51 protein-coding genes and 1 riboswitch (2 of these 52 running past the window's edge) are annotated in these 57,671 nt (G+C 38.6%); of the genes, 30 read left to right on the plus strand and 21 right to left on the minus strand.

Annotated elements, in window-relative coordinates:
* From AAEU29_RS11805 to AAEU29_RS11815, 3 genes are all read left to right on the plus strand, one after another.
* Positions 1-2,448, plus strand: the 3' portion of a protein-coding gene (locus AAEU29_RS11805; RefSeq protein WP_421973530.1) for a CotH family protein. Its footprint begins 189 nt before the window's first position; 2,448 of the gene's 2,637 nt are visible here — the last part of the coding sequence; its start codon lies beyond the left edge, outside the window; the stop codon is at positions 2,446-2,448.
* Positions 2,445-3,134: a polyphosphate polymerase domain-containing protein gene (locus AAEU29_RS11810; protein ID WP_421973531.1), complete on the plus strand. Its 690-nt coding sequence runs from the start codon at positions 2,445-2,447 to the stop codon at positions 3,132-3,134. Before AAEU29_RS11805 ends, AAEU29_RS11810 begins: the two co-directional genes overlap by 4 nt.
* A 126-nt stretch (positions 3,135-3,260) precedes the next feature.
* Positions 3,261-3,650 carry a GFA family protein gene (locus AAEU29_RS11815; protein WP_421973532.1) on the plus strand — a complete coding sequence of 130 codons (390 nt, stop codon included), beginning with the start codon at positions 3,261-3,263 and terminating at the stop codon, positions 3,648-3,650.
* 79 nt (positions 3,651-3,729) lie between these two features.
* Here AAEU29_RS11815 and AAEU29_RS11820 read toward each other — a convergent pair whose 3' ends face one another.
* Positions 3,730-4,173: a hypothetical protein gene (locus AAEU29_RS11820; RefSeq protein WP_421973533.1), complete on the minus strand. Its 444-nt coding sequence runs from the start codon at positions 4,171-4,173 to the stop codon at positions 3,730-3,732.
* Positions 4,174-4,356: 183 nt separating this feature from the next.
* Between AAEU29_RS11820 and AAEU29_RS11825 the strand changes: the two genes are divergently transcribed.
* The 3 genes from AAEU29_RS11825 to glsA all read left to right on the plus strand — a co-directional run bounded on the left by AAEU29_RS11825 (position 4,357) and on the right by glsA (position 8,122).
* Positions 4,357-5,196: a GNAT family N-acetyltransferase gene (locus AAEU29_RS11825; protein ID WP_421973534.1), complete on the plus strand. Its 840-nt coding sequence runs from the start codon at positions 4,357-4,359 to the stop codon at positions 5,194-5,196.
* A gap of 517 nt (positions 5,197-5,713) precedes the next feature.
* Entirely contained in the window at positions 5,714-7,129 is a 1,416-nt protein-coding gene (locus AAEU29_RS11830; RefSeq protein WP_421973535.1) for a DcaP family trimeric outer membrane transporter, read from the plus strand.
* A 9-nt stretch (positions 7,130-7,138) separates the two neighbouring features.
* Positions 7,139-8,122: a glutaminase A gene (gene glsA / locus AAEU29_RS11835; RefSeq protein ID WP_421973536.1), complete on the plus strand. Its 984-nt coding sequence runs from the start codon at positions 7,139-7,141 to the stop codon at positions 8,120-8,122.
* A 60-nt stretch (positions 8,123-8,182) separates the two neighbouring features.
* On the opposite strand, the gene AAEU29_RS11840 is transcribed toward glsA, so the two are convergent.
* A complete protein-coding gene (locus AAEU29_RS11840) occupies positions 8,183-9,673 on the minus strand; it encodes a dipeptidase (RefSeq protein ID WP_421973537.1) in 1,491 nt (496 codons plus the stop codon).
* An 89-nt stretch (positions 9,674-9,762) separates the two neighbouring features.
* Positions 9,763-10,473, minus strand: a complete 711-nt coding sequence (locus AAEU29_RS11845; protein WP_421973538.1) for a lipoate--protein ligase family protein — start codon at positions 10,471-10,473, stop codon at positions 9,763-9,765.
* 139 nt (positions 10,474-10,612) lie between these two features.
* Positions 10,613-10,801, plus strand: a riboswitch (cobalamin riboswitch).
* A 184-nt stretch (positions 10,802-10,985) separates the two neighbouring features.
* On the opposite strand from AAEU29_RS11845, the gene AAEU29_RS11850 reads away from it, so the two are divergent.
* Positions 10,986-11,621, plus strand: a complete 636-nt coding sequence (locus AAEU29_RS11850; RefSeq protein ID WP_421973539.1) for a hypothetical protein — start codon at positions 10,986-10,988, stop codon at positions 11,619-11,621.
* A 127-nt stretch (positions 11,622-11,748) separates the two neighbouring features.
* Positions 11,749-13,086, plus strand: a complete 1,338-nt coding sequence (gene astB / locus AAEU29_RS11855) for an N-succinylarginine dihydrolase (protein ID WP_421973540.1) — start codon at positions 11,749-11,751, stop codon at positions 13,084-13,086.
* A gap of 65 nt (positions 13,087-13,151) precedes the next feature.
* Here astB and ppc read toward each other — a convergent pair whose 3' ends face one another.
* Complete coding sequence (ppc, locus tag AAEU29_RS11860; protein WP_421973541.1) at positions 13,152-15,713, minus strand: phosphoenolpyruvate carboxylase; 2,562 nt, start codon at positions 15,711-15,713, stop codon at positions 13,152-13,154.
* Positions 15,714-15,876: 163 nt separating this feature from the next.
* Between ppc and AAEU29_RS11865 the strand changes: the two genes are divergently transcribed.
* The 3 genes from AAEU29_RS11865 to rimJ all read left to right on the plus strand — a co-directional run bounded on the left by AAEU29_RS11865 (position 15,877) and on the right by rimJ (position 18,347).
* A complete protein-coding gene (locus tag AAEU29_RS11865; protein WP_421973542.1) occupies positions 15,877-16,812 on the plus strand; it encodes a LysR family transcriptional regulator in 936 nt (311 codons plus the stop codon).
* Positions 16,813-16,884: 72 nt separating this feature from the next.
* Positions 16,885-17,799 (plus strand): hypothetical protein, encoded by a 915-nt coding sequence (locus AAEU29_RS11870; protein WP_421973543.1) that lies wholly within the window; start codon positions 16,885-16,887, stop codon positions 17,797-17,799.
* Complete coding sequence (rimJ, locus tag AAEU29_RS11875; RefSeq protein WP_421973544.1) at positions 17,796-18,347, plus strand: ribosomal protein S5-alanine N-acetyltransferase; 552 nt, start codon at positions 17,796-17,798, stop codon at positions 18,345-18,347. The genes AAEU29_RS11870 and rimJ overlap by 4 nt, the downstream gene beginning before the upstream one ends.
* Positions 18,348-18,362: 15 nt before the next feature.
* On the opposite strand, the gene AAEU29_RS11880 is transcribed toward rimJ, so the two are convergent.
* Both AAEU29_RS11880 and AAEU29_RS11885 read right to left on the minus strand, forming a co-directional pair.
* Positions 18,363-18,767 carry a hypothetical protein gene (locus AAEU29_RS11880; protein WP_421973545.1) on the minus strand — a complete coding sequence of 135 codons (405 nt, stop codon included), beginning with the start codon at positions 18,765-18,767 and terminating at the stop codon, positions 18,363-18,365.
* Between the two features lie 184 nt (positions 18,768-18,951).
* Positions 18,952-19,470, minus strand: a complete 519-nt coding sequence (locus tag AAEU29_RS11885; RefSeq protein ID WP_421973546.1) for a GNAT family N-acetyltransferase — start codon at positions 19,468-19,470, stop codon at positions 18,952-18,954.
* 395 nt (positions 19,471-19,865) lie between these two features.
* Between AAEU29_RS11885 and AAEU29_RS11890 the strand changes: the two genes are divergently transcribed.
* On the plus strand, positions 19,866-20,414 hold the full coding sequence (locus tag AAEU29_RS11890; protein ID WP_421973547.1) for a YbhB/YbcL family Raf kinase inhibitor-like protein: 549 nt from the start codon (positions 19,866-19,868) through the stop codon (positions 20,412-20,414).
* An 88-nt stretch (positions 20,415-20,502) separates the two neighbouring features.
* Here the strand turns inward: AAEU29_RS11890 and AAEU29_RS11895 are convergent, their stop codons facing one another.
* On the minus strand, positions 20,503-21,807 hold the full coding sequence (locus tag AAEU29_RS11895) for an MDR family MFS transporter (protein WP_421973548.1): 1,305 nt from the start codon (positions 21,805-21,807) through the stop codon (positions 20,503-20,505).
* 314 nt (positions 21,808-22,121) lie between these two features.
* On the opposite strand from AAEU29_RS11895, the gene AAEU29_RS11900 reads away from it, so the two are divergent.
* From AAEU29_RS11900 to AAEU29_RS11910, 3 genes are all read left to right on the plus strand, one after another.
* Positions 22,122-22,868 carry a class I SAM-dependent methyltransferase gene (locus tag AAEU29_RS11900; RefSeq protein ID WP_274759860.1) on the plus strand — a complete coding sequence of 249 codons (747 nt, stop codon included), beginning with the start codon at positions 22,122-22,124 and terminating at the stop codon, positions 22,866-22,868.
* A gap of 615 nt (positions 22,869-23,483) precedes the next feature.
* The gene (locus AAEU29_RS11905) at positions 23,484-24,977 is read left to right on the plus strand and encodes an arylsulfatase (RefSeq protein WP_274759861.1); all 1,494 of its coding nucleotides are present in this window, start codon (positions 23,484-23,486) and stop codon (positions 24,975-24,977) included.
* Positions 24,978-25,284: 307 nt separating this feature from the next.
* Positions 25,285-27,060, plus strand: coding sequence for a winged helix-turn-helix domain-containing protein (locus AAEU29_RS11910; protein ID WP_421973549.1), 1,776 nt, complete (start codon positions 25,285-25,287; stop codon positions 27,058-27,060).
* A gap of 230 nt (positions 27,061-27,290) precedes the next feature.
* Here AAEU29_RS11910 and AAEU29_RS11915 read toward each other — a convergent pair whose 3' ends face one another.
* Positions 27,291-28,949 carry an SUMF1/EgtB/PvdO family nonheme iron enzyme gene (locus AAEU29_RS11915; protein ID WP_421973550.1) on the minus strand — a complete coding sequence of 553 codons (1,659 nt, stop codon included), beginning with the start codon at positions 28,947-28,949 and terminating at the stop codon, positions 27,291-27,293.
* Between the two features lie 512 nt (positions 28,950-29,461).
* Between AAEU29_RS11915 and AAEU29_RS11920 the strand changes: the two genes are divergently transcribed.
* From AAEU29_RS11920 to AAEU29_RS11930, 3 genes are all read left to right on the plus strand, one after another.
* Positions 29,462-30,628, plus strand: a complete 1,167-nt coding sequence (locus AAEU29_RS11920; protein ID WP_421973551.1) for a GGDEF domain-containing protein — start codon at positions 29,462-29,464, stop codon at positions 30,626-30,628.
* Positions 30,629-30,779: 151 nt separating this feature from the next.
* A complete protein-coding gene (locus tag AAEU29_RS11925; RefSeq protein WP_421973552.1) occupies positions 30,780-31,220 on the plus strand; it encodes a GNAT family N-acetyltransferase in 441 nt (146 codons plus the stop codon).
* A 25-nt stretch (positions 31,221-31,245) separates the two neighbouring features.
* A complete protein-coding gene (locus AAEU29_RS11930) occupies positions 31,246-31,560 on the plus strand; it encodes a DUF6419 family natural product biosynthesis protein (protein WP_421973553.1) in 315 nt (104 codons plus the stop codon).
* Here AAEU29_RS11930 and AAEU29_RS11935 read toward each other — a convergent pair.
* Complete coding sequence (locus AAEU29_RS11935; RefSeq protein ID WP_421973554.1) at positions 31,550-32,077, minus strand: DUF2799 domain-containing protein; 528 nt, start codon at positions 32,075-32,077, stop codon at positions 31,550-31,552. The genes AAEU29_RS11930 and AAEU29_RS11935 overlap by 11 nt on opposite strands.
* Positions 32,078-32,303: 226 nt before the next feature.
* On the opposite strand from AAEU29_RS11935, the gene AAEU29_RS11940 reads away from it, so the two are divergent.
* Entirely contained in the window at positions 32,304-33,617 is a 1,314-nt protein-coding gene (locus tag AAEU29_RS11940) for an NAD(P)/FAD-dependent oxidoreductase (RefSeq protein WP_421973555.1), read from the plus strand.
* Between the two features lie 114 nt (positions 33,618-33,731).
* On the plus strand, positions 33,732-33,983 hold the full coding sequence (locus AAEU29_RS11945) for a DUF2999 family protein (protein WP_274759869.1): 252 nt from the start codon (positions 33,732-33,734) through the stop codon (positions 33,981-33,983).
* Between the two features lie 78 nt (positions 33,984-34,061).
* Here the strand turns inward: AAEU29_RS11945 and AAEU29_RS11950 are convergent, their stop codons facing one another.
* On the minus strand, positions 34,062-36,158 hold the full coding sequence (locus tag AAEU29_RS11950; RefSeq protein WP_421973556.1) for a putative bifunctional diguanylate cyclase/phosphodiesterase: 2,097 nt from the start codon (positions 36,156-36,158) through the stop codon (positions 34,062-34,064).
* A gap of 266 nt (positions 36,159-36,424) precedes the next feature.
* Here AAEU29_RS11950 and AAEU29_RS11955 point away from each other — a divergent pair, with 266 nt between their 5' ends.
* Positions 36,425-37,342 carry a helix-turn-helix domain-containing protein gene (locus AAEU29_RS11955; protein WP_421973557.1) on the plus strand — a complete coding sequence of 306 codons (918 nt, stop codon included), beginning with the start codon at positions 36,425-36,427 and terminating at the stop codon, positions 37,340-37,342.
* Between the two features lie 276 nt (positions 37,343-37,618).
* Entirely contained in the window at positions 37,619-38,053 is a 435-nt protein-coding gene (locus AAEU29_RS11960; protein WP_274759872.1) for a hypothetical protein, read from the plus strand.
* An 11-nt stretch (positions 38,054-38,064) separates the two neighbouring features.
* Here the strand turns inward: AAEU29_RS11960 and AAEU29_RS11965 are convergent, their stop codons facing one another.
* Entirely contained in the window at positions 38,065-38,652 is a 588-nt protein-coding gene (locus tag AAEU29_RS11965; RefSeq protein ID WP_421973558.1) for a lysophospholipid acyltransferase family protein, read from the minus strand.
* A 223-nt stretch (positions 38,653-38,875) separates the two neighbouring features.
* On the opposite strand from AAEU29_RS11965, the gene AAEU29_RS11970 reads away from it, so the two are divergent.
* Complete coding sequence (locus AAEU29_RS11970) at positions 38,876-40,849, plus strand: CapA family protein (RefSeq protein ID WP_421973559.1); 1,974 nt, start codon at positions 38,876-38,878, stop codon at positions 40,847-40,849.
* Positions 40,850-40,884: 35 nt separating this feature from the next.
* On the opposite strand, the gene AAEU29_RS11975 is transcribed toward AAEU29_RS11970, so the two are convergent.
* The 3 genes from AAEU29_RS11975 to AAEU29_RS11985 form a co-directional block, all read right to left on the minus strand.
* Complete coding sequence (locus tag AAEU29_RS11975; protein ID WP_274759875.1) at positions 40,885-42,144, minus strand: outer membrane protein transport protein; 1,260 nt, start codon at positions 42,142-42,144, stop codon at positions 40,885-40,887.
* A gap of 139 nt (positions 42,145-42,283) precedes the next feature.
* Positions 42,284-42,715, minus strand: coding sequence for an inner membrane protein YiaA (yiaA, locus tag AAEU29_RS11980; RefSeq protein WP_421973560.1), 432 nt, complete (start codon positions 42,713-42,715; stop codon positions 42,284-42,286).
* A 102-nt stretch (positions 42,716-42,817) separates the two neighbouring features.
* Positions 42,818-43,576 (minus strand): helix-turn-helix domain-containing protein, encoded by a 759-nt coding sequence (locus AAEU29_RS11985; protein WP_421973561.1) that lies wholly within the window; start codon positions 43,574-43,576, stop codon positions 42,818-42,820.
* A gap of 128 nt (positions 43,577-43,704) precedes the next feature.
* On the opposite strand from AAEU29_RS11985, the gene AAEU29_RS11990 reads away from it, so the two are divergent.
* Together AAEU29_RS11990 and AAEU29_RS11995 are read left to right on the plus strand one after the other, a co-directional pair.
* Complete coding sequence (locus AAEU29_RS11990; RefSeq protein ID WP_421973562.1) at positions 43,705-44,046, plus strand: hypothetical protein; 342 nt, start codon at positions 43,705-43,707, stop codon at positions 44,044-44,046.
* 14 nt (positions 44,047-44,060) lie between these two features.
* Positions 44,061-44,855: a DUF2145 domain-containing protein gene (locus AAEU29_RS11995; protein WP_421973563.1), complete on the plus strand. Its 795-nt coding sequence runs from the start codon at positions 44,061-44,063 to the stop codon at positions 44,853-44,855.
* 15 nt (positions 44,856-44,870) lie between these two features.
* On the opposite strand, the gene AAEU29_RS12000 is transcribed toward AAEU29_RS11995, so the two are convergent.
* The 4 genes from AAEU29_RS12000 to AAEU29_RS12015 all read right to left on the minus strand — a co-directional run bounded on the left by AAEU29_RS12000 (position 44,871) and on the right by AAEU29_RS12015 (position 48,839).
* Positions 44,871-45,833 carry an integrase repeat-containing protein gene (locus tag AAEU29_RS12000; protein ID WP_421973564.1) on the minus strand — a complete coding sequence of 321 codons (963 nt, stop codon included), beginning with the start codon at positions 45,831-45,833 and terminating at the stop codon, positions 44,871-44,873.
* 1 nt (position 45,834) lies between these two features.
* On the minus strand, positions 45,835-46,851 hold the full coding sequence (gene dgcA, locus AAEU29_RS12005) for an N-acetyl-D-Glu racemase DgcA (protein ID WP_421973565.1): 1,017 nt from the start codon (positions 46,849-46,851) through the stop codon (positions 45,835-45,837).
* Positions 46,851-47,843 carry an N-acetyltransferase DgcN gene (gene dgcN / locus AAEU29_RS12010; RefSeq protein WP_421973566.1) on the minus strand — a complete coding sequence of 331 codons (993 nt, stop codon included), beginning with the start codon at positions 47,841-47,843 and terminating at the stop codon, positions 46,851-46,853. The genes dgcA and dgcN overlap by 1 nt, the downstream gene beginning before the upstream one ends.
* A gap of 120 nt (positions 47,844-47,963) precedes the next feature.
* Positions 47,964-48,839 (minus strand): LysR family transcriptional regulator, encoded by an 876-nt coding sequence (locus AAEU29_RS12015; protein ID WP_421973567.1) that lies wholly within the window; start codon positions 48,837-48,839, stop codon positions 47,964-47,966.
* Positions 48,840-49,058: 219 nt separating this feature from the next.
* Between AAEU29_RS12015 and AAEU29_RS12020 the strand changes: the two genes are divergently transcribed.
* The 5 genes from AAEU29_RS12020 to AAEU29_RS12040 all read left to right on the plus strand — a co-directional run bounded on the left by AAEU29_RS12020 (position 49,059) and on the right by AAEU29_RS12040 (position 56,246).
* Complete coding sequence (locus AAEU29_RS12020) at positions 49,059-51,878, plus strand: TonB-dependent receptor domain-containing protein (RefSeq protein ID WP_421973568.1); 2,820 nt, start codon at positions 49,059-49,061, stop codon at positions 51,876-51,878.
* Positions 51,879-51,950: 72 nt separating this feature from the next.
* The gene (locus AAEU29_RS12025) at positions 51,951-53,105 is read left to right on the plus strand and encodes a M14 family metallopeptidase (RefSeq protein WP_421973569.1); all 1,155 of its coding nucleotides are present in this window, start codon (positions 51,951-51,953) and stop codon (positions 53,103-53,105) included.
* 8 nt (positions 53,106-53,113) lie between these two features.
* Positions 53,114-54,661, plus strand: a complete 1,548-nt coding sequence (locus AAEU29_RS12030) for an N-acyl-D-amino-acid deacylase family protein (protein WP_421973570.1) — start codon at positions 53,114-53,116, stop codon at positions 54,659-54,661.
* Positions 54,662-54,811: 150 nt separating this feature from the next.
* Positions 54,812-55,234 (plus strand): hypothetical protein, encoded by a 423-nt coding sequence (locus tag AAEU29_RS12035; protein WP_421973571.1) that lies wholly within the window; start codon positions 54,812-54,814, stop codon positions 55,232-55,234.
* A gap of 157 nt (positions 55,235-55,391) precedes the next feature.
* Positions 55,392-56,246 carry a hypothetical protein gene (locus AAEU29_RS12040; protein WP_421973572.1) on the plus strand — a complete coding sequence of 285 codons (855 nt, stop codon included), beginning with the start codon at positions 55,392-55,394 and terminating at the stop codon, positions 56,244-56,246.
* A gap of 369 nt (positions 56,247-56,615) precedes the next feature.
* On the opposite strand, the gene AAEU29_RS12045 is transcribed toward AAEU29_RS12040, so the two are convergent.
* From AAEU29_RS12045 to AAEU29_RS12055, 3 genes are all read right to left on the minus strand, one after another.
* The gene (locus AAEU29_RS12045; RefSeq protein ID WP_421973573.1) at positions 56,616-57,062 is read right to left on the minus strand and encodes a hypothetical protein; all 447 of its coding nucleotides are present in this window, start codon (positions 57,060-57,062) and stop codon (positions 56,616-56,618) included.
* Positions 57,063-57,142: 80 nt separating this feature from the next.
* Complete coding sequence (locus AAEU29_RS12050; protein WP_421973574.1) at positions 57,143-57,628, minus strand: hypothetical protein; 486 nt, start codon at positions 57,626-57,628, stop codon at positions 57,143-57,145.
* A gap of 27 nt (positions 57,629-57,655) precedes the next feature.
* Positions 57,656-57,671, minus strand: the end of a protein-coding gene (locus tag AAEU29_RS12055; protein WP_421973575.1) for a helix-hairpin-helix domain-containing protein. 275 nt of this gene lie beyond the right edge of the window; 16 of the gene's 291 nt are visible here — the last part of the coding sequence; the start codon falls outside the window, past its right edge; the stop codon is at positions 57,656-57,658.

Here is a 57,671-nt window from a genome sequence, read left to right on the forward strand (position 1 = left end):
ATCTCCTTGCCATACAGCTACCTTACAGCAAAAACCGATTTGCCACTTATTAAAGTTGATATTAAATACCAAGACTGGCTCAAGCTCGAAGAGGACAGACGTAGTGCGTTTGAGCGTGGCATCATTCCTGAAAATCGCAGTCAAGTGAGCGGTGTAATTTACTTTGGTAAAGAAAAGTACGAAGCAAAAGTAAGGTTACAAGGCGATATGCTGGATCATGTAAATAAAGCGGATCGCTGGTCACTTAAAGTTGAGTTAAAGAAAAAACAAGCGATGTTTGGTTCGCGCAAATTTGCCCTTGTTGCACCCAGTGTTCGGGTAAATCAGGGACCAAACCTGTTTGCCAAAAGCTTAGACGTGAGTGGCTTTGATATTATCTCGCCGCAAAATATCCCGGTTAAGTTAGTGGTAAATGGCGCTGATTGGGGCGTAATGTTGTTTGAACAAGCCTTTAGCCAAGACCTACTAGCCGTGAATAATCGCACGGAAGGTCTAATCACTCGCCTTGATTTGTTATCAGAGACAACCAATAGTCAAGGGCAAGTCACTCGCACTTTAAAACCGCGAGTGTTGCAACAAAAAACCATTTTAGCTAATCAGGCTCTTGCTAATCAGCGTCAAATTGCACTTGCATTACTTGATGACTTTTTAACAGGCAAACGTCCCGCGAGCGATGTATTTGATGCTGCGCGTTTAGGTCAATACCTTGCTATGGTTGATTTGTGGGGCGCGTGGCATGCACTAACCTGGAACAATTGGCGTTGGTATTACAACCCGCATATTGCCAAGCTCGAACCTATTCAAAGTGATGTGGCAGTAACCCCAGCTAAGCACATTTGGTTAATGAAACCACCAAGCCACCGTTTTGCATTAAGTAAAGCAATGCTTGTCGATGATGTGGTTAATGCGCACTATTTAGCGGCAAAAGAGATGCTTTTAAGTTCGCTAGACTCCAAATTAATCCCAGAGCTTGAAAGCTATGACAAAACATTTATTAAATCTTTGCATCTTGATAGCCCGCTTATAACGCCTTTTAATTATCATGTGATGAAGCAGCAAGCGGCTTGTTGGCAAAATGATTATCAAAGCGCTGAGTGTAGCCAAATAGATGATGTCAGTAGTGAGCTTCATAAACAAATGGATAACTATAAAGCCAAAGCCAATTGGGATTTATACAGCCGTTTAAATGAGCAAGATGGCAAGCTTGTTTGGCAGGTAACCAATACTGAAGAGCAGCCACTTATTATTAACAGTATCGAAGGCATCACTAAGCGCCAAGAAATCTCACCACTTGAGCAAATTAACGATGAATTACCGGTTAGAATTGCCCCGGGAGAGACACTCGCATTAACGCTACCATCTCGCTTAAATGCTATTTCAGCAAGGGTGGCTCTAAAAGGTAAAAGTAATGAAACTTTCTTTTTCCAAAAAGACACAGCGCCGCTTGCTTTTATTCCTCGTGGCGGAATGAATCCGTTTGATAGTGCTAAGTATGCTCACTTTATTACGCAATCTCAGAATAAATGGGAGTTTAAAGCGGGTGAGTGGGAAATAAATGATTATTTAGTTACTCCAACCAATACCGAAGTGGTTATTCCACAAGGCACCACACTTAAATTTGCGCGAAATGCGGGACTGATGGTGTTTGGCACTTTATTTAGTCAAGGTACGCCAAATGCGCCTGTGGTTATGACAAGACAAGAAAATACCTCTAAATGGTCAGGCCTGAGTGTGTTTGCGAAAGACCAAAACACGGCCCATCAAGTAGATCACCTTTACATTAGCTATGCAAGCAGCCCGAAATTGGGTTTATGGCAACCGCGTGGGGCGATTTATTTTGTGAAAGGCAATGTCAATATGCGCACTGTGCAAATTACAGATAATCAATCAGAAGATGGCCTGAACATCATAAACGCAGATGTAAATATTTATGATTTAACCATTAAAAATGCACTTTCGGATGCGTTTGATTGTGATTTTTGTACAGGCGTTCTCGATACCAGTCAATTTACCAATATTGGATTTCGTTCAGGTGGTGATGGTATTGATGTAAGTGGATCAACCCTCACAGTAAAACATGCCAAGTTCAATAATGTTCGCGATAAAGCAATTTCAGCTGGTGAGCATAGCCAGTTGATGGTCAGTGATACTCATTTTAATGATGTGAATTTTGGCCTTGTAGCGAAAGATAATTCATTAATAGAAGCGCATCATGTGCGCGCATCAAATATCCAACATAAAGCGTTAATGAGTTATTCGAAAAAACGCATCTTTGGCCCAGCAGTAATGCGCGTTACTGATTATCTATGCACTGATAGCGAATGCAATATTAAACAAACCGCTGAGCTTGGCAGTCAGCTATTGGTCAATGGCCTAGCTATTCAAAGCGAAGCACTAGATGTGAAAGATCTCTACAACACAGTAATGAAATCGGACAAACCAAAATGAATACACAACCAAGAGAATATCGGTTTGAAGTAAAAGTGCCTGTGCCACTTAACCGATTACAAGAAGTTCAAATTTGGCTACAGGCACACAACATGCTATTTAAACAGCACTATGCGCCAAGAGATATAAATAGCTTGTACTTAGATACGCCAATGCTAGCTCGTTACGAAGAAAATTTAAGCGGCATTAGTACACGTAAAAAAGTACGCATTCGTTGGTATGGAGATTTAACCAATGGCGAAAAAGCAAAGCTTGAATTTAAACATCGTCAAGCGGGTAAAGGTTTTAAAGTGATCTATGACACAAAACTTGATTTTACTGAGCCGCAATTTGCTTGGCAGCATGCACTTAAATCAGCCTATGATAATCTACCCGTTGATGCTCAGTGTTTGTGGGCAACAGAGCATAGCCCGATTATTATTTGTCGATATAATCGCGAATATTATATTTCCAGCGATGAAAAAATTCGCGCTACCTTTGATACAAAAATAGAATCCTTTGATCAGCGTTACCGTCAAAAAGCTAATTTAAGCAAAGGCATTCCACTTGGTGATTATGTGTTGTTAGAGCTTAAAACCAATGCTGAAAACGAGCATGAACTTAGTAACTTATTAGCAAGTTGCCCACTTAGACCTTCACGTCACTCTAAATACGTAAACTGTATTCGCAGTTTGATGTGGCAATAAAGTAAAGACTGCTAACAGCTGTCAGAAGGAAGGGAAATAGGTCATTAAAATTCATTGTTTATATTTTGTTTTGGGTAATAATGCAAAATTACATTTAATAATGAATTTATACAGGGCACTTTTTGCGTGGAAAATTTAGTAAAATATCAAGGTAGTTGTCACTGTGGTGTTATAAAGTTTGAAGTAGATGCGCCTCAGACTATTGAGGTGGAAAGTTGTAACTGCTCTATTTGCAAAAAGGCAGGCTTTCTTCACCTAATCGTGCCGCTTCGTAATTTTCAGCTAATGCAAGGTAAAGAATTTCTCAGTGAATATACCTTTAATACGGGCATAGCAAAGCACACGTTTTGTAAAGTGTGTGGCATTAAGCCTTTTTATACGCCACGTTCAAACCCCGATGGTATTGATATCAATGTTAACTGTTTAGATACGGTGCCAAAGAATATCAAGATTGTCGAATTTGATGGTCAAAATTGGGAAAATAACGCACATACACTGGCACATAAAAGCACATAGCGTAAAATACGTTACTCTACTGTGTGCTTTTAAAATGCTAATTGTATCGGCAGTTTAATGTGACTAAATTTTTGATTATTTAGCGCATTAGATCCGTAATAATACTCATGTCTTCAATACCAGCTTCTTTCATAGCTTCTTGCAGTGATTGAATAGCATCAAAACGTGCGATTTCTAGCGAGTTTAAAAAGCTCTGCTGGCTATCAATCGCAGCTTGTTTGGCTTTCTCGTCGGAATAATCCGCATTCTTCGCGTTTGCTAACATTTCTTCTGCTATTTCAATCTGTTCGATAATGCGCTCAATCGCTTTAATCATGTCTTGGATGTGCTTTGGCAATGCTCTACGCTTTTGTTCTTTGGCGTCTTCACTTTCTTTGAGCTTTTGCCAGCTTTCAGCTGAAATAGTAATGGAGTCATTACTATTGTTAGCTTGTGCATCCTCACTTTGTGACGATGGTGTTTGCTGCAGTTTTGGGGGTGTTTGAATAGCAAAGGGAATTTTGCCGATGTTTGCAATGCTCATGTTCGTCCTTGGAAATATTTAAGCACTTCTGTTATCGGTAAAATTGTTTTTCTCTAAAGGGGATTTCAACAAATTTGTTTTTTTGGAGTCATTAGGCGCTGTTTTTAAAAACTAAATTTACACCTTAGCGCATGCAGGTTAGGCTAACTTTCTCAGCTAAATACTATTTTTAAAGAACCTAATATGTCACAACTTAAAATTCGAAGCATGTTGCCAGAAGAATTGAGCATAGCTATTCATTGGGCAGCGCAAGAAGGATGGAATCCAGGCATTAATGATGCTGCGCTATTTTATCTGGCGGATCCAACCGGTTTTTTTGTTGGTGAAGTAGATGGTGAAGTTGTCGCGGTGGGAAGTGCTGTTAGGTACGATGAACATTATGCATTTTGTGGATTATATATCGTTGCTCCAGCACATCGTGGTAAAGGGTATGGGCTTGAGCTCACTAAGCACAGACTTAACTATTGCGGTGAGCGAAACGTAGGGATTGATGGGGTATTAGAAAATGTTGAGATCTATAAACGCATTGGTTATATGCCGTATTATCAAAATAAACGCTTTCAAAAAATAGCCAGCTCAACGCAAATAAATTCAGCTATGTCGGAAGTAACGGATGCACATATTTCCGCTATTCTAAACTATGATCTGCAATGTTTCAGTGCACCGCGCAAGGCGTTTTTATCTGCATGGCTGATGCAGCAACATGGCAGGGCGGTGTGTTTATTAGAAGATGGAGTAGTTAAAGGTTACGCAGTGAGGCGAAAATGCCAAGAGGGTTATAAAGTAGGGCCATTATTTGCAGACTCACCAGCAATCGCGGCTGATATCTTTCATGCTTTGCAACAGGATATTCAAGGTGAAATCATCATCTTAGATGTGCCTGAGAATAACCCAGATGCAGTGCGTTTGGCAGAAACTGAAAAAATGGAAGTGGTGTTTGCGACTTCACGTATGTATCAAAAAGGGTTACCGAAAACGAATAGTAATAAAATTTTTGGCATTACGACCTTTGAACTGGGTTAATTAAGCGCAAACGCATAAGTATTAATCTAACTGATCCCTTCGCTATGAAGGGGTTAATAAAAGGCAGAATCAAAACTAATACATTCACCTCTTTGTACTAGAAGGTTATCCCCAGAAAAGGTGTGTAACTCTGTTTAAAAGTGCTATTTTCTATTTATTTTCAATGTGCTAGTAAACGTCATACTTTTGTTATAAATAACTAAAAATTATTGCTTTTGATTAATTTGCTATAAGCAATCCTAGTCCCTTTTTAGCTTGAATAGATCGCATTTAAGTATGACGTATGTCATAAAAGTCGACTTGATTATGGGATATAGTCTGCTTGAAACGCATTTGATGACCAGCTAGTTATGACACTAAGTTGCCAAGCTAACGTTTTTTAAGAAAATATTTCTTAAATTTCCGCTGGTTGGTGTTGTCGGATGCGATTTTTTATGGAACTATGGTCAATAGTTGAGCGATGCTTGTTGGAAGAAGTATTAGTCGCTTTGCACAGTAGATTTAGTAAGGAAATGACATGTCTACAACACAAATAAAACGATCCCCAATTTCACCCTTGTTGCGCTTAAGCGCATTAAGTCTATTAATTTCATCCAGCTTTACTTATGCCAATGATAGTGATTTAGAAAAACGCCTTTTAGAATTAGAAGCACGTTTATCTAAATTAGAAAACGCATTACAGCAAAAAGATAAGCACATTGAAAAGTTAGAAACGCAGCTAAATACTGGCAAAAAAACAGAAGCGAATACTCTTTCATATCAGCAAGATATTGAAAAAAATAACGAGTTGGCTGTGTTTAAGCAAAGGCCAAGCCACCAATACAAAGCACCTGAGCGCAGTATTCGTTTAAGCGGTACCGATACGCGCTTACAAATTGGCGGTCATATTTGGTTAGATGCTATTTATAATAGTGGCGAAATGACCAATCGCGCAGGTTTCCAAACCTCGTCTATTGCTTTTGAAAAAGACACTGTCGACGACAACACTTTGTTAAGTGCTGGACAGTCGAAACTCTATTTAAAAAGTTTTACACCAACTAAATATGGCGAAATGAAAACGCGCTTTGAATTTGATATGTTTCAAAGCGATGGCAACGCAGGATTCCATTTAACCCATCTATGGGGTGAACTCGGTAACTTTGGTGCGGGTCAGACCTTCACCGGATTTATGGATATTGATTCTTTCCCTAATATTCTCGATTACTGGGGACCAAACTCAATGGTCTTCACACGTCAACCTCAAGTTCGTTATACCTTTAATTTAGACAAGCAAAGCAAATTTGCGGTATCGCTAGAGCGCTCAGATTCTGATTTTGCATACCCTAGTAGCACAGACGAGCGAGTGTACCTTTATGATGAAGTAAACGAGCTACCAGACATAACAGCTTATTATTTAAAACAAGGTGAGTTTGGTCATTTTAAAAGTTCGTTTATTTTACGCAAGCTAGGCTATGAAACGCCTTGGCAAAGTGATGAAACGTTAGGTTGGGGTGTTAATTTATCGGGCGCTTTTAATGTAAGTACGCAAAGCAGCATTAAATATCAAGTGGTGCATGGTGATGGTATTAGCCGTTATATCAATGACCCTTGCTGCAGTGTGTATTCGGCACAAACAGGTGGTTCTGATGCAGGTATAAATGCCAAAGGCAACCTTGAAGCAATCACAGCAACAGGCGGTTTTGTTTACCTCGACCATCAATGGCAAGATGATATGAGCAGTAGTGTGGGTTTAAGTGTGATGACACTTGATAACCTATCTACTCAGTTTAATCGCTCGTTTAAACAAAGTATTTATTCCACCGCAAACTTAATTTGGTCACCAACCGAAATGTCGAAGTTAGGCATAGAGCTTCAGTATGGTGAAGTAGAAGATAAATTCGGTACAAAAGCAGATAACTTCAGACTACAAACGTCGTTTGGATTCAAATATTAAGGAACAATTATGATGAAAAAATGGTTACTTACACTCATCCTTTTAGTGCCATTAAGTGGTGTCGCAAAGGTTGCAAAAGTTAGTGAAATCGAGGCGCTTTTAGCAAAAGCGCATAGTATGTATAAAGATGAAAAAGCAGGTGCTAACGCCGATTATATTCCGGCACTGGCTAAAGTGGATTCGGAGCTATTTGGTATCGCACTGGTTACAAATGACGGTAAAATGTACACCTATGGCGATGTGGATTCACGTTTTTCAATTCAATCAATTTCAAAGGTGTTTACGTTAGCACTTGCACTTGAAGCTAAAGGTGCTGATCAGGTAGCTTCAAAAATTGGTGTAAATGCAACGGGTTTACCTTTTAACTCAGTTGCTGCAATTGAGCTAAATAAAGCGCGCAGTGTTAACCCATTAGTAAATGCTGGCGCAATGGCGACGGTAAGTTTGCTTGAGGGTGATAAAGAGAATAAATGGCAAAACCTATCTCACTGGTATAATGAATTTGCAAATACAGAACTACCTGTATTAAAAAGCATTTATCAATCTGAGTCTGAAACAAACGGCCATAACTTAGCTATCGCTGAATTATTGAAGTCATATGATCGTTTTTATGGTGATGTGAAAGATAACCTGGATATTTACACTCGCCAATGCTCAATTGGTGTAACTGTGTCAGATTTAGCTGTTATGGCATCGCCATTTGCAAACCGTGGTGTGCACCCAATTACTAAGAAAAAGCTAATGAGTGAAGAAAACGTAGAGCGTTTGCTTGCGGTAATGACCACTGCCGGTTTATATGAAACCAGCGGTGATTGGGCATTTAAAGTTGGCTTACCTGCGAAAAGTGGTGTCGGCGGCGGCATTATTGCGGTTGCGCCAGAGCGCTTCTCTATTGCAGTATTCTCACCGCGTTTAGATCAAGCAGGCAACAGTGTTCGTGCTCAAAAAGCCATTGATTATATTGCTGATGCAATGGATGCGAATATTTTTTAACCTTATTTAAAACAATAAAAAGCGCAGTAAAATCTGCGCTTTTTTTATGGATATTGATGTTTACATATTGCCAAGTTTTACCATCATGGCGGTATACATTTTTAGGTTAAGCGCCATTTGCTCAGGCGTTAAATACTCGTGCTCGGAGTGACCTGTGTATTTTTTACCAGGCATCGACGGGCCAAACGACACAGCGTTATCAAATAACTTAGCATTGGTACCACCACCAATTGAAACAAAGCTTGCATCTTTATCACCAGTGAAATGTTTAAAGATGTTTAAAAGCGCTTCAGCATGCGGTGCATCATCAAGCAGCATCGGCGTGCCAATATGAATTTCCACGTTATTTAATGTCACATTGTTATTAGCTTGCCAATTGTTTAGGGCAGTATCAATTTGAGATTTTAATAGCACCTCTGTTTTGCCAACTGGGCGGCGTAAATTAACGGATAATTTAATACCGTTGTCGCTGCGCTTTAATAGTGTTGGCGCGACAGTCATTGGTCCCATAAAATCGTGACGGTAGGCAATATCACCAAATTGTGCGCCGTATAAATCAAGGCCAATGAGTTGATTAATAAACTCAATTGCTTGGCCATCACTGTTATTTTCTAAATCAATACCTTTAAATATTTCAGCTAAATGAGCAATGGCATTGTGACCTGCTTCAGGCTCTGATGAGTGTGCCGATTCGCCTTTTACATTTATTAAAAATGTATCGCCTTGTGGTGTAAGTGTAACGTGAACATCTTTAAGTGAATCGATGTTTTGTTTAAGCTTTGTAAGTGTTTTTTCATCAGCATTATGAAGCACTACACTGGCATCTTCTGGGATTTGACTAACAAATGCACCGCCATTTAACTCGCTAACATAAACACCTGTTTGTGGTGATGAACCTGAAAATGTTGGCGCAATTAAGCTCCAGCCTTTTTCGGCTACAACCACAGGGTAAGACGCATCAATAGTTACTGCATATTTTGGTTGATGATAGCTTTTCATAAAGCGCTTTAGTGGCTCCCAATCTGATTCTTCAGCTAGGTACACCATAAGCTCGATGCGATTGTTAAGCTTAACATTGTTATCTTTAAGCGTTTTCATAGCATAAAGCGCAGTCGCAATTGCGCCTTTATCATCTTCTGTGCCTCGACCAATTAATTTGCCAGGTTCAGAGGTTTTATCAAGTAAAAACGGGCTTTGCTGCCATTTTGTTGGGTCTGCTGGTTGCACATCGCCATGGGTTACTATGGTTACTTTCTCTTGTTGTTCACCCATACCGATTAATACGGTGTGCCCAAAATCTTGGTAATCAAAACCAAGCTCTGCCGCTTTCATTTTTAATAGCGATTTAAAACCAATAAAGTCCGGATTTTGCAGTGTATCAATGTCTTTTTTATTAACGGTTGGGAATGACACCATATTGCCCAAAGTATGAATTTGCGTGTTTTGATAGTGTGTTACGGCATAGTCTGCCAACTTATCAGTTGCTGGGCTTACAGATGCAAAGGTATGGCTTGCAAATAATGCAGCACATGGAAGAAGAGCGAATTTCAAGGGAGCACTCCAAAGGTAATTTACGACTAAAGAAGCCCCAAGTGTATCACCGCTGAACACTAAAAAAAGGGTTTTACGATCAATCCGATTTATGTTTTTTGATGATTTATAAAACTAGTAAATAGGCGTTGGTAAAGCGCCTCAGTATCTGGTTTATCGGTGGTATGTTCAAACAAACAGGTGTGCACATCAGCAATGACATGCTCTAGCTGTTGATGATGTTCATAACAAAGGTTAACAGGTGCAACTAATGTTGGCATATTTGCATTTACTAAAATGCAGGCTTGCGCCAGTACAATTTTGCCACCGCCTTTTTTAAGCAGTACACGCTGTGCGGTGCCAACGACTTTTTTACCTTCAATATTAAGATTGTAATCGCCATCGCAATAACTGCCGGGGGTGGCGTGAGTTTCAACATTGATATTAAACTGCGAAAAAAACGAAGATAAAATAGCACAATAGTCTTTGTAGGCATTTGGAATAGAGTAGGGAGTTTGCTCTGGCAATACATACATGTAAGATATATTAATCACCCCTTCACATTGTGGTACTGGCGCACCGCCAGTTTTACGGGCATAAAGCTGCCAACCAGTTTTCTTTAGCTTAGTTTCAAGCGTTTCGCTTTGTTGCCATTTATTACCAGAGGGTAAAACCAACGTCGGCTTATCGCTTTGCCAAAGTAACAGGGCTTGGTCTAAATTGCCGTTTTGCAGTTGACTAATTAACTCACTTTCTTTTTCAAAAACAGCTTCAACAGAGATCTGGTTGAAACGAAGTACTTTGGCTTTTACTTTTGACATCGATCATTAAAGATTAACTTTTTGTGTAGCATACCTTAGTTTTTAATTTTTAGCAGTGCATTCAATTTGGTTATATATTCAAACTAAAAGTATTAATAAGAATAATGTCTTAGCTTGATTTGAAAGTATTAGCTGACATATATTTGCATTGTAATTAGGTGACTAATGTTTTATTTAAAACAATGTTTAAACGGGAATCCAGTTTAAATCTGGAACTGCCCCCGCAACGGTAACTGTGAGCGACACCCACCACTGTCAGTTTTGATGGGAAGGTGCTGTCAGTGCGATGATCAGGAGTCCGGAGACCGGCCTAGTTCACTCGATACTGCGGTGGGCGGTGAGCAACGAGAACACAATCGCTTTATACCAATTACATTAATCTGTGGTCACCGTAATTGATCATCTAATTATCTGAACTTGGTATTGTTATTTCTTGCTATTAAAGCCAAAGGATTGTGCCTTGCATATTGTCATTTCCTATCGTATTGGTTTTAGCATGCGGATAGACATTAATGACAGATCGTTCAAATTTATTTACCCCAATTAACGTAAAGCAGTTTTCATCGCTGATTTTCACACTATTAGCGCTTTTGATGATAGCCACTCGCCCTCATCACTTTGCTTCTGCGCTCCATTTACCCAGTGCTAGCACTGCAATTTTCTTTATCTTAGGTTTACTAGCATCTAAGCATCGCACATTTGCTGTATTTGTGGTGTTAAGTGTGTCGATTGATTTAACCAGCAGCTATTTTAGAGGAGATCTTGAGGATTGTTTAACAACCTCTTATCCGTTCTTATTTGTTGGTTATTATGTACTTTGGTGGGCAGGTCATAAGAGCTTGCAGCTAAAACTTGATGAAACGAAACTTGCTGTTGCAGTAAAAACAATCGTGGCACTTTTTAACTTATGGCTTGCAAGTTCCATTGCATTTTTAACCTCAAATGCAAGCTATTATTGGCTATCGGGTAAATTTAGCGATATGCCGTTAAGTACCTACGCAGAGCGTGTCGCACAGTATTATGCGCCATATGTGACGAACCCGTTTGGTTATGTGGCCATTGCCTTAGTGCTTTACTTTGCGTGTTATTTCTTAAAACCCCAACTGGGTATTTTAAAAACGCCAAATGTTGGTAATCAAGATAACTAACACAGTGCAAATTAAATTGTATTACCTGGCATGCATTTAGCAATTTAACTTTGTATTCACGCTTTTTCGGTTTTAAACACGAAAAACGCCTAATAAAAGTGCAACGTTGCACTAAAAGGATGCAAAGATGACAGTGTACGAAGTGAATTTTGATGGGTTGGTTGGCCCAACCCATAACTACAGCGGCTTATCGTTTGGTAACGTCGCATCTAAAAATAACGCAAAGCAAATCGCAAATCCGAAAAAAGCTGCGCTACAAGGCCTTGAAAAAATGCTGGCGATGACAAAGCTTGGCTTAAAGCAGGGTATTTTACCGCCGCAGGTTCGTCCAGATACTTACACATTAAGGAAGTTGGGTTTTTCAGGTAGCGATAAAGACGTAATTACAAAAGCAGCCAAACACGCGCCGCAGTTTTTAAAAGCCTGTTATTCGGCGTCTTCAATGTGGTCGGCAAATGCGGCAACAGTATCGAACAGTTTGGATTGTGACGATGGCAAAGTGCACTTCACACCCGCCAATTTAAGTAACAAACTACACCGCGCCATAGAAGCTGAGCAAACAAGCCGTACCTTTAAAGCCATTTTTAATAATACGCAGTATTTTACTCATCATTCGCCACTACCACATCATCCATTATTGGGCGATGAAGGGGCGGCAAATCACACTCGCTTATCCAATTCGCATAGCGAAAAAGGGCTATCGCTCTTTGTTTATGGTGAAGATGCATTATCAGATATCAAACCAAAGATTTACCCTGCCAGACAAACCTTAGCTGCCAGTGAAGCCGTTGCTCGCGCACATGGATTAAGCGACGCCGATTGCTTATTTGTGCAACAAAATCCCAATGTGATCGATCGAGGTGTATTTCATAATGATGTAATCGCAATTGGTAACGAAAATGTGCTGCTTTACCATGAAATGGCGTTTTATCAATCCGCACGTGCGGTTGAGTCTATTCACACAAAATACAAAGGTGATAAACCACTACACTTAATTGAAGTAAGTAACGACTATGTGAGTGTTGAAGATGCAGTTTCAAGCTACATTTTTAACAGTCAGTTAATTACATTACCAAACGGCACTATGGCCATTGTGGCCCCCACCGAATGCCAAACTAACGATAAAGTGGCGACTTATCTTGAGACCCTTTGCGAGGCGAGTAACCCTATATCTCAGGTGATTTATTTTGACCTGCAACAAAGTATGAAAAACGGTGGTGGACCTGCGTGCTTGCGTCTTCGCGTGCCACTAAATGAGTTGGAATTAAGCGCCGTTGCCCCTGAATGCTTAATGAATGAAGCGAAATACCATACCCTAACAGCATGGGTTGAAAAGCATTATCGAGATGCGATTGCAGAAGACGATTTAGCTGACCCAAGTTTACTTGTAGAAAGCCAAACAGCCCTTGATGAATTAAGCCAAATTTTAAAGCTTGGCTCAATTTACCCATTTCAAATGGACTGAACGTGAGAAGAAACAAAAAGGCGAGGGTAACCTCGCCTTTTTTATTTAAATTGTAAGAGTTTAAATCACCCTGTGTTTCGCATACCGGTCGCAATACCAGCCATGGTGACCATAAGCACTTGCTCGCTTTCAGGGTGCTCAGGTTTATTGCGTAAGCGTTTTAACGCCTCAATCTGTAACAAGTGCAGAGGTACTAAATAAGGCTGACGTAACCTAAATGAGCTTAAGTTCCAAGGGTCACTCTCAAGTGTGTGAGCTTGGTTAAGCAAAGTCAGTACTGCTTGTTCGTCTTGCTGTAATTGGCTGCGCAGATGTTCACCTAAGCCTTGTAGCTCAGGTTCAACAAGGGCTGCGTCATACAGTGCGGATAGCTCTGGATCGGACTTTAAATACACCATTTCAGTCAATGAAATACGGGCTTTAAAATACGGCCAGTTTTCTAGCATTTCGTTCATCAGCGCGGCATTTTCTTGATAAAACGCTTTAATTGCCTGGCCTAGACCCAACCAACTAGGCAAGACTAAACGGTTTTGGCTCCACGCAAATATCCATGGAATAGCACGCAGCGATTCAATACCACCATCCGAGCGGCGTTTACTTGGGCGCGAGCCCAGTGGCAACGATGATAGCTCTTGCTCAGGTGTGGCTTGGCGGAAATAGCGCACAAAATTAGGTTCTTTACGAATATAACCGCGGTAAATTTCACAGCTCAGCGATGCCATGTTGTTCATAAGCTCTCGCCATGACGCTGGTGGCACAGGTTGTGGGTGAATTAAGCTTTCTAAAATCGCACTGGCATACAAGTGTAAACTGCGCACTGCAAGGTTTGGCAAACCAAACTTGTAGCGAATGGTTTCACCTTGTTCGGTGACACGTAAGCCGCCATCAAGTGTACCCGGTGGTTGCGATGCAATTGCATCATGTGCAGGGCCGCCCCCACGACCAATGGTACCGCCACGGCCGTGGAACAATTTAAGTTCTACCTCAAATTGTTTAAATACCTGCACTAGCGCCTCTTGCGCTTGGTATTGTGCCCATGTGGCCGCTAACACGCCCGCATCTTTTGCCGAATCACTGTAGCCAATCATCACATATTGCTGGTTTTTACAACGCGTTAAATATTGCTCTATGTTCAGCAAGTCGCCCATTACTTTTGGCGCGTTATTTAAATCATCCAGTGTTTCAAAGAGCGGTGCAATAGGCATATCCCAGCCAAACCCTGTGGCTTTCATTAAGAGGTTTACCGCCAGCACATCGCTCACTTTGCTCGCCATTGAAATGATATAAATACCTAGCACTTCGCGCGGTTGCTTAGCCACCATTGCAAAGGTATCGAGCACTTCTTGGGTGTTTTCACTCCAAGTGACATTCGGTAATAATGGGCGCGGATTATTTATTTCGCCAAGTAAAAACTCAACACGGCGTGCTTCATCCCAAGTGGCGTAATCGCCTAAATCGAGCGCGCTTACAATCTCGCCAATGGCTTCATCGTGGCGTTCACTGTGCTGACGAATATCCAGTTTTACCAGTGAAATACCGAAACATTGCACCTTACGAATTAAGTCGAGCACTTGTGAATTTGCAACGCGAGTAAGACCTACTGCCAATAAGCTGTTGCGGCATGCTTTTAATGGCGTAAGTAAATCTTCAGAAGATGAAATTGCACCTTTTGTTTTGCCATCACGTAACAATGCGATTGATTCTTTAAGTTCGCTAATTAACTTGGTGATCACCGCGCGATACGGGCCAATATTATTAATATCCGCTTCAATTAAGTCATCGGTTGCTTTGTGCATCGATAATTCTAAATAAAGTGATTCAAAATCAGTTAAGTAGAGCTCTGCAGCAATTAATCGTGCTTGTAAAATGGCTTGTTTACTGAGTTTGGCGGTAACAAAGGGGTTGCCGTCTCTGTCGCCTGCCATCCAGCTGGCCATGGTAATAGGCACAATATCTTCGGCTAACGGCTCGCCAATCAAGTTTTGTGAAAGTTCATCTAATTCGCGAACAAACTTAGGTACCGCATGCCATAAACTATCGGTAATGGCGTGTAAGCCCCAACGCGATTCATCAAGTGGAGTGGGGCGCTGCTGCCTAATTTCATTGGTATGCCATGCTTGTTCAATGATTTCTTGTACGCGTTCGCTCAGTGGCACTTCACCTTTACTGAGTTCATCGGCCACTTCGTTGTATTTATGAATAAAGGTGCGGCGGTTAACTTCGGTTGGGTGCGCAGTTAGCACCAACTCGATATGTAGTTTTTTAAGCGCTTGTTTAAACGCGTTTGCATCAATACCGGTTAATTTTTCTGATAGTGAATCAAGCGGATGCGGCAAATCTAGCTCAGCTAAGCCTTGCTCACTGGTGGTGTGTTGTTGCTCTGCCACATTAGCAAGGTTTAAAAACTGGCTAAATGCGCGGGCATGAATTAATAAATCTTGCTCGCTACTATTTGCAAAAATTGTTTGTAGGTCTTCAACCGCATGGTTTTCACCTGCCACAATGCGCTTACCTAAAAGGCGAACTTCTTCAATTTTATCAACCCAGCCATCGCCTTTGTCCTCCGCAATTGTTTGGCCGAGTACCTCACCTAACGCGCGTACATTATTCGATATGGTTTCTAACATAACTTCCTCATTCCCCAATACAAAGCATCATCACCTGCGATGTAGTTTTGATGTGCAGGTTGTATTTTATGCATTTATAAGTCAAAAATTAGTCTATGCGCGCCACCTAATAAACGCTAATATATATTTATATGAATTTGTATAAATAAAAATCTATATAACTATGCGATTACCCACAGTTAGGCAGTTACAGCTTTTAAAAGCGCTCGATCAGTACAAAAGTATTTCCTTGGTGGCGCAGCAGTTACATGTGTCGCAACCCTCTGTGTCGATTCAGTTAAAGCAATTAAGCGAATCTGTGGATATGCCAGTGTATCATCAGCATGGTAAATCCATTTTGCTCACTGATGCGGGAAAAGCCTTGTTAAAGTGCGCCAATGAGGTATTTACTAGTTTTCATAATTTATCAGTATCAATTGATGAGCTTAAAAGCGTGACATCTGGCTCGCTTAATTTATGTGTAGTCTCAACTGCTAAGTATTTTTTGCCATTGATTTTAGGCGCGTTTTGTAAAAAACACCCAAAAGTCGATATCAATTTAAAAATTGGTAACCGCCAAGAAGTTAAAGAGCGCATAGAAGCTAACGAAGACGATTTTTACTTTTTTAGTCAGTGCCCTGAACGCCCTGAAATTATAAAAACGCCGCTACTCGATAACGAACTGGTGGTAATCGCACCAGCACGGCACGAATTGCAGTTACAGCAAGAAGTTAGCCTAAACCGTCTATCGCATTACCCATTTATAATGCGTGAGAAAGGCTCGGGTACACGTAATTTGATTGAGCAATTTTGCAAAACCCAGCAGTTAACCTTGAATGAAAAAATGACCATAGAAAGTAATGAAGCGATTAAATATGCGGTTGCATCGGGGTTGGGCTTGTCGATTCTAAGCCGTCATGCGCTCGATTATGGTGAAGTACCGGGTTTGGTAAAGTTAGACGTAACAGGTTTTCCTATTCGTAGTACGTGGTTTTTAGCTAAACGCCAAGATAGAAAGCAAAGCTTGCTTGCCAGTGCATTTGAAGCCTTTATGAAAGAACAAGGTGTAGCGATTTTAGAGCGCTCACAAGTGGGCTCTAAAACTATGCCGCCAAACTAGAGTTTTAGTACTTTTTTCTGCTACTATTCGGCCCGAAATTTATAATTAGAAAGAATGGATTTGAGGCATTAGGTGTCTGAACTTGAAAAGGAAAATGCAAACCCATTTAGTGGGTTAACCGCGGCGCAAAGTAAGCAGTTGCATACTTGGTATTTAAACGAAATAAATAGCCAATTAACCACGTTACTAAAAGGCAGTCAGTCAGGGAAAATTTTAGAGAAAAAGCTTAACCAAGCGCTTACCAAAGCCGCTAAACCTTTGGTAACTCAAACTACTGCAAACAGTACGCACAATTTAAACTTCAAAATTAAAAATGGCAGTGTGCTGCAAGAGCTAAAAGACACCCGTGATGTATTACAAAGCGCTCAACTGCGTATTGCTCAATTACAAAAGCAACAGCTTGAAAAAGGCGAAAGCGAACTTGCATTAGAAGCTGAAGTAAGCCGTTTGAAAGCAGAAAACCGTAATTATCGCAAACGTTTAAGCAACCTATTACAAAGCGCTGATAAACAAGGTGGCAGCTATTTAAAAGTGCATTTTGTTGGGCGTATTTTTGTGCACGCGCTCAAGTCGAGTTTTGCGGATTGGCAGCAAACTGAAAAAGGCAAAGCGTTTCAAAACAAAGATTTCTACAGCTTGTTTCCACGCGTACTTTACCGTGGCTTATTGAAAGAGTTAGAGCTGTTAATTGGTCAAAGTGATTATTCAAAAATCAACCAAACTCTTTCTAGTTATGTTTATCAAACTAAGGGTGTGCCCGTTGAAAACTGGCCTGATGAAGACCCAATTTATAACACGCGACTCATAAACCAAAAGCAAAATGAACTGCTGTTTACGCTGCGTACTCATCACGATAAGCGTAAAAACTTTGCTAACTACCTTGAGAAAAAACTCGAGAAAACGGGTTTTACGCCAATGCATGGTAGGTTATTGGTCAATTTAATTCAGCATGCCACCGACAAACAGGCACTTGACCAAAGGCAATGATACTCAAAACCAAACGTACACTTATTGATGTACCAAACAGAAATGATACACAAGCACTGCTCTTGTTTATTACCGAGAACAAGGGGCACTTAGCACCGTGGGAGCCAACGCGCGATAAGCTCTATTACACTAAAGCGAATGTGCAAAATCTAATTAATGGTTATCAAACGCACCTTAATAATCAAAGTGCATATCATTTTGCCGCTTTTGATTTTGAGCGCCGCGAAATAATGGCAATGTGTAACTTTACTAATGTGGTGCGTGGTCCTTTTCAAGCGTGCTATCTAGGTTATTGTGTTGCTGAAAAATACCAAGGGCAGGGCATTATGTCTGAGGTGGTAGAGGCAGGACTCGATTATGTTTTTAACGTGCTAAAGTTGCACCGTGTTATGGCAAACTATATGCCACATAACACAAAAAGTGCCCAGTTATTAACGCGTTTAGGTTTTGAAAAAGAAGGGTTGGCTAAGCGCTATTTAAAAATAAATGGCACATGGCAAGATCACGTTCTGACTGCCAAAATTAATCCTCACTTTATTGATGACTAGAAGGCCTATTTGAATTTATCTCCAAGGTGTTGCAGGTGCTTTTAGGTAATGTGTAACTAAATAGCCCCATGGCAGTACGAGCGGTGTAAGAATAACCCCCATAGCACACGCAAACACCAGCTCTTGTGCGTATTCATCGAGAGAGTGATTTAAATACATAGGTAAGGCATAAACTAAAAGCCAAAACACTTTCCAGATAAGCTCCAGTAAAAGCACTGGTAACATTTTAAGTGGGTACTTTATGCCGAGTAGCGAGAGAAGACAAAAGCCCATTAAGATGGCATTGATAATGGTGTCTGAATCGGCAAATCGACCAGAGCCAGAAACTACATCGGGCAGGGTAGTTACACCTAAGCCAAAGACAATAAATGCATACATTGCTCTTAACAGATAAATTCTAGCTGTGCCGACTTCATCCATAATTTTAGCTCCCTATTTATTCCAGTTTAGGTTAACTAATACTATTAGTGTCTTATAACTTAACACTTATTATTGTGAAGATGATGATTTTTCAATCAATTTATTTTTAACAAAAATTTTAAAGTAGGATCATTACAGTTATTGTGTAAAAGTTTAAAAAGGCTTTGCAACGCACTAAGTTAAATCAAAGTGTGACACGATAAATATTTAAATTTTGTTTAATACCATTTGCCACCATAAAATCGGGTATAGAGCCCACAAGGTTAGCACCAGCGCGAAGTGCGACTTTAATACTTGCATGATTTTGTTCAAGGCATCTAAATTCGATGGCGTTGGCTGATGTGTTTGCTAATAGTTTTGGTAGATACTTTACAATTTGACTAATTACACCATTGCCCTTGGCACTATCGCCAAGCCAATAACCTAATTCAGCGACATGCGTTTGTGGACAGATGGATTTAACTGCAAATACGCCACATATTTCATTGTTAAAGTAAATTTTGAACCAGTGCGCTTCATTCAAACCGTTGTTTACACGATCAAATATATATTGCTTGGCAGAATCAACACACCGCACATCTTCAACCCAGTATAAATACTCAGCCAGTCGCTCGCGATTAAGGTTTACTAACGACAAAATTGCAGATGCATCTAAAAGATTTAAGGGTCTTAAAATGATTTGAGGTGATATTTGAATAGGCAAATGAAGTCCTTTTACGTTAAATCGCCGGTAGGGTATGTTATTAAATTGTATTTAGTGAAACATGTTTAAGTTTAAATTTGAAGTTTTCACAATGCTTATTGATGAAGTTAAGAAAGTTAGCAATATCTGTTTTTTTAACAACATGTAATTTATAAGCAAGACTGGTTGTTGGTTATTAAATCTCAAAGAATCGCCTAGTACTGAAGTAATTTAACTTTAATAATGCCTTACAATTATCATAAGTGTGGAACTGCCTTCCCATTTGTTTATCAAGCTCGAGTTTAAGATCTGTTTTATATTTACGAGCTGCAAAAAACGTCCGATTATCTTAAAGCACTATGATTTTAAAAGTGTTTATGATTAACATGGGTTAATAATCAAATAAGGGACTAATCATGTTGAAACAAATTATAGGCGGTACTTTATTGTTATCAGCCGCGCAGCTTTGGGCTAATACTTTTACACTTACTAGTAATGATATTGCGAACGGTGAAATGCTTTCAAATAAGCATGTTTTTAATGGCTTTGGCTGTGAAGGTGAAAATATATCGCCGCATTTAGCGTGGAGCGGTGCACCTAAAGAGACCAAAGCGTTTGCTGTTTTTGCCTATGATCCTGATGCGCCAACTGGTAGCGGCTGGTGGCATTGGCAGGTTACAGATTTACCCGCGAGCACTTCTGAACTAGTAACTGGCGCGGGCAGTAGTTCAAGCCCAAAATTGCCAGAAGGTGCAGTACAAATTAATAACGACTTTGGAGTAAATGGCTTTGGTGGTGCGTGTCCACCAAAAGGGCATGGCATTCATCGTTATCAATTTACGGTGTTTGCGTTAGCAAAGCCGCTTGGTTTAAAAGAAAATACCAAAAGCGCGGTGGCAGGGTATATGGTGAATGCCAATACATTGGCAAAAGCAACGATTGAGGCGGTGTATAAACGCGATTAATTTATTTAAGTGTTAGGAAAAAAGGCCAGCATGTGAATGCTGGCTTTTTTGTTTCGATTGTAAAAAAACAAACTTAAAACTAAAAAATTTACGCTGTTTTAGCCGTTTGTTCAGATGCAAGCTGTTCTGTAATAAATGCAGGGCGCTTTAATTTATCCATTATGAGGTAAAGTAAAAATACCACCACAGCAATAGCACTACACACTAAAAATAGGGTTCGCCCGTCATATATATCAAGTAGTAAGCCGCCGCCTATTGGCGCAAAGGCATAACCTAAATCGTAAAATGCGGTTGCGCCAAAATATGCGCCGCGAAGATTAGTTGGCGCAATGCGGTCAACATGTACGCTCATGGTAGGGAATAAAATGGCCTCAGCAAGGCTCATAATGACCACCGCACCTAACCAACCTGCAAAAAAAGTAATTGGGTTAAAAGCAAACCAGATTTGCGAGATAATAAGTAACACCAAGCCAAAACGAATACGCACTAAAATTGGCCGCGATGCCATTAATTTAAGCAGCAAAAATTGGCAAGTAATGATCACTAACGCGTTGGTAAAGATCATTGATGAAATAAGTTCGAGCAAGTTATTTGCGCCCGCACGGGTGAGGTATTGCACCAGTGAACTATCCATTTGACCATAAATAAAAAAGCACAAAATGTTCGCCAAAATAAGGCACTGTAACAGTTTATCTTGTACTAGCACGCTGAAGGTTTGCTTAAAGCCCGTTTTTGTTTCAGGAGTTTCAGGTGTTTCGGGGCTGGGCGTGCTTTGTGCGTTATCTATATCCACTTTTGATTGAATTTTATCTTGATGTTTAAACCCCCAGGTTAATAACACAAGTAATAAAGCAAAGGCGTAAACAGTAATAAAAAAGCTCGATTGCTCGCCAGTTAAACCAAGCCAAACCCCCAGCATTGGGCCTACCGCACAGCCAACATTAACCGCAAAATAGAGCGATTGCATCGCAAGTTCGCGAGTTGCTTTATCAACAATAATATCGCCAATTAAAGCCGATGCCAGCGGTCGCCAAAGAGAGGTGGCAATAGAGCAAAGCGTAATCACAATGGTAAACATTAAGATTGTGTCGGCGACGGCAAGCAAACTAAACGAGACAATATAAAGTACACCTGTGGCATACATCATAGGCTTGCGGCCAAGCTTATCTGAAAGGGTGCTACCAACAAAACTGACAAACACCGAAATAACCGCAGCGAGCGACAATACAGAACCGACTTCAGTTGCCGAAAGGGCAAACTTTTTATACAGAATCACTGCCAAAAATGGCCAAACCATATAAAAGCTACCGCGCGTTATAAATGAGCCAAATAGCATAATCCACATTAAAGGCGGGAATTGCTTTATACGAGAAATTGAAATATCACTGTTCATTAATTTGTTCTTATTGCTGAGAAAAATGGCATGCTAAAACCTCAAGTTGGCTTTAGGTCAAGCCATAATTTAAAAACTATTTCTTATTGACTTCAGTTTATTCATCTCATTTGAGCAGAGGTTAGTAGCGCGATAAAAACCTTAAAAATAAAGGCCGATTAAGAGATAAAACTAAAATTTAGTTAAAAAGAAAATAAACCTCAGTGTAACTCTGATTCTTAGAGGGAAGATAGGGGTTTTTGGCATAAAAAATGGAACTTTCTTCAATACAGCTAAAAAAAAACACGTATTTAAACAAGTATTGGAGATTTGCAATGCAAAATGCGAAAGAAAATAGGTTTGTGGAATTATATCGCGATACGGCACGCGGAAAACTAGATTCACCTGACAGCTATAAAGGCTTACCAATTCATGCCTATAAAGGGTTGCATCATCGGGCGGGTGAGCTGATTAATCAATACAGTGATGTAAATAATGCTGAGGTGCTTGATATAGCCTCAGGCTCGGGTGCGATGACACTACGTTTAATAGAGCAAGGCGCTAAGGTAAATGCCGTTGATATTGTTGAAGAAAATTTTCGCGTTAAAGATCAAAAATGCACATTTCATAATTTAAATTTGAATGATGACTTTTCCGCTAATTTTGAAAATCAATTTGATACTATTGTTGCTCTTGAAATTATTGAACATATTAACAACTCACGGCATTTTATCAAAAATTGTGAAAAGCTATTAAAACCGGGAGGCATACTCGTGCTCTCAACACCAAATATTAGCTCTGATTTAGCTTTAGCTGAGTTTATTTGTAAGGGCACTTTTCCTTATTTTAACGATGATTATTATCATCACGGTGGGCATATAAATCCCGTTACAGAATGGCAGCTTAAATTACTGCTAGAAGACCATAATTTAAACGTTAAATATCAAGAAAGTTTTGGTAAACCGGTGGTGACGTTTAAAGCTTGGCCAAAACTTTATTTGGCATATAAGGTGGTTGCTGCGTTAAGGAAGGGTCAAAGCAGGCCAAACGGAGTGATAAACCTTTTTGTAGTAACTAAGTAACTAAACTTATTAAGGTTATTTAAGCGTCACTGGTTGTTAACTCAACAAACCGAATAACGTAACTTTGCTAAGATGTCAGCTATTAAGGCTTTTTGCTAAAAGGAAAGCGCTAAGTGTTGCATTTTATATACTCAGGGTTTTTAAATCGCCAAGTTTGCACTATTAGTGATTTGGCGTATTTAAAAATAGAGTTTTACTGCGACTGTAAACAATAAAAGGTGATGTAATTCATTTTTGTAATGTTTTTATATAACGCTATTTATCAATCTAATAAGGTTAAAGCTATGTATAAATGCGTCCAATCTTTAAAGAGTCTATCAAGGAAAAAAGACATTAAATGACAGCAATGGCTTTTTGTTGAATTCAAAAACAGTGATTAGTTTTATATTTTGGGACGAGCAGTGGGCTATGTTTGTTCCTAATTTTCTTGTAAGGTAGAAATTGAGAAATGCTTGTAAAGTGGGCATTTAATCTTGGTTAGTTACAAAAATGGTGTTTATTCTTTTTGGATGTTAAACATCTGCCCATGCTGGCTTTTCGTAATCAAGGTTTGCTGTGTGAGTGCATTTAGAAAACAAATTCAACTTAGACTTCAATAATCTACAAGGAGAAGTAATGAAATTACCATTAGTCAGTGTGTTAGCTGGGCTACTTTCGTTGTCAGCCCATGCGAAAGACCCAAACGTTCTCGCCATTATGGTGGATGATGTGGCGCAGGTTTCTTTAAGTGCCTATTCACATGGCATGACCTACAACACGCCCAACATCGACCGAATTGCCAACGAAGGTGCCTTATTTACCGACCATTATGCCCAGCCAAGTTGTACCGCAGGACGCGCTGCGTTTTTAATGGGGCAATTACCAGTGCGCACAGGACTGACAACTGTGGGTCAGCCCGGCAATCCTTTAGGCATTAAAGAAGCTGATCCAACGATTGCTGAGTTTTTAAAAGACAAAGGCTACATGACAGCGCAATTTGGTAAAAACCATTTAGGCGACCTTGATGAGCACTTGCCAACGCGCCATGGTTTTGATGAGTTTTATGGCAATTTGTATCATTTGAATGTGTCAGAAGAACCTGAGCAGGAAGACTACCCAAAAACAAAAGAGTTTAAGAAAAAATTTGGCCCGCGCGGTGTGATTGAAGCGTACGCCGATGGCCGCATAATTGATACAGGCCCGCTAACGCGTAAACGCATGGAAACATTCGATGAAGAAGTGTTAGCACGAAGCCTAGATTTTATGGAGCGTGCGGTTAAAGCAGATAAACCCTTCTTTATTTGGCATGCGCCAAGTCGTATGCATGTTTACACGCGCTTAAAACCAGAGAGCCGTCATCTTGCCACTCATATTAGCTCTGAAGAAGATGTTTTCGGTAGCGGTTTATTAGAGCACGATGGTCATGTAGGGCAGCTTCTTGATAAACTCGATGAGTTAAAAATTGCCGACAATACAATTGTAATTTACACCACAGATAATGGCCCTGAGCAAAGTTCGTGGCCTGATGCGGGTACAACCAAATTCCGCGGTGAAAAAATGACGACATGGGAAGGTGGTGTGCGTGTGCCGTTTATGGTGCGTTGGCCGAAAAAAATACCAGCAGGTTTAAAGCTTAACGGTATTTCCTCGCATGAAGATGTATTTCCAACCATTGCTGCAGCGGTTGGTGAGAAAAACTTACGTAAAGCAATGGAAAAAGAGTTTAATGTATATATCGATGGTGAAAACAACCTTGATTATTGGCGTGGCAAAAGCAAAAAATCTGCACGTAATCACTTCTTTTATTATTACGAATCGCAGTTAACTGCAATTCGTGTTGGCCCTTGGAAAATGCACTTTGCATCAAAACCTGGTGGTCGTTACTACGAAGATTTGGTTACCCACACCATGCCTAAACTGTTTAATCTACGTAAAGATCCAATGGAACATTACGATGGCGTAACAGGCTTTCATCAAATCATGAAAAAGAGCTGGGTATTTCAACCTGCAATTGCGATGCTAACGGAGCATATTAAAACATTTGAAAAGTTCCCACCGCGCCAAGAAGCAGCGTCGCTAAATATTAATGAGGCGATTAAAAAAGCAAAATCGGTATCGACAACACGATAATCACATAAACCCACTTGGCATTTGCTAAGTGGGTTTTACCATCTAGGTTTAACTCAATTTCGAATTAATAAAATTTAACCTCTGCCGTTAGGTTTATTTGTGATGGCTTATTTGCATAAGTAAAGTAAACAAGCTTTTTTGCTTTTACGCATCTTTTACTTAAAACTCATTTTTGACCTATCACTTTACCCGGCCAAACAGGGCGTGTTGTATTTGATTTACACCTTGTTGCAAATTACTCTTAAATTGCTTTGCTAAAGTAATTGCCTAAACGTTAAACTGGTTGGCAAAAAGCAACATTGAACCCATGCGTTACCAAATAAAACACTTTGAATTTGATGCCAATAATTTAGTACTGAGCCACAACCGCCAGCCTGTTTCAATTCGTCATAATGAAGCACTTTTGCTAAAGCTTTTCATCGAAAATACTGGCAAGGTGCTTAGCAAAGACGAAATATTAACGCATATTTGGCAAGGTAAAGTGGTATCTGAGCAGGCGGTATTTCAAAACATTAGTCATTTACGCAATATTTTTGGTGCAGATGCCATTAAAACCTATGCAAAACGCGGCTATGAGTGGCAATTACCAATTCAGCAATTAAATGAACATACCAAGCAAATTGAGCAAATAGCTAAAGAACCCACAACAACTAAATCGTCTCAATCAGTCATTCTGATAGTAAGTATATTGCTTATGTTAGTTTTGGTAGCCGTGTTAAATATTAATACAGCGCCAAAGCGCAGCTTGGCGCTTATCCCGTTTGAAAATAACTGTGAGCAGTCGGTTAATCTGGTAGATGTAATAGACTTTAATGTTACAACGATCAACAAGATAGAAACGAACCGCTTTAATGCAACACAAATTTTAAGCTATAAATCTTTATCTGCAGAACACCCATTAATTCTTACTGGTGAAATGAGCAAAGCAGGTGAGGGTTGTTTGATTGATTTCAAGTTAGTTGGTCCAAAAGGGCAGTGGCAGGGGCAAATAATTGCTGATAGTGAAGCTGCGGCAATAAATAAACTGAACAGCCATTTATCCCAAAACGTTATGTTTGATTGGGTAAATGTACCAGCTACCCCAAGTGTAAAACTTGCTATGCTAACGCTTGCACACCAAGAGCACGCTGAAGACTTAATAGTTTTGCATCAATTGGCAAATACGTACTTACAAAGTAATAAGCTTGATACCGCCATGAGCCTTGCAGATAAACTTGAGCAATTAGCTAAGCAGCAACACAATCAAGTACAACAGGGTAATGCACTATTACTGCAAAGCACCATATTAACTCGTAAAGAATTGGTTGAACTGAGTAACCATAAATTGGATGAGGCGATATCTGCATATGCTCAGATAAATGATCACAAACGCCTTGCTGATGCGTTTAATGCAAAGTCTTGGCTTAATCACCTTGATAATGATTATAGCAGCGTTAAACATAGCTTATTAACATCAGCAGAGCACGCGCTTCTAGTGAATGATATAGAGCGTGAGCTTCATGCGCTTACTTATTTGTCAGTAATGGCGCATAAGCATAAAAATCAAAGCGATAAATACCTCTATTTACAACTTGCTGAAAGCAAAATGAAGGCATATAACTTACCGCAATATCACTATGCGAAAGTACCTTTTCACTATGCCATTTATGCCGATAATCCAGCAGATAAAGAGCCTCATTTAAAACGCGTTTTAGAATATACAGAGCTTACGCCAGATCACTGGGTAGCACAGTCTAGCCGTAAACAATTACTCGATTACTATTTAGATACTGAACGTTTAGCGCTTGCAAAAGCCTTGGTTGAACCACTAACAAATACCACACCGCAAAATATGTTATTAAAAGCGCGTTTAGCTCTTGCTGAAAAAGACTATGTAGCATTTGAACAGCTTGGTAAAGAGGCATTTGAGCAAGCACAGCTAGCAGGTAGTTTAGAATTAAGTTTGGATATTGCACTACTTCTTTGTAATGACCCAAAAGAGCAAATTAACCATGATTTTTATTTTGATTACATTAATCAAAATGCGACAGCAAATTGGTCTAAACGTAATCAAACCAAACTTCATGCGTTAAATAATATTTAGTGTTAAATGAAGTGGGATTTTAATTAAGAGATTTCATTTCAAAGCGAATTAGCTTGTCAAAAGTAATAAATCTAAAGTTTGCTTAATTCTGTTTGTTCTAAAGCAAAAATAAAACGTTATCGGGGAAACCTGGCTATGTATATTTCATACATAGCCAGAGAGTTTTACTGTCATTTATCGACTTACAAGTACACAAAATGACTATTCGTTCAACACCCTTCAATAAGATGCTATTGGCTTTCTTTAAGTGCAAGCCAATTTAATTTCCAATGACTGTCTAAAGACTTAAGTGTAAGTGTATGCTTACCTTTTGGTAAGTTAACTTTATCTTTAGATTGGGTTTGCCAATCGTGGTAGCCACCCGTCTTTTTAACAGCTGCAGTCGTTAGCTTTTTATCACCTAAATACAGCTCAAAACCTTTAGTTTCGTTAGGTGTGGCAACGCGATAATGCAATGTGTAATCACCGGCTTTTGTCACATCAATTTGGTAGACCATAGTTGCATCGCTTTCGATACCATTTCGGCCAGTGAGGTTATGCCCGCGAGACTCATCAGAGGTTAAAGTCACACTTGCACCTGTAATGCTTTTAGCCCATTCAGCTTCAATCTGGCCTGGAATTTTACTCCAGCCAGTTTCGGTCGCAATTGGGTCACTATAAGGCCCTTGTAGGTGGTTTTTAACGGCAACCACTGTAAACTCAACACTGTGTTGCGTGTCTGAAACATAACGATAAAACGGGGTTTTGATGTTGGTTGCAACCAGTTTGAACATCGCATCTTTCACATCATTTTTATAAACACGATAGCCAGTTACGTCGCTGTCGTCACTTTTATCCCAGCTTAAAAATACGATATCGCCTTGTTGTTTTAATGCGACGTTTTCTACTTTGTTAGGCAGTGAAGCAATTAAATCACGGCGTGCTTGCTCATTTTGTTGTGCGTGTATCAGCTCTTTTTGAAAAAGCTTTGTGGTTTTAGAAAGTTTCGGCGCTTTGCCATCTAACGCGATACGGAAACCATCAACACCACCGGCAAAATCAACAGGAATTCGGCCTCGATTTGTCAGCGGCCAATGATCCCAGTGCCAACTTGCACCACGGGTAGAGCGACGCTCGCAGTTTTCAGACTCACTTGGTGCGCCTGTTTTCGAGGCATTGTTATAGTTTTCAACATAGCAATCGGCAACAAATTCTAATACGTTTGACAGCATATCGTGTAAACCAAATGGATTAGGTTTATACATGCCGACGATACTTGCGCGTGCAGCCCCATCGGAACAGTGATTGATGCCTGTGCTCCAATTAACATAGCTGGTGTTAGTTTGGGTTTGCAAAATGCTCTCGCCGTAATAGTCTGCCGTGTTTTCAAATTGGCATACTTCTGTTTTATTTGGGTCATCACCAAAATAATATTTTGTGTCAGTACCGGCACGCGCTGCATATTCCCATTCGGCTTCACTTGCAAGGCGATAAGGTTTGCCGGTTTCTTTTGCAAGCCAATCAACATAGGCTTTTGCGGCATTCCAATTAATACACACCACAGGTTGATATTCGCTGGTGTTGAGTGCATTGGTTTGCCAATTCCCTTTACTGGCTGGTTTAAACCAACCGTCTAATTCATGGCGACATTCGGTGGGGGCTTCATAATTAGTGGCTGTGATAAATCGGCTAAACTCCTTCACCGTGACTTCATATTTGCCTAGGCTAAACTCAGTTAAATCGACTTGATGAACAGGTTGCGTGCTTTCACGATCTAAAGAGCCCATTTCAAAACTGCCAGCAGGGATTGTTACCATAATTGGTTCAATAGGTTTTACTTTGTTTGCTGCTACAGCATTAAAACCGATAGGTGTTAAACATAATGCCAAGAACAGGTTATTTAATTTCATTTGTGTCATTCCTAAATGATTGTTTTAAACACTGAGCTAGCATTACCTGTTGTGAATTTTGGGTCTTAAAAAATAGTTATAACCTGCCAAAAATAGAAAAATTATAGAACTTAACGTAATAACGGAATCTTACTTGTTATTTAAGCTATTAATAAAATTGAAGTTTATTTATTCCTTGGAAAATGAGGCTATTTTTTAGAACGATTAAATATTACGACTATTTAGCGCTGTTTACGTTTGAATGCATTTTTAATTAAGCGTAATAATTTAAATTTAATAGCTAGTTTAAAAGCTTTGGGATATTTAAAAGATGAGTGAATAATATTTAAAAAGTGTATTCAAATAGGGTACCTTATCCATTAATGCGTTTTATTGAATATTAGTTATGTTCCCGTTCATTTATTGATCTAGGTTAATCACTCTCATTAAATATACAGATAGACTCGTTTCGATTTGGTGATTATTGCGTCAATTATCATGATAGCGCAGCAAAAGAAAAAGCGAGAAAATGTATGGAACCGACACCGCTAAGCGATGTGTATACTGAACAAAGCGAGCCTTTAACCTTACTCAAAAAATTAAAACTACAAACCTATTTTAGTTTAGAAAACAACCCTTTAATTGAGCTTGTTTCATCCAATACTCACTCAGTCGATTTTACTCATAAACGCTCCGAATACATTCGCGGAAGACTGTGGATTATGTGCATGTTTTTCGCGTTTTCAGTACCTGCTTTCTCTTTTTTTGATTTTTTAACGCTTGATTATCAACACGCTGAAATATTGTTGGTTGCAAGATTAACGCTTTCTATTAGTTTGTTTATTATGGCCTATCGAGTAAAGCGTTCTTCTTCTGTAAGCCTAATAAAACACGTTATAGCGCTTTCATTTTTTCTGCCTGCATTATTTTACTTTTCTATTATGTTTACCTTTTCTTCGCTTCAAGAAGTACCGCTTATTTTTACCATGATGCCGTATTTAATTTTAGCGATGATAGGCCTTTTCCCGCTCACAATTCGCGGCGGACTAATTTTAATAAGTTTGATTTTTATTCCGTTTATGCTGGTGCAAGTGCACTTTTTTCAAGGTGACTATTGGCAGATGTTTAATGCTGTGTGGCTTTTTATACTGTTTGCTGGCATTAGTTTGTGGCTGCAAATAGCTCAGCTTTCTATGTTGATGAATTTGTACCGCGAATCCACCATTGACCCGTTAACTAAGCTGATTAATCGCCGTGTCATGCTACGCCGTATTGAGATGTTAAAAGCACATGCAACGCGTTTTAGTGTGGTGATGTTTGATCTCGATAGATTCAAACGCATTAATGACACATACGGCCACCTTGCAGGTGATAAAGTGCTAAAAGTGGCATCTAACATCATCAAAAAAAATTTAACGCGCAGTGATATTGTGGCGCGATACGGTGGCGAAGAGTTTGTGGCAATCTTGCCAAATACCAGTGCGATTGAAGCCATTAAAAAAGCTGAGTTAATAGCATCGTCATTAAAGGCTTCAAAAATTACAATGAGTAATAATGAAGAAATTACTGTTACATCAAGCATTGGTGTAACGGCATACCAACAGGGTGAAGCTATCGAAGCCCTATTTAAACGGGTTGATGACTTACTTTACGATGCAAAAGAGTTGGGGCGCGATAGAGTAGTATCGGACATAAACTAAAGTTACAGATTTACTTGTTATCTAGTCAGCCATAAAGATTATCAGGTTATTTGCTGGAGCTTTTTTAAAACGGAATTAAATAAGTGTTCCAATTCGATTCGTAAAATTAATAGCGATATACTGACACGCCATAACTATTACAAAGTGACTTATGTATTCAATCAAAGTGGGTGAATTAACGGATATTGCCGTTATTGAAGCACAAATCCCAGAGTTCACATCGCCAAAACAGTTGGCAGATATTCAGGCGCGTATTAACAGCACGCAATATTTGTTATTGGTTACATATTTTAATCAAGAGCCTGTGGGTTATAAGCTAGGATATGCATTAAGCGATAAGGTTTTTTACAGTTGGTTAGGCGCTGTTTTGCCTTCACATCGTGGGCATGGCCTTGCACAAAAAATGCTAGAGGCACAAGAGCGCTGGATAATCGAACATAATTACTCATATGTTCAAGTGAAAACCATGAACCGCTTTCGTGCTATGCTCGGTATGCTTATTAAAAATAATTACCATATTATTGATATAGAAAAAGCATCATCATCGCTAGATGTTAAAATCCGTTTTGAAAAGTGTTTGATTAACGCTTAGTTTAAAAAGATTGCAAGGAAGCAAAATGGTTAATGTATTAATTGGCTTTGTGTTGTGTTTATCTGTGGTATTCGGTGTTATTTCTGCTGCGGCGTTTACACCTGCCATTGGTTTTGCGTTTATTTTTATTTTGTTTGCTGGAGTGCTCGGTTATTTTGGATATTTGCAATCAAGCTTGCTGTTAATTCTGATTAATTCATTAGCTATAATTGCAAGCCCAGGCATTGTGAATGCAACTCTCTCATCACTCATTTTGCTCGCTATTTTATACATATCTGCGTTTTCTGGTGTGATGATTGGTGTACGTAAATTACAAAAGCATGTTCAAATTAAAACATGACCTCGTAGAGTACTTGAGGCACCCGCAAACGGTCTATTTGTCTTTCTAAATCACGGATATCATGACGGATTTCGCGTTTTATATCTTCGTTCGGCTCATTTCGGTATTGTTCTTTTAAGCGATAAATTCGGTTTTCAAGCGCACTTATTTCTGTCGCAATATCATACTGGCGTTTTCCTTTGTTGTAGTTTTTTACAAACCCCTCACTTAAACAAACACCATTATAAGTTTGGCCTGCACGGCCCACACGATAACCATTTTCAGGTGTGCAGTACATTTGATTGCCTTTTTCGTAACCTGCTTGCCACCTTTGGATATTCACATTGATATTGAGTTCGGCACACGCTTGGCTGTAATCGTTGACACGATCTCGTTTTAAACCGCTTTGGCCATCACTAAAACCAAGGTTATACCAATCAGCAGTTTTGCACTTTTCTGGCGAAATTGCGGCGCATCCATTTAGTGTTAAATAAACGAATATCAGGGGTGTTGTTTTAAGCGCTGAAAGTATTGTCATAAATGCTATTTTTTGTGGTAACTGTTTCTAACATAGAAATCATTCGATGAATCCTAACTGAATAGCAAAAAATTAATATCTGTACATATTTTGCAATACATTCTCACTTTCAAAGGGTCAACAAGAGGAGTAGCATAAACACACATTGTGTCAGGTTATAAAGACCTGAATGTTTTTAAAATTTTAATAGTGTTCAGCTCTTTATAACTTTTTAAAGGGCACAATTATGATTAACACACATCCTAATATCGTCATTATTGGCGGGGGCGCAGGTGGTCTTGAACTTGCAAGTAAATTAGGACATAAATTAGGAAAATCACGACGCGCAAATATCACACTTATTGATAAAAACCGCACGCATATATGGAAACCTTTGCTTCATGAAGTTGCAACGGGTTCACTCGACACCAGTTTAGATGGTGTTTCGTACTCTGCTCATGCAGCTAAGCATGGCTTTCAGTTTATTTGGGGTGAATTTATTGACCTCAATACCCAAGAGCAAACCCTCACTCTTAAAGCGCAAAGTGATGATAGCGGTAAACTGCTGTTGCCAGAACGCACACTTAATTACGATAAAGTCATCTTAGCGATTGGCAGTATAAGCAATGACTTTAATACGCCGGGCGTTGCTGAACATTGTTATTTTCTCGATTCACAAAAACAAGCAGAACGCTTTCAACATGCTTTGCTGAATAGTTTTACGAGAGTACATCAAAATGCCAGTGACGATACGCGTAATAATACGCTATCAATTGCGATTGTTGGTGGTGGTGCCACTGGGGTGGAGCTAAGCGCTGAACTTATTCATGTATCTGGTTTACTTAAGCATTATGGTTTGAGCGAATTTAAAAGTACCCAGTTAATTATTCATTTAATTGAAGCAGGCCCGACTATTTTACCTGCTTTACCAACAAGGATTAGTGATGCAGCAAGACGTGAATTACTCAATTTAGGCATACAAGTACGTGAAAATACGCGCATCAGTGAAGCCAATGAAAATGGTTTTGTGACCGCGGAAGGCGAAACGATCCTCGCAGATTTAATGCTATGGGCAGCAGGTGTAAAGGTTGCTGATTTTGTGAAAGGTATTGATGGGCTAGAGTTTAATCGTAGCAATCAAGTGTTAGTTGACCCGTATTTAAAAGCTAAAGGGGTAGAGCAGGTGTACGTTTTGGGTGATGCCAGTGCCTGTGAGCAAAATGATGGCAGTTTTGTCCCACCGCGCGCGCAGGCAGCGCATCAAATGGCCAGTAATTTAGCGTGTAATATTATTGCTGAACTGAATGGTAAAGCGCAAAAACCATTTAAATATAACGATCATGGCTCATTGGTTAACTTATCACGTTACAGTGCGGTGGGGAGCTTAATGGGCAATCTTACAAACAATACTATGTTTATTGAAGGAAAATTGGCGCGTTTAATGTACGTGTCGTTGTACCGTATGCATCAAAATGCCATTCATGGCCTGCTTAAAACATGTGCGTTATGGCTTTGTGAAAAGTTAATGCGCAGTGTTAGGCCAAAAATGAAACTACATTAAATTATTGATTATGGTAAATGCCGCTTGGCGTTTACCTTTTCTCACTTGATGATTAACAGCTCGCAATTCAGCTGATAAACTCTAAAAAATGATTAAGTTTTTCAAGGTAATCAAATGAATCCAATAATTGCACTTTTAAAAGAAAATAATATTAGTGATGAACGCATCAATGAAATTTTTCAGGTGCTTACCGAAAACCCAATGGCTGCAATGCTAACGATTAGTCAGCTGGGCTTACCGCAAGAGCAATTACAGCAAGTAATGGGGCAAGTAATGCTAAACCCAGCACTTATTAAAGAAGCGGTAGATGAGTTGGGGCTCGATTTTTCAAAAGTAGAAGATGCAAAAGAAAAAATGCAAAAATAATCTTACTTATGGATAACCAAAGAAAACCTACTTTTAGTAGGTTTTTTTGTATTTATTACCAGTTTCCAGCAGACACCTTTAATATTCATTTTTAGCGATTTTAAAAAACTCATTATGATGTTTGATATATTTTTGAGTTTCGCTAAATGACATGGCTTTTGCATAAAAGAAACCTTGAACAAAATCACACTTAAAACGCTTTAGAAAGTCAATTTGCTCAACATTTTCAACGCCTTCTGCAACAACGGTAGCACCTAAATTATGTGCTAGTTCGATGATGGTGTTGAGTAAAATAAAATCATTTTTTCGATTGTGCTCTAACTTATGGATAAAGCTGCGATCAATTTTGATGGTATCAAAACTGAGCTCTTTTAAATAATTTAATGAGGAGTAGCCGGTACCAAAATCATCAAGTGCGATTTTAAATTGCATTGACTTTAATACCTCTAGCTGGCGACGTACGTTAGTGAAGTTATCTATTAAACAACTTTCTGTGATCTCAATCTCAATTTTGCTAGCTGGAATTTGATGTGCTTCGGTAAGCGCAAATAACGCTTTAGGGAAGTCATAATCTGCTAACTCTTTAGCTGAAATATTAATTGCTAAGGTGTAATCACCGCTTGCCCTAAACCACTTCAACATACTTAAACTTTGATTGGCAAGGCAAAGGGAAAGCTGGCTTATTTGACCTGATTTTTCTGCGATAGGAATAAATTCAGCGGGTGATATAAATTGGCCATTTTGCTGCCAGCGGGCAAGAGACTCAAAGCCAATTAGTTGCCCTTTTTGCATGCATATCTTGGGTTGAAAATAGGGAGTAATCGCCTTATTTTTAATGGCATTTTGTAGTGATAATTCAATATTATTACTGCGCGCAAAAGCGTCACCAATTTCTGTTTCGAACAGGGTATAGCGATTTCCTTCACTCTTTTTAGCTTGATACATTGCAATATCGGCTTTTGACAGCAGCTCTTCGGCATTTTTGCCATGAAAAGGGTATTGGCATAAACCTCCACTTAGGCGCACCTGGTATTGCATGCCATCTATATAAACTGGCTGTGCTAATCGTTGATAGATAGTCTCAAGGACTTGTCTTATTTGGGTGATGTCTTTGCGTCGAGAAAAGATGATTAAAAACTCATCACCGCCCATGCGGCCTACCATATCGCTGTCGCAAGATAAATTTGATAGCAACGACAAAACTTCTTTAATTACCTTGTCACCAAAACCGTGTCCTTTTGAATCGTTGATAACTTTAAAGTCATCAATATCAAAATAGCCTAGCCAAAATCCATACTGACAATCGGCTGTATTAACCTCATGTATATGTTTTTCAAGTCTATCCATCAGTAACTTGCGGTTTGGTAAATTGGTCAAATCATCATAGTAAGCAAGTTTGGTAAGTTGCTGCTGATACTTTACTTTTTCATCACAGTCAGCAAAAACAGCTAGGAAATGTGGCGATTTCGTATCTTGTTGTTCAAGAGACGTAATGCGAACGTGTTTTGGGTAAATATGACCTTCTTTATGTTTATCCCAAATTTCGCCTTGCCAAGTGCCTGTTTGTTCGAGAGATTGCCATAATCGTTGATAAAAACCATGATCGTGAATACCTGATTTCATAAATCCAGCAGGCTTTTGATAGGCCTCATCAAAACTGTAGCCAGTTATTTTCTCAAATGCATGATTTACATAATAAATGCGATTATGCTCATCGGTGAGCATAATGGCATCACTAATTAAATCGAGCGCTTTATCAATAAACTGATTGGTGTAGTTATGGGCAATCGAAATATGCTCTGAGATTACAGCCAGAAATAATGATTGTTTTGCATGACTCAAACAAATAAGTTGAACTGAAATATCCTTTTGAACACCTTTTGCATCAAGCATGCGCCAACTAAACTTGCATTCGCCTTTATGTAACGCCTTAGTGATTAAATGTTGTGATTTATGCAATGATGATTTGCCGCAAGCCTGAGTTTTTGGTGATAGTTGATGAGGTGCAAGTGCTGTTACTTCTACTTCTGGGCTAAGTTGAAATAAAGTTTTAGCCGCGATATTTACATCAATAAAAGCGCTTCGTTCCATGATTATCATTGGTGTGCTTGAGCGATGAATAAGCTGCTGAAAATGAGATAATTTGGTTGAATCCGTTATTTGCTCGACCACCATTTGTAGCTTCCTTTATTATTATTTATCTAAGTCACTGTAGTAATGGTATTTTTTAGGTACAAGACGATACCCTTACGGATAACTCCGCTTAAACTGTATATGAGAGTTTTATCGTCTTTTATTTCAGTTGCAAAGTGTAAATCGTTGTAAACATCAAGGATTGCGCTTTTTGTATAAGCTTTGCAGTTGAAACTTGATCTAAGTCGCAAGTTTATAAAGGTAGAGCGCTAAAATATTGTTATTTACTCACTAATTTAGTGATTGGTTTGACTACACTCTCTTACACATTTAATTCAATTGACGAATATCGTCGTAATTTGCATCTCTACGGTATTGATGCATTGCAATTTTCATCAGGTCGATTGAAGGTGAATAATCACACCATCATGTTTAGCAACATGCTATTAACGCACCGCAAAATTAATCGTGAATTGATGCATTTCATCAATAGTATTGGCGAGCGTTTAGTTATTGTGGTGCCATGCAAAGATGAAAAGGCATTGGTCGATGGCGTAATTGTTGGAAAGTCACAATTATTCGTAAGAACCCCTTTTGAAACAGGTGTGACTAAATTTCCTGAAAACTTTTGTGCGCTTCATATTGAACTGGATCTAAATGCCCTTAAGCCATTTTTTACTGACCAACAAATTAAAACGCTGTGGCGAAACCTTGCTACAAATACAATCGAAAGTGTATTTACAAAGGACGCTGCTGAATTTAGTGAACTAGCATTAGATGTTTACCATTGTGCGGCAAAAGTGGACAGTGCTTTAGCTGTCACTGAATATAAAACGCTCGAAAATATTATGTTGGTTGCGCTTCACGATATGTTAAAAATATTTGCGTTTAAGCAAGTTAAACAAACAATAAATACCCGTAAAAATACCGTTTTTCGTGCACTTAAGTACTTAAAAGGGTTGCCAGGTAATTTAATCAGCGTAAATGACTTAGCAGAGCGAGCCTGTTGTTCAAAGCGGACGTTGGAATATGCTTTTAAAGAAACATTGAGTTGTTCGCCTAAGCAATATTTGAAAATAAGAAAACTACACCTTATTCGCGATGAGTTAAAAAACTCGCATAACAAAAGTGTAAAACAAGTATTAACGCAATTTGATGAAAAAAACCAAGCACGTTTCGCTAATGACTATTTGGTATTGTTTGATGAAATGCCCAAAATCCTTTAAATAACCTAACCAATTAACTTTGGATATTCTTTTATTTATAAGCCCCAAAGTGTTCTATCAACTTATAGCAACTATAATCAATTCATATTATTTGGAATATATGACTATGGTTCAGTTTGTTGGTGAATCATTTTAATTTCAGCAAATATTCGAATTTATTTACATCACACTAATAAAGAACCACACTTGAAGAAAAGTAAACTTTAACCTGAATCAAAACGTTTATTTAATAGGTAGATATGCTTGCTAATATATTAAGAAATATTGTTGATTATTATGAACAAGATCCCTTATTCAATATTTGCTGACCAAGATTTATTTGTTGCTCGAGCTGATGGAAGTATTTCATTTGATGATTTATATCAACATGTACTTATTCTGATGGGTGATAAAGAATTTAAATCGGGTATTAACGCTCTATATGATTTTTCAAAACTTACTGATTTCACTGGCGATCTGGCAAAGCTTGAGGCGTTAGCTGCTGGTATGTCTAGTGAGGATGTAATTGTAGAAAAGGCAAAAACAGCGATTCTATTACCTAATAAATTTGAACTTAATATTCATGGCGTTATGGAACAATATATGGCTATGACAGCAAGTTCACAAATTGATTATCGTATTTTCATGCTAGCTGAATTTGAACAAGCTGCAGATTTTTTAGGTTATGACTCACTGTTTTTAGAGGGGTTACTTAACTTCGCTTTTAAATAGTAAACAGCAATTTATCCGGATACCTCACTTGGATACTTTGCCATTTCTTTTGGAAAGCAGGCTTTAACGTTGGCAAGATCAGTTGCTAAGTCACCGCTTAATGTGATGGCATCCATTACGATAAATTCTTTCGTTCTAAAATCCAGAGCCATCGGCACAACAGGTACATTTGCTGCATAGGCAATATGCAAAAAACCTGTTTTCCATTCATCGGTTCTTTTTCGTGTACCTTCTGGGGCAATACCCAAAATTAACTTTTGCTCTTGGCGAAAAACGTCGGCAACTTGTGAAACTAGACCGTGTTTAGAGGACCGTTCTACAGCAATTCCACCCCAATTACGCAGCAGCACACCTAATGGCCAAAAGAAAATAGTGTGTTTACCAAGAAATTTAATTTCAATGCCTAATGCTAATTTAACTGCTATGGCAATCACAAAATCCCAATTAGAGGTGTGTGGTGCAACAGCGGCTACAAATTTGGGGTGATTTGGGAATGAACCTGATACACGCCAACCGAAAAGTGATAAAAAACGACGGCCAATAAAACGGCCAATTTTACTATTTGTGCGCGGGATCTCGGCAGGGATTTCTGTCTGCATTTCTATTTATTATTTGTACTTCAGCTTGTAACGATTTCATATTTAGAGTTTAAAGTCTAGTTATAGCCAAAACTAAGCCATAGCTAAAGGTTATGGGCGTCAAATATTCAATTACTGTTGCTAGAGAAAATTACGTGTTAGCGTGTTCATCTATATTCACAAATTAAATAAGAAAATGCTTAGAATATTACTCCTAATTTGTCTGTTTGTGCCATTCCTTACTATGGCAAAAAATCAAATTACGCTCTATGGAAAAGTGTTTAATGAGCATGCATCACCAATACATAACGCAAAAATAGTTGTTGGAGAAATCACAACATTTTCATCTAAATTAGGTGAGTTTAAAATCACAGTGCCAAAACAAGCTATTTACTCTCTTGATATTAGCGCAAAAGAATTCTACGAAATGCGTTTTAGTTATTCTTTATTTGAATTAAACGCATCAAATACTAAATCGGTTAAATTGGACGATTTCTTCTTGGTCGAAAAGAAAGCTGGTCGTGTTTTAATGGCGTTTGGCGGTGATGTAATGATGGGGCGACGATACGCAAAACCCTACTTCAATAACCCAGCGCTTATCAAAGAACAAACGGTCGAAGAAGATACCAAAGAGATTGTGCAGTATATGGCTCCATACCTGAAAAAAGCCGACTTTGCTGCAGTTAATTTAGAAACCCAAATTGCTGACAAAACACCAGTTCAAAGAGCACCTAAATCAGTTACTTTTTATTCACCACCAGAAACAGTAAATGCTTTAAAAATAGCGGGGGTTGACTATGTAACACTTGGAAATAATCACACATACGATTATTTGGATTCTGGGCTCAAATCTACTATTGAAACGTTAAAAAAATACAACTTGCCATATTCTGGAGCTGGGCAAAATGATCAAGAAGCTCTAAAAGCGCATCGTACTTTAATAAATGGAAATGCTTTTGGCATGCTTGGTTTTGTTGGATGGGAAGGTAGTGCTAATCCAAGTCAAACAGCTGATTCTCACAAAGGGGGAGCAGCGTATGGTTCGTTAAAAAATATTGTTGCTTCGGTTAAGCGTGAAGTAGCAGATAATAGAATAACCGTCGCTCAATATCATGGCAGTTTAGAGTATGAAGATGAACCGACAATGATGACTGAAACGCGTTTAAAAGCGGCTATTGACGCGGGTGCAGACTTAGCGATTGCCCATCACCCGCACGTTACACAAGGCTTTGAAGTATATAATGGTAAATTAATCGCCTATTCAATGGGTAACTTTATTTTTGATCAGTTTTTTTATGCGACGAATCATTCATTTTTGCTATATGTGTGGATGGATGGCGAAGAGTTTTATCGGGCGGAGGTTGTGCCTGTATATTTACAAGGCTATGTTCCAACACCTGCAACAGGTGAGCACCGAAGTCGAATATTGGCTCGATTAAATGACTTAACTAGCAAGCGTAATACTCATTTTTCACGAAATGCTGGGCATGGCGTTATTCTACCAAATAAGGTACAAGCAGATTTTGATCATGTGTCACTTTTTTCCAATGGTAAATACATTACTCCTTTGCCAAAGAATGCTTTCGAGGGACAAATTAGAAAGTTAACAAGTTCATCATCAAACAGATATCGATTAGGTGTTAATCTAATAAATAACAGTGATTTTGAGACTCACACAGCATTTTACTCGCACGATCGAGGATTTAACTTAGATCAAAGTGATTTTTATATCACTAATGAAAATGCCTTTAGTGGAGAATTTTCGCTAAAAAGAGATAGCAAAGATGCTAATTCCACTTTAGCAATGACTAATTTTACCCGAGTATACAGAGCCGGTAATCCGGCGAGTGTAAGCGCCATGATTAAAGGAAAAGGGAAGGTAAATATTTATTGGCAGGGGCGAAAAACTCGAGACAAAATGTTTGACGCGTTAAAAAATGGTAATAAACATTTAATCGAAAGTGTAGTCCTCACTGGAAACTGGCAAGAAATTGTCAGTGAGTTTAATACACCTCGTGTAGGGTATCGCAGTATTCGCATATTATTAGAGTTTGAATCAACAGACGAAATTTACATTGATGACTTGGCACTAATAGAGTGGCGCACACCATGGCTAAATTGGCTTCAACAAGCCAATTTCCACAATGGCGCGGGACAATCGACTTTTATAGGGTTTGAAACTCCACTTATTAGTAATGTTGAGTTGATGTTAGAGTAGCAATAAAAAAGAGGCTTAAGCCTCTTTTTTATTTATTAAAATGTATAACTGTATTGCATGGCGGCAAGGCTCGCATCACCATGAGATTCAAAGCCCCATGTTTGGCCGAAATCATCTTGTTCTTCAAAAGTAACTGATTCGCCATCAATAAAACTTACTGCAAAATCAATTTTATGCTGTTTGGTTGGTGAATAGCTTAGGCCTGCGCTATACCAAATTCGGTCGCTATCTGGGATCGAAATTGACTTATGCGCTGTATTTGTAGGTGTTGCATCATTTGCTATACCTGCACGGACTAAGAATGTAGGGGATAATTGGTAAGTTGCACCTATTGCAACACGGTAAGCATCACTAAAATCTTCCGTTTTACTAAATACTGCTTCTTCTTTACCCTCTACATAGGCAGCAAGTTCTTTAAAATCGCTCCAATCGGTCCATTGCACGCTGTAATGAATTGCAAATGTATTGGTTACAGCGTGGTACCCTGAAAATTCAGCAATATCAGGTAATGCTATGGCAAGTTCGCCAGGGACAATCGTACCTGCTAATCCACCTAATGCTGCTGGTAATTGATTAGAATAATCGCCTTTTAGATCTAAATCGACTTGCGAGCGATAACTTAGACCAAAGCGGTTTTCCGTGTTTACCTCGTAAAGAGCACCTACGTTCCAACCAAAAGAAACATCATCGCCACTCAAATTTGCTGCTTCAACGTTATTTGGTAAACCAAGTGGCGTTTGCCCTATATGGCGAATTAAATGCGCATCGGCATATACTAGGTTAAACCCAGCTCCTAGACTTAATGCATCAGTAAGTTTATATGCTGCGCTTATATTAAAGTTCACTGTGGTGAGTGCAGTTTCTCCTGCCAGTTGGCCTGCTGGGTAATTTTCATCAAACTCGGTGCTGAGCCCATAGTTTGAAAAGGCACCGCCTCCTAGCGTCATCTGTTCATTGATTGGCAAAACAAAGTAACCGGCAGGCACAATAGCAGAAGGTGCGATACTATTATCATTTAAAAGAGATGCATTAGTGCCATTTGGTGCACTTTCGCCTGTCACAGAAACATCAGGCGAAATATATGATACAACGCCGCTTACTTGAGCTCGTTCGATTTTTGTCATACCTGCTGGGTTACGTGCCACAATACTTGCATCATCAGCAATGGCAGCGTCACCTGCAAAGGCACGGCCAAGGCCAGAAGCACTATGTTCATTGAGTTGGAAGGCTCCGGCATATGCGTTGCTACAAATTACCGAGATAGAAATTGCAATAAGTGTTTTTTTATTAAGCACGGATAAAACTCTAATTGTGAAATTCACGCCAGTTTAGAGTAAAGCTTTGCCTATACCTGTAGTTTTTAGTGATTGATGTAACTGATGAGTTACATATGTTGAAAATAAAATAAGGGAAGATAACTTCCCTTTTTATTGATTATTCGATGATGTCTTGTGTGGGTAAATCAGTTTCATTTTTTTTAAACAGCAACATGTCTCTAATATTTTTCTGAACTGTGATGGCAGAAAATAGTGAGAGTGTATAAGCCATGGCAAAGAAGCCTTTCTCACTCAATAACATGTCGGCGTTATATAAGCCAATTGTTAGTAGCGCAATGGCAATGCTTAGCGATAGCCAACAGGTAACCGAATACGGTTTAGAAATTGGTAAAGCTTCTTGTTTGTCTCGCACTACTTTTTGTAACGACACTGCAGCAAACAAGCTATACAGTAAAATGATTAAATAATAGCCTTTTTCGTTAAGCTGCATATTGGCATTGAAAAGCCCAATTAAATAAGCGCCCATACCAATGATTAAACTTGCAAGAGCACTTAGTTTAAATGCGTTTGTTGGTTTCATGTTATCCATAATAGTAATCCTTGTTTTTCACTTGAGTGCCAACAAGTATTGCTAAATTACCAAATATGTAAACTTGATTGTTAAAAGTGGCCTATTTTTATCTATTTAGTATTAATATTTGCTTCTTTCCTGATTTTGAGTACGGCGAAACTGTTCAAATAACGATGGCTCCCACGGGCGCATCGCAAACAATATTCCCATGTGTTTTCTTTTTTCAAGGGATAAGCTGGAATCTTCTATGTTTAACTGTGCCGCTTCTTTTGTCAGCTGTTCTAATTTCTTTTTAATGTAATCAATAGATGTTTGCGAGTATCGACCGCGCAGATAAAAGCGCGATGCATCTTCATTATCAAATTTGTTTGCCATAAACTTGGTCATTACTTCGTTTTCCATAAAACGCTCTAAAGGCCCGTTTTTTTGCCAGCGGAAGTCTTGTGCAATTAGCGATTTATAATGATTGTTTGGTAATAACTGAATGATTTTAAGTTTGTCTAACTTTGCCATTAAGCGGATTGCTTCAAATTCGTCAATTTCATATTGCTCAATTATTTCATCAAATTGCCAACCATCACGAATACACACCGCGACAAGCAATAATTTAGGATCATCAACTAACTGTTGTTCTTGCTCTAAATTTAACTGTGATAGTTGAGATTGTTGTTTTTCGGTAAGAGAAAAGAGGTCAGTTAAACCAATATTAACCAGCTGGCAAATTTGTTCTAGTCGAGCTAGCGAGAAATTATGACTAGCAAACACACGCTTTACATTCGCTTCACTTAAATTAAGGTGCTTTGCTACATCACGGTAGGTCAGCTTATGCTGCTTTAATAATTGTTTAAGTGTGAGCGTAACACTCTTAATTTGGCTCATATTCATCCTTGGTATTATTTTGTGATACTTTAAGTCTTTAAAATTCATACTTCAATAGTTTTGGTTTACATAGATAATTCTTTCTCATAATTTGAAATCAGTTAAACGGAACCCGAAAGGATAAAAACATGAAGTTTATTAAACCATTAGTTATTAGTTCAGTGTTATTTACAACTATCTCATACCAAGCAAATGCAGCATCAGATAATTACAGTGTAGCGAGTAAGCATTCAGCGCTTGCAACTACCCACAGTGCAAAAGGCACTGCGCAGGTAGCAAGTGGCGTTGTTGCTGTGCCCTTGATTGCTGCAGGGAGTGTTGGCTTGGTGAGTTTGGCCGCTGGCGACAAGGTAATTCGAAGTGCAAAAGCTCTTGGCAAAACGGCAGATGAACCACTGGAAATTACTGAAGTTACCATTACGGTTGATCGCTCTCCAGCAGAGGCGATGAAAAAGAAGTGTAAAGATTAAAAGGACGTTAATGTATGAAATGGACGCATATACTTATCAGTTGCTTATTTATATCTAAGGCTGCCTTTGCTGGCAGCCAGCAACATAATAAACAGACGTTTCCAGCTGAAGATGTAAGTGCTTTTGCAAAACAAGTTGAGCATTATGCAGCTGGTAAAGGGGCTCGTGCTTTTATTATTGCAAGAATAGGTCAAGATAAAAAAAAGTTACCAAAAGGAGTTAATTTTACCCATTCAGCGTTAGCCATTTATTCTGAAATAGCGCTTGATAATGGCGAAACAGCAAAAGGGTATGCTATTTATAATCTTTATCAAAATGAAAAAGATAAAAACAAAAGCAGCTTAGTTACTGACTACCCTGTGGATTTTTTCTGGGGTGTGCCAGAGCTTACTGCAGGCATCATAATTCCAAATAGTGACTTGCAAACGCGTTTAATAGAAGCTGTTATCAATGGTGATAATGTAAAACTACATAATGAAAATTACTCATTGATATCAAATCCTTATACAACGAAATACCAAAATTGCAATGAACACTTATTAGATGTGATCAATTCAGCGATTTATCAAACTAGTGATAAGCAGCAATTAAAAGCCAGTACTAAAGCCTATTTTAAGCCACAGCAGATTAAAATAAGCCGTGCCAGATTAGCAATGGGTGATTTATTTATGGCAGGTATTTCGACTGATGATCATGGCAGTAAAGTGTATACCTCGACTTTTAGCAGTATTGCCCGTTATTTATCATTTTATGACCTGGCGAGTGACGCAGTAACAATGAGTTTTAATCAACAAGCACAGAAAATTTAAGTAAATATTATCAAACTAGTTAGCATTTGAAGTAAATAACGTAAGGTTCATAAATTGCTGGTTGGATTGGTAACTTGCACCAAGAAAATCTTGCCAGCCTTGCCATTCTTGATAAACCTCATTGGGAAGGATTGGCAGATTGTTAGCGATATAATGTCGTTTTGTTACATAGTCATTGATGCTTGAAAAGCGTTGAGCCTGTACCATTTCTTTTAATTTTGTAAAAGGTGGGAAAGGCTCTGTATCGTAATCCATTAAGCCAAGATAATCAGACCAACCATGCCAGTTATGTTTATACTTTTCTCGTGGTTTGCAAGGCAAGCGTTCATCACATTGTTTTGCTCTTTTTTGATAATCGGTAGCTGAGCAAAAGTTAAATTTTCTTGCTGCGCTTTTAGCATCATCGTAATTTGAATACAGTTTAGAATCTTCTCGTTTGGTACCTAAAAAAGCATACCAAGATGACCAAACACTAGCATAGAACTTAATGGGATTTGGTGGCAGCTTTTCATCTTTTTCTTTACGCTTTGCGAAGTATTCTAGTGAGCTTGTAATACCGAGTGCTTTTGCTGCATTTTGTGCTTCTTGATAGGTTTGGTAATATTCTTTTTCGTTAATACCAAGAAAATCGCCCCAACCTTGCCAGTGGCTCGCATAGAATTGTTCAGGAACTTTAGGCAACCGCTCATCAATTGATTTGCAAAACAGTTTATACGCTCTCGCGTTTTTAAAATTAGCTTTAGCTGCGATTGTTTGCGCGGTTTTATATTCTTGATAGAGTTTCAGTGTAGCTGGAGCCGTATTTAGAAAGTTATGCCAACCACACCAGTGTTTCCGATAATATGACTGTGGATTAGAATGCAATCGACTATCACATTGAAGGCGACGACAGCGATAATCAATTGCGCTGGAAAAATTAAAAGCTTGTGCAGCGCGCCTTGCTTCTTCGAATGTCGGGTAGAAGTTACGCTTGCTCATATCAAAGGGTCGCTATTTTTCCGGTTTGGTTTAAAGTTTGCCCCCAAATAAATGGAGTAGGTTGATGCATTTTTGTGCCGGTAAATTCAAAGCCAAATTCAATATCATCGCGTAACAATAAAGGCCCATCTAAGTCAACGAAATCAGCCTGTTGAGCAATTAAAAATGCTGGTGCCATGGCCAGTGAGCTTGCTACCATGCAGCCTGTCATAATTAAAAAACCTTGTCGTTTAGCTTCTTCTAGAAGTGCCAGCGCTTCACTTAATCCACCGGTTTTATCTAATTTAATATTGATAGCTTGATAACGTTTTTTTAGTTGCGCTAAGTCTTGCCGAGTATGGCATGACTCATCCGCACAAACTGGAATACATGGCTCAAAGTGTTCAAGCTCATTATCGCTATCTGCAGGTAATGGTTGTTCTATTAATGCAACGTTGAAATCTTTAAGCTGTTTAATAACATCCTTCAGTAAAGTAAACGTCCATGCTTCATTCGCATCAATGATAAACTTGCTGTCTGGAGCTGCGAGGTGAATGGCTTTCATTTTATCAATGACAGAATTGGCATCGAGCTTAACTTTAATCAGTGGCGCGTGCGCTAATCTCTTAGCTTCTATAGCCATCGCATCCTTAGTTCCTAGACTAATTGTTTGCGCCGTAGTTAGTGAACTTAAAGGGATATTTAATTTGCTGGCAATACTTTGATTATTTTTCTTTGCACGAAAATCCCAAAGTGCACAATCTAGTGCATTTTTCGCGGCGCCTGCAGCTAACTCATTAATTGCATGATGAATATCACTGATGTTAGCAAACGCATTACCAATTGAACTTATTTGTGCTTGAACAGTTTCCGTTGTCTCTTTATAACGAGCATATGGTACGGATTCTCCAATACCACAAACCTCATTATCTGTAATTGTGACAATAATGGTATCTGCATGGGTTTTTACGCCACGTGAAATCCGAAAAGGCTGTGCTAAAGGCCAAGAGTGTTTAGCCATTTTGATTGAAATTGTCATCACAAATTATCCACAATTGATTGCACGCCATGACGAAGAGGATCGACTACAGGCAAACCTAACTCATGACTTAAATTACGGCATATATCATTCGCTTCAGTTTCACTAACAGATGACGTATTAATGGTGATACCTGCTATTTTTACATTTGGGTTGGTAATGCTTGCAGCGGCTAAATTTAACTCAATGGTATGTTTTAATGTCGGTAATGGACGATTAGTAATGCCGCGCATTGTGGTACGTCCAAGTGCATGGCAAACCACGATAGCATCAGGCTGTGAACCATGTAATAAACCAAGGCTCACACCTGCAAATGCTGGGTGAGATAAAGAGCCTTGCCCTTCAATAATATCCCAGTGGTCTACTACATTGTCTGGCGAAAGGGTTTCTGCTGCGCCACTAATAAAATCAGCAACTACACAGTCAATAGCAAGTCCTTTTCCAGCTATTAATACACCACATTGACCCGTTGCTCTGAAGTCTACGTTCATACCGCTTTCGCGCATAGCACTCTCAAGAGCAAGCGAGGTATACATTTTTCCAACTGAGCAATCGGTGCCAACGGTTAATAAGCGTTTACCAGTACGTTTATAACCGGTACCCGTTGCAAACTTTTCAGAGGGATGACGAATATCAATCAATTTAACGTTATGCTTTTCACTATGTATCACGAGTTCATCAAAGTCAGTCAATTTATCGTGCAGACCACTAACAATGTCCATACCATTTTCAATTGCTTGAATAATAAATGGTAACCAGCTTTGGTCAATTTTACCGCCTGAATTAGCAAAGCCGAGAACAAAGGTTTTAGCGCCTTTTTCTGCTGCTTCAGATATGTTCATATCAGGTAAGTTTGCTGTTTCGCTACAACCAGGTAAGCGGTATTGGCCAACACAAAGTTCAGGTTTCCAAGTGGCAACACCCTTGGCCATTTTGATTGAGAGTGGATCGGTGGCATCACCAAGGAAAACTAAATAGGGAGCTTGTAACATAGGTGTCTCGTAATTCTTAATGTCGATATAACTACACTAAGTGAATGTTGAAACCTTGCCTATTTCAAAGCCTTTAAGGATCTATAACTAAAGGTTATAGGGTCAATATTTCAAACTGTTCTACACGTGCCCAGAGAGTATTTTGATAAAAGCTTTACAGTTAACCGAGAGGGGTTTATCGCTAAGGTGGAGCGCTTGTACATCAAATGTGAGGCTTGGTTTGAAGCCTGCGTATAGTGTGTCGTCACTTAAATTACCGCGGGCTGTAAATTCATCTACTACGCACACGCCGACATTTTGAGACACAAGTCTTGATGCAATAAAATAGGTTTGCACTTGAATCGAACTCGAAACACTGACTTCATTTTCTGATAACCGATTCCATAGCAAATCACCAAGAGGGCCACTGTCCCAAATACCTATAAGCTCATGATGTTCCAATTCCGAAGTTTCAATTAGAGTGTTGCCATTTTGAAAAACATGTTTCGGTGCGACTAATACCATCTCGCTTTTACAAAGCGGAATGGCGGAAATATTCGCAATAGGGGGCGGTGAGAACATAATGGCTAAATCCAGTTTATGTTCCAGTAAAGCTTGTTGCACATCTTCATTGTGAAGGGTCTGCAAATTAATATGCACCCCAGGGTAATGTTTTTTAAATTCACTGATCACTTGTGGAATAAGATCAAAGCCAAGGGCAGGTGTGAACCCGATATTCAAATGGCCAGAAGTGCTCTTTTTAATATTTTCCGCGGTATTTCTTACCCCACGTATTTGTTTGTAGACTTTATCTACCTCACTAAATAATGATTCTGCTTGTGATGTGGGAATTAGTCTCCCTTTTACTCGCTCAAAAAGAGCAAAGCCAAGTTGTTGTTCAGCATGTGCAAGTACTTTACTAACCGAAGGTTGAGACACATGAAGAAAATTTGCAGCGTTAGTAATAGAACCAGTTGTATAAATGGCATGAAATACTTCGATATGTCTTAGTCTCATAAATTACGCCTTGCAATTCAATTTAAAGCTTTTGGCTCATATTAAGTAAATAACAGTATATTGAATACTAACATGATTTGAGCAAAGTATAACTTTAGGTTATGGGCTGATAAAAAACTATAAATTGTTATTTTTGTGACCATCTGTAACGTTTATAAACAGAATCGAACAGTTAACCTGTTTGTTGTACCGTCACTATAAAAATAAATGGTAATCATTATGAACAACAAGGGAAAACATGCTTTTCAGCTAAGTACAATGGCATTCGCAGTACTTACCAGTCTGACAGTAAATGCTGAAGAGCAAACAAAGAATGACAAAGATATTGAGCGCGTAGAAGTGCTTGGTTCAAATATTAAACGTGCACAAGTTGCTGATACTTTACCGATTACTGTTATGAACAGTGACGATATTGCAGCAACAGGAGCAGCCACCGGTGAAGAGTTATTACGCTCAATTCCACAAATCGGTGAAATGGCATTCAATAACGAGCGTGCAATTGGTGGTGTAAATGATGCTCGAGGTGATGTTTCTTCAATAAATTTACGCGGCCTCGGCACTGGCAACACACTAACTTTGTTAAATGGTCGCCGTTTAGTATTACACCCTGGTACACAGACTGAAAATTTTGTCCCAGTATCTACGGTAAATGCAAATACATTGCCAGTCAGTGGTTTAAAACGGGTAGAAGTATTGCGCGACGGAGCCGCAGCTATTTACGGCTCTGATGCAGTCGCTGGCGTTGTTAATTATGTATTAAAAGATGATTATGAAGGTTCACGTATAAGTGTGAATCATGGAAGTTCTGAAGGTACAGCCCTCAGTCAAACAAGTTTGTCAGGGGCAACTGGGCTTGCTTTTAATGAAGACAAAACACATCTAACGTTGAGTTTAAGCCTTTATGATCGCAAAGGTATGCCCGCATCTGATAGAGACTATTCTGCATCACAGGATCGAAGCGAATACAGTACCTTACCAGAAGAATACATTGGTGATACCCAGTTAGATAACCGTTCTACATCAACTCCATGGGGCGAGTTTTCAACTAGTTCATTAAAGACATTCCATATTCAGCCAAATACAATGTCAGGTTGTGTCGTTGAATTGGGCGATGGTTTGTGTGCCGACAAAGGCAGTTTGTCTCGCGATATGCGTTATGATAGCGCAAATGAGCAAAGCATGACGTCAGATGTGCAACGCGCAAACTTTTATGGTTATTTAAATCATGAGTTGGACGACGATTTAACGCTTTTTAGTGAAGCGATTTATTATCAGGCTGAAACAAAACGCCTGCGTGAGCAATCTGGCAACTTAACTGCTCAACGTTTTACTATTAGTCCTGATGCTTATTACAACCCATTCGGAGAAACGGTTACGGTTCGTCGTTATCGTCCTGTTGATAGTGGTCAAAGAAATATTCAAGTAAAAGATACGAGTTTTAGGCTACTAACTGGACTATCAGGTTATTATCAAGATTGGGATTGGGAAAGTGCTGTGCTTTATAGCGAAGCAAAAACCCACGATAAGGCGCGAAACCGTGTGGATGCCAATGCATTTTTTGCAGCGGTTAATAGTACTGAAGCAGCTACAGCCTACAATATTTTCAATGGCGGCGATCCTAGCAATTTAAATTCCGGCGATGCAACAGCAAACTCCCAGTCAGTCATTGATCAATTTAGCGTAACGATTGATCGTGAAAGTAAAACCTCACTAGCCTTAGCAGACTTTAAAGTTTCGAATGCAGCATTGTTTGATCTCCTTGATGGTGAAGTAGGTATGGCAAGTGGTGCTGAATTCCGTCGTGAAACCTATGCTGATAATCGAGATCCTCTCCTTAACGGTAGCCAACCATTTATTGATACAAATACAGGTAATGTTCTTTCTGGCAGCAGTGTGCTGGGCTCAAGTGAAACACCTAATTCGGATGGCTCTCGAAATGTATTCTCTGCTTATGTTGAATTAGTTGCGCCGCTATTTTCCGACCGAATGTTTGCTAAGAGTTTGGAGATTCAACTAGCTGCTCGTTATGAAAACTTTTCGGATGTTGGCTCTGTAACTAAACCTAAAGTTGCTTTAAGTTGGATGCCAAGCGATTGGTTACAAGTACGCGCAGCTTATGCTGAAGGCTTTAGGGCACCAAACTTACCTCAAGTTGTAGAGCAAGGTATCTCACGATCGAATACACGTTATGACCCAGTGACTGATAGTTCTTATGGAATCACAGAAATTCGTGGGGGTAACAAAAACCTTAAGCCTGAAGATGATACAAACACATCGTTTGGTCTAGTTTTGATGCCATTCAACGACTTAACAATTACTGCTGATTGGTGGCAAATTGAACAAGAAGGAGTGGTGGGTATTCTGAACAGTCAAACTCACTTAATGTATGACTCATTACTTCGCTCACAAGGTAGTTCAAACCCAGATGTGATACGTGGTGAAGACAATGAAGTTATTCATGTGAATAACCAATATAACAACTTAAACCCTCGCGAAATAGAGGGTGTCGATTTTAGTGTTTTTTACGATTTAAAAACAGAGTTCGGCAACTTTGATTTTAAATTAAACGCAGCACGATTAATTCGATTTGAGCAAGAGCCAGATGAAATAACTGCAGAAGTTATTGCTGCGCAAGAGGCTGGAAACCCTGCAGTGCCAGAGTCTATAGTGATCACAGGGGCAGGTGATTTGATGAAACAAAATGGACGTCCAGAGTGGCGAGCCTATGCCTCACTTCGTTTTAAACGCGATCAGTGGTCATTAGGTTCAACGGCAAATTATGTGAGCGACTTTTACGATACAAGCACCACCACATCTGAAGGTGAACCATTACCAATTGATAGTTTTACAACCATCAATGCCTATGCCGATTATAGATTTGAACAATCAGGTTGGTTATCGGATACCCGTATTCGCCTGGGAGTACGCAATATCAATGATAAAAAACCACCTATTGCAGATGAAAGCTTTGGTTATTTTTCAAGCGTTCATTCTAATCGTGGCCGGTATTATTATTTAGATTTTAGTAAGTCATTCTAACTTTAAATATGTGATGTAAGCAGTAAGCGGCACCTAACACTTGCCGCTTTTTTCTCATTATTAAGGCAAATTATGTTATTCAAAAATACAATGCTCGCATTTTTATTGCTCTCAGCATCATCTATTTTAAATGCTCAGGTGAGTTTAGATGGTAAAGCAAATTGTCAAAGTGAAAGTATTTTTCTTTCTACTAACTTCGACACAGCCCGAGTAAATCATTGTGTGATAAAGCAAGATGATATTTCCATAAAAATAAAGCCAGAGAATAAACCTATTAATGATAGTCCTTGGTATGCATTTAAGTTACAGGCTAATTCTGAAAAACAAGTTTCTGTCAGAATTAAATATTATGGCGGTAAGCATCGTTATAATCCAAAGATCAGTAAAGATGGTGTTAATTGGCAGGCTGTGCCATTTAAACTTAAAAAAGGCGATTTAACTTTTAAACTAACCCTGACTGACACTCCAGTATATGTTGCTGGTCAGGAGATTATCTCAAACCTTGCATACAATAATTGGCTCGATATGCAAGTGAAAGAACATCAGGTAGAGCCAATATTACTTGGCAATTCTGTTCAAGGGCGCCCTATCTCTGCCATGTTAAGTAAAGCTCAAAGTAATAAATATATTTTAGTGATTGGCAGACAACACCCTCCCGAGGTAACAGGGGCTCTGGCTTATTTTCCATTTAGTGAATCCTTATTAAAAAATAAAGCTTTAAGAGCGTCTTATAATATTTTATTTGTGCCAAATATTAACCCTGATGGTGTTGCATTAGGTCACTGGCGTCATAACGTTAATGGAGTGGACTTAAACCGTGACTGGAAACAATTTAAACAACCTGAAACAGCCTCAATAAAAAACTATTTAGACAATATTGTAAATGCAGGTGGTAAAATTGTTTATGGAATTGATTTCCATTCAACCCATCATGATGTGTTTTATTCGATGCCGCAGGGAATGGGCTTAATACCTGACGATACAACAGTGAATTGGCTTGCACGCTTGGCAAAAGCAGAACCAAATTTTCAAGTAATTGAAAAGCCAGGGCATAACCCAAATCGTGGCGTATTTAAACAATGGTTATCAGATACTTATGGCGTCCATGCAATTACTTACGAAATGGGTGATAACACCGACAGAAAGATAATTAAGCAAGTTGCCATATCTGCAGCAGGCACATTTGCAGAAACATTACTGAGTTATCAGCAAACTCAATCTCAATAAGGGATGTTATGAAGTACATTATTTTAGCCTTAAGTCTTGTCACAATCAGTGTGAATGCAGGAGATAATATTGACTTTGTTGTCAGTAGTGAACGCGTTTTCAACAGCGATAAGCAAAAATTTGAAGCATTGGATGTAGCTGTGTGCGGCAAAAAAATATGTGCAATAGCAGGGCGTGGTTCACTTAAAGCTAATGCTAAGAAATATTTAGATTATGGCACTAAAGTAATTAGCCCTGGTTTTATTGATCCACATACCCACAGTCTGTCTGAACTAAGCAAGTATTCAACAAAAGCAAATTTAAATTACCTTACTCAAGGTGTCACCACCGTGATTAATGGCAATGATGGAAAAAGCCCTGAGTCAATTGCAAAAACAGCTAAACAGTTGTTAGAGCAAGGAATTGGCACAAATGTGGCATTTTTTATTGGTCACAATACGGTGCGAAATGCTGTCATGGGCCAAGCCGACCGAAAGGCAACACTCTCTGAACTGAAAAAAATGAAGATGCTGGTCGAGCAAAATATGCAAGCTGGTGCATTAGGGCTTTCTACCGGTTTGTATTATTTACCGGGAACGTTTGCAAGCACTGAAGAAGTAGTTGAGTTGGCAAAAATAGCTGCTGAATACCAAGGTATTTATGAAACTCACTTACGTGATGAAAGTACTTTTAATATTGGTTTTCTGAATGCAATAAAAGAGGCCATAGCAATTGCCGAACAAGCAAAAATGCCACTGCACTTAGGGCATATTAAGGCGTTAGGGGTTGATGTGTGGGGTCAATCAACAAAGGCTATCGAACTTGTGCAAGCTGCACAAAAGCGTGGTGTAAAAATTACGGCCGATCAATATCCTTGGCTTGCGTCTGGCACCTCCATTAGTGGTGCTGTGGTACCTAGTTGGGTTCGAGAAGGCGGGAAAAAAGCCACAATTGAACGATTAAATGATAAAACGCTCTATCAAAAAATCCACGCTGAAATTACAGAAAACATTCGCCGCCGAGGCGGGGCTGAACGATTACTTATTACAGTAACAGAGCAGCCTAATATCTCAGGTCAGACACTCGCTGAAGTTGCAAAATCTCATTCGAAAAGCCCAGCTGATACAGTGATAGAATTAGCAAAAGGGCCTGTTGTTAAAGTTGCATCCTTTAATATGTTAGAGCAAGACGTGAAAAACTTTATGGTTAAGCCTTGGGTTGTTACTTCATCAGATGGGAGTAATGGTCATCCACGTAAATATGCCAGTTTTCCTAAAAAACTTAAAACCTATGTTCTTGAACAGCAGCTGATGACTTTAGAAACATTTCTATTTCAAAGTACTACTGCAACTGCTAACGCATTAAATATTGACGATAGAGGTGCTATCAGACTTGGCTTAAATGCTGATTTAATTATCTTTGAGCCTACTTCTGTCAAGGTAAATGCAAGCTTTAAACAATGGAATATATTATCAACTGGCTTCAATGACGTGTTTATAAATGGTCAATATGTGGTTCAAGACGGTAATTATAATGGTGTGTTAGCAGGTGAATTTGTTAAACCACATACTCTTTAAGTAAAGCACCTCAAAAACTTTTCCGTGACTTGTTTAATTAAATCTTTAAGTCACGGAATGCTTATTAAACTAAATACAGGGTATCGTATTTGTATCATTCGATTTTAAGCATATATAGTTAATTGTATAACCCGTTAACTAATTTTGTTTATGAGTGCTTACGAATTTAAATTTAAAATACTACCGGAAAAAAACATAGTTGTTACTCAGTCAAGTGGCGCTTTAACTTTACCGAGTTATTTAAATGAATTTAAACGAATTAGCCTTCAACCAACATTCAAACGCAATATTAATTACCTACATGATTTACGCTGTGTTGATAGCATTGAAGGTTCATTGTCTGATCATGAAGAGTTTGCAAAATTTGCTGTTTCGATTTCATCAAGTAAGTCCACAAATGTGGTGTTTATCATTAACGATCATGCTATAAAAATTAAGCAATTTATCGAAGGTTATGTGCTGATGGCTTCGCGCTCAAACCGGCATTATTGGATTTATCCTGAGAGTCAAATTGATCAAGCATTAGATAAAGTTGATTTAATAGCGATGCCGCAATTTGAAAATGCTATTTAGCAAGGTATTTAAAGACTTTTAGCTGGACGCTCACTATATTGTTGGCATTGGGTTTTGCAAAAACTCTTAAACTGTAATCGGGGTTTACAGTAAATATAAAACTACCTCTAATCTAAATATGTTAGACTCTAGTTTTGTATATAATATGCAACACCTAGTGAGAATCTTATTTTACTGCATTTTGTTCTTATTTTTCGTTTGTTATGTTTGGATTAAAACAGATCTCATTCAAAAAGTAAGAAATTTATTAGAACCTACAGAAATCTATTTTACAGCTAGTGAATGGTATGAAAACGAAAGCGATGAGCTGATTATAATTCAATTAAGATCATCCAATACTTTCTTTTCTGTACCAAGGAATAGATTGATTAATGTGTCTCATACTTATCAACCATGGGCAGAGGAGGTATGGGATTCTTTCGCATATCATGTATTCTGGCCAAAATTTGAAGGTAGAAACAAAAAAAATATTTCTGAGTTTAAAAATAATTACTCGGATAAAATAATTCACGTTAATGTATCTGATTACAGCGCTGAGTCTAATATTAAAGATTATTCGCATCCTATTCATAATAGTTTTGCTTATGCAAAAAAAATTTTGACAACGGAACAACCAATTAAATATCTACAAAGATATGTTTTAGCAACAGGTACAAATCCAAATAGAGTAAATTACTTCTATCAAGTAGATATTCATTACAAATTAGCGCCTAGCGGTTTACCTTTGCAAATAGAATGCAAAAAAGCATTATCAAACAAAATAAAAAGAACAGAGTGTATTATTGAGTTTGTTTTGCCTAGCAAAGCGTGGCCAAAAGAAAGCTATGGTGGTAATAATATGCAAAATGAATGTCATCGCGGAATTGGTATCAAAATTTACTTTCATGAGAATTTATTGCATGAATGGGAAACCATTTTTGATAGAGTTTTAAATGATATGCTCGAACAGATTGTTTTATCTAAAATAGAATATACACATCAAAAGAAGACTTTGAACTTTGGTTGTTGGTAAACAATCAAATTTAGTGTTATTTACTATTCATCTGTTTTTTATAAGATTATTAAAATATTGTAATCTACTTAATTATATTTTGCTTACAGCATTAAGTTGTTTATAAATATAAAAGACCAAAGCTGCGTTTGGAATGCCTAAAGCCAAAATTAGTTTAATTAAAAGGGCTAGTTGGGGCACCTGAGCATACATAAAACCAATTACAAAAAATGAAATTGCTACTGTAAAAAAAGTGAGTATCACTGAAAGTCGTAAATTAAACTGTTCATCTTGTGCTTTCAGTATTTGCAATACATTAGACATTGTTATCCTTAACATTATTTAGATTATCCACAGCAAACTACTGTAGTAACTATAAAATATCAATAATTAAACTGCTGGAATCGTAGGTTTTTTATCAATCAAACTAATCATCCAGTACACTAGTAATACACCCGCGGCTGTGATTAAAACACCAATAGCATCAACCATCCCATAGTAAGTTGTAATGCTTGAATTATTCCCTAACGTTACTGCGTTAAAAGTCATAAGTAACACCATCAGCAGTGAGGGAAGTTGTATGACTAGCGCGCTTGTGAAATTAAAAGGATATTTTTTGCAAAGCGTTTTATATCCGATTAAAAAGCCAAAGCATAAGATTAATTTAATAAAGGTATCGTGCACACCTAACCAGATATACTCAGCACTGTTAGCACCTATATTTGGCTGAGAATTTAAAAAATCATTGATAGGGCTGTAATTCGCCGAAAAAGAAAAGATAATTTGCAGTGTTAACCATAGCAATACACCACAAATAATCGCAGGTAAGTACTTCATGTGCATCTCCATTGCATTTCTTGAATTGGTTTAAAGTAACCACACTAAACCATTATTTATAAAATATAAACGTTACTTATTTAAAAACTGGCGAGTAACCCCAGCATACAAGCTAGCAAGTTATGTAATGTATGAATACACGCTGTTATGCAAAAAGCTAATCTTTTAGAATGCGTTTCCCAAGTTAAAAAAGCAACTGTAAAAACAACAAACGGGAAAAAAGTAAATATCCCCCAAACTGGCATTGAAAGTGAATGTAAGCAAGACCAAACTAAAGCATTGATAAATACAATTGTCCAAAAATTATTTGTGAAGCGTTTGATAATTTTGAGAATTGGAAACATTAACAGTGTTTCAGCGAGTGGGGCAAATACCACAAATCCAAAAAAGTCGATTAATCGCCACGCTTCATCGGATTCGTCTGTATCGTAGTATGAACTGAAATCAAATAGTTGGGTAACAATTAATGCAACGCTTAATGCACTAATAAAGGAAATTAAAGCAGCTTTTATAATATACACGGCTTTACTTCCATTTGATTTAGTTAAGAAAATACATAAATCCATATCAGTATTACATGTTATTTGGCTTGGTTAATTATCACTTAAA

Origin of the sequence: Pseudoalteromonas aquimarina (assembly GCF_049257255.1) — a bacterium.
In the GTDB taxonomy this organism is placed as follows: domain Bacteria; phylum Pseudomonadota; class Gammaproteobacteria; order Enterobacterales; family Alteromonadaceae; genus Pseudoalteromonas.

What these genes read in the sequence shown, in the direction of transcription:
- AAEU29_RS11810 (WP_421973531.1), top strand. Translation starts at nt 2,445, where the DNA reads ATGAATACACAACCAAGAGAATATCGGTTTGAAGTAAAAGTGCCTGTG.
- AAEU29_RS11940 (WP_421973555.1), top strand. Translation starts at nt 32,304, where the DNA reads ATGATTAACACACATCCTAATATCGTCATTATTGGCGGGGGCGCAGGT.
- AAEU29_RS11970 (WP_421973559.1), top strand. Translation starts at nt 38,876, where the DNA reads ATGGCAAAAAATCAAATTACGCTCTATGGAAAAGTGTTTAATGAGCAT.
- AAEU29_RS11895 (WP_421973548.1), bottom strand. Translation starts at nt 21,807, where the DNA reads ATGAACAGTGATATTTCAATTTCTCGTATAAAGCAATTCCCGCCTTTA.
- AAEU29_RS11820 (WP_421973533.1), bottom strand. Translation starts at nt 4,173, where the DNA reads ATGAGCATTGCAAACATCGGCAAAATTCCCTTTGCTATTCAAACACCC.
- AAEU29_RS11960 (WP_274759872.1), top strand. Translation starts at nt 37,619, where the DNA reads ATGAACAAGATCCCTTATTCAATATTTGCTGACCAAGATTTATTTGTT.
- dgcN (WP_421973566.1), bottom strand. Translation starts at nt 47,843, where the DNA reads ATGTTACAAGCTCCCTATTTAGTTTTCCTTGGTGATGCCACCGATCCA.
- AAEU29_RS12035 (WP_421973571.1), top strand. Translation starts at nt 54,812, where the DNA reads ATGAGTGCTTACGAATTTAAATTTAAAATACTACCGGAAAAAAACATA.
- AAEU29_RS11865 (WP_421973542.1), top strand. Translation starts at nt 15,877, where the DNA reads ATGCGATTACCCACAGTTAGGCAGTTACAGCTTTTAAAAGCGCTCGAT.
- glsA (WP_421973536.1), top strand. Translation starts at nt 7,139, where the DNA reads ATGATGAAAAAATGGTTACTTACACTCATCCTTTTAGTGCCATTAAGT.
- AAEU29_RS12025 (WP_421973569.1), top strand. Translation starts at nt 51,951, where the DNA reads ATGTTATTCAAAAATACAATGCTCGCATTTTTATTGCTCTCAGCATCA.
- AAEU29_RS11825 (WP_421973534.1), top strand. Translation starts at nt 4,357, where the DNA reads ATGTCACAACTTAAAATTCGAAGCATGTTGCCAGAAGAATTGAGCATA.
- AAEU29_RS11900 (WP_274759860.1), top strand. Translation starts at nt 22,122, where the DNA reads ATGCAAAATGCGAAAGAAAATAGGTTTGTGGAATTATATCGCGATACG.
- AAEU29_RS12050 (WP_421973574.1), bottom strand. Translation starts at nt 57,628, where the DNA reads ATGGATTTATGTATTTTCTTAACTAAATCAAATGGAAGTAAAGCCGTG.
- AAEU29_RS12030 (WP_421973570.1), top strand. Translation starts at nt 53,114, where the DNA reads ATGAAGTACATTATTTTAGCCTTAAGTCTTGTCACAATCAGTGTGAAT.
- dgcA (WP_421973565.1), bottom strand. Translation starts at nt 46,851, where the DNA reads ATGACAATTTCAATCAAAATGGCTAAACACTCTTGGCCTTTAGCACAG.
- AAEU29_RS11965 (WP_421973558.1), bottom strand. Translation starts at nt 38,652, where the DNA reads ATGCAGACAGAAATCCCTGCCGAGATCCCGCGCACAAATAGTAAAATT.
- AAEU29_RS11990 (WP_421973562.1), top strand. Translation starts at nt 43,705, where the DNA reads ATGAAGTTTATTAAACCATTAGTTATTAGTTCAGTGTTATTTACAACT.
- AAEU29_RS11920 (WP_421973551.1), top strand. Translation starts at nt 29,462, where the DNA reads ATGGAACCGACACCGCTAAGCGATGTGTATACTGAACAAAGCGAGCCT.
- AAEU29_RS11910 (WP_421973549.1), top strand. Translation starts at nt 25,285, where the DNA reads ATGCGTTACCAAATAAAACACTTTGAATTTGATGCCAATAATTTAGTA.
- AAEU29_RS11935 (WP_421973554.1), bottom strand. Translation starts at nt 32,077, where the DNA reads ATGACAATACTTTCAGCGCTTAAAACAACACCCCTGATATTCGTTTAT.
- yiaA (WP_421973560.1), bottom strand. Translation starts at nt 42,715, where the DNA reads ATGGATAACATGAAACCAACAAACGCATTTAAACTAAGTGCTCTTGCA.
- AAEU29_RS11930 (WP_421973553.1), top strand. Translation starts at nt 31,246, where the DNA reads ATGGTTAATGTATTAATTGGCTTTGTGTTGTGTTTATCTGTGGTATTC.
- AAEU29_RS11945 (WP_274759869.1), top strand. Translation starts at nt 33,732, where the DNA reads ATGAATCCAATAATTGCACTTTTAAAAGAAAATAATATTAGTGATGAA.
- AAEU29_RS12045 (WP_421973573.1), bottom strand. Translation starts at nt 57,062, where the DNA reads ATGAAGTACTTACCTGCGATTATTTGTGGTGTATTGCTATGGTTAACA.
- AAEU29_RS11890 (WP_421973547.1), top strand. Translation starts at nt 19,866, where the DNA reads ATGTTGAAACAAATTATAGGCGGTACTTTATTGTTATCAGCCGCGCAG.
- AAEU29_RS12015 (WP_421973567.1), bottom strand. Translation starts at nt 48,839, where the DNA reads ATGAGACTAAGACATATCGAAGTATTTCATGCCATTTATACAACTGGT.
- AAEU29_RS12020 (WP_421973568.1), top strand. Translation starts at nt 49,059, where the DNA reads ATGAACAACAAGGGAAAACATGCTTTTCAGCTAAGTACAATGGCATTC.
- AAEU29_RS12000 (WP_421973564.1), bottom strand. Translation starts at nt 45,833, where the DNA reads ATGAGCAAGCGTAACTTCTACCCGACATTCGAAGAAGCAAGGCGCGCT.
- AAEU29_RS11880 (WP_421973545.1), bottom strand. Translation starts at nt 18,767, where the DNA reads ATGGATGAAGTCGGCACAGCTAGAATTTATCTGTTAAGAGCAATGTAT.
- AAEU29_RS11915 (WP_421973550.1), bottom strand. Translation starts at nt 28,949, where the DNA reads ATGAAATTAAATAACCTGTTCTTGGCATTATGTTTAACACCTATCGGT.
- AAEU29_RS11925 (WP_421973552.1), top strand. Translation starts at nt 30,780, where the DNA reads ATGTATTCAATCAAAGTGGGTGAATTAACGGATATTGCCGTTATTGAA.
- ppc (WP_421973541.1), bottom strand. Translation starts at nt 15,713, where the DNA reads ATGTTAGAAACCATATCGAATAATGTACGCGCGTTAGGTGAGGTACTC.
- AAEU29_RS11950 (WP_421973556.1), bottom strand. Translation starts at nt 36,158, where the DNA reads ATGGTGGTCGAGCAAATAACGGATTCAACCAAATTATCTCATTTTCAG.
- AAEU29_RS11850 (WP_421973539.1), top strand. Translation starts at nt 10,986, where the DNA reads ATGACAGATCGTTCAAATTTATTTACCCCAATTAACGTAAAGCAGTTT.
- AAEU29_RS11830 (WP_421973535.1), top strand. Translation starts at nt 5,714, where the DNA reads ATGTCTACAACACAAATAAAACGATCCCCAATTTCACCCTTGTTGCGC.
- AAEU29_RS11985 (WP_421973561.1), bottom strand. Translation starts at nt 43,576, where the DNA reads ATGAGCCAAATTAAGAGTGTTACGCTCACACTTAAACAATTATTAAAG.
- AAEU29_RS11905 (WP_274759861.1), top strand. Translation starts at nt 23,484, where the DNA reads ATGAAATTACCATTAGTCAGTGTGTTAGCTGGGCTACTTTCGTTGTCA.
- AAEU29_RS11845 (WP_421973538.1), bottom strand. Translation starts at nt 10,473, where the DNA reads ATGTCAAAAGTAAAAGCCAAAGTACTTCGTTTCAACCAGATCTCTGTT.
- rimJ (WP_421973544.1), top strand. Translation starts at nt 17,796, where the DNA reads ATGATACTCAAAACCAAACGTACACTTATTGATGTACCAAACAGAAAT.
- AAEU29_RS11995 (WP_421973563.1), top strand. Translation starts at nt 44,061, where the DNA reads ATGAAATGGACGCATATACTTATCAGTTGCTTATTTATATCTAAGGCT.
- astB (WP_421973540.1), top strand. Translation starts at nt 11,749, where the DNA reads ATGACAGTGTACGAAGTGAATTTTGATGGGTTGGTTGGCCCAACCCAT.